Genomic DNA, 41,794 nt, shown 5'->3' with positions numbered 1-41,794 from the left:
ACCCCGGTGTGTGCGCGTGGGTTACGGGACGTAGATGTTCGAGGCGAACGGGGCGAACTGGGTGTCCCCGGGGCGGATGATTCCGATGATCAGTCCGCTGCACCAGCGGCCGCTGGTGATGAAGACGGGGTTGTCGGTGTGGTTCGTGACCGCGGCGGGGCCGTTGTGCATGATGCAGCCGGACGGTTCGTGGATCTGGTAGCCGTTGATGACCAGCTCCCCCGAGGACGCGTGCGCGGAGCCGCCGACGCCGAGGACGAGGGTGGCGGCGGCCGCGAGGGTGCCGAGGGTCGTGGTCAGTCGTCGCATGGTGAGGAACCTCCAGTGGGACCGTTCGATGACGATCATCTTCCGGTTGCGTGGCTCACCGTATTGGGTTAATTGCTGAGCGTCACGCCCGCTGAGGGGCGTGTGGATGCGCGAGGGGCGCACATGTGTCCGGCGAGCGCCGCCCGGCGGGTACGGAGCCCCGCGCGGGGCGGACGGAACCGGGCAGCGGGCTTACGGGGTCCAGTGCGCGGGGCGGGTCAGCGAGGCCGGGATGCGGGTCGCGGGGTTGCCCAGGGCGGCGTTGAGCTGGGCCTGGGTGAGGAAGAGGGCACCGCGCAGGTCGGCGTCGCGCAGATCGGTGTCGCGGAAGTCCGCGCCGATCAGGTCGGCGTCGCGCAGGTCGGCGCCGCTGAGGTCGGCGGCGATCAGGTAGGCGCCGCGGAGGTTCGCGCCGCGCAGGTCCGCGCCGGAGAGGCGGGCCCCCATCAGGTCGGCGCCGCGGTGGTTCTTCTTGCGGCCCGGCACCTTGGCCCGTACCAGCTCGCTGGTCTTGAGCAGGAGGGTGTTGACCTCCTGGCGCAGGGGGTTGATGTCGAAGCCCGCGAGGGTCTGCGGGGTTTCCTCCGTCCACCGGGTGGTGTCCTCCAGTGCGGTGCGCAGTTCCGCGTGGACCGGGCGGGCGGCGGGGAGGGTGAGGGCCTCGGCGAGGTAGAAGAGCAGCTCGTGCAGCTGCCGCATCACCGGGAAGACCTCGAACATCTCGCCGGCCGTGCCGGGGTGGGTGCGCCAGTCGCGGCCGCCGAAGGTGACCTGGGAGACCTGCTGGCCCGCGCCGAAGCAGTCGAAGACGGTGCAGCCCTGGAAGCCGGAGTCGCGCAGCCGGGTGTGGATGCCGCAGCGGAAGTCCTGCTGGAGGTTCTTGCAGGGGGTGCCGGCGGGCTTGTTCACGGCGAAGTCGGTGGACTTGGCGAAGGGCAGGGCGACGCAGCACAGGGCGAAGCAGTTGGCGCAGTCCGCCTGCAGGACGGGGAGCGGGGAGGGGGAGGGCTTGGACACGTCCCCATTGTCTCCCGGCGGGCGGGGCGGGGTGTCCGGGGTGTCATGGGTCTCCTCGGTCTCCATGGTCTCCATGGTCTCCGGGGTCTCCGGGGTCTTCCGGGGAGGGCCGGCGGCGGAGCGGCGGGGGCGCGGTGGAGTGCCCGGATCCGGGAAAGGCCTTGATCGCGGAGGAGGGTGCGGCAAGCATCGCCGTATGACCGAAGTGATCGCAGTGGCCGTCATCACCTTCCTCGCCGTCATCAGTCCCGGAGCGGACTTCGCCATGGTCGTGCGCAACAGCTACCTGTACGGGCGGCCCACCGGGCTGTTCGCGGCCGCCGGGGTCGCGGCCGGGGTGCTGGTGCACGTCTCCTACACGATGCTGGGGGTCGGGCTGCTGATCGCCTCCTCCACCGAACTGTTCACCGTGATCAAGCTCGCGGGCGCCGCGTACCTGGTGTGGGTCGGGATACGGACCTTCCGGGCGCGGGCCGAGGTGGCGGTGGACCTGGAGGAGAAGTCCGGGCTGACGCCGTTCGGGGCGCTCAGGACCGGGTTCCTGACCAACGTGCTCAATCCGAAGACCACGCTGTTCGTCGTGTCCACGTTCACCCAGGTGGTCGGGCCGGAGACCGCGGTGTGGCAGCAGGCCGGGTACGGGCTGTTCATGTCGGCGGCGCACCTGGGCTGGTTCTCGGCCGTGGCGCTGTTCTTCTCCAACTCCCGGCTGCGCGACCGGATGCTGAAGGCGCAGAAGGCCCTGAACCGGGCCATCGGCTCGGTGCTGGTGGGGCTCGGGGTGGGCCTGGGCTTCGCGCGCTGACCGGGGGCGGAGGGTCTGGCGAAGCGTGGTTACCTGTCGGTAGCGTGGCGGGCATGGGTGACGGGAGTGCTGTGGAAAGTGCCGCCGAGGGGTTCTACGAGCGGGTCGACCAGGGGCGGTTCCTGTCCACCGCCCATACGCGCGGTCCCTGGGACCCCGGCTCGCAGCACGCCGGTCCGCCGGCCGCGCTGCTCGGGCGGGCGGTCGAGGAACGAACGGGCGCGCGGGACGACATGCGGATCGCCCGGATCACGTACGAGATCCTGCGCCCGGTGCCGATCGGCCCGCTGGAGCTGACCACCAGCGTGCTGCGGGCCGGCCGGAGCACCGAGCTCGTCGAGGCCGCGCTCGCCCCGGCCGGGGCCGCGCCCGTGATGCTGGCGCGCGCCCTGCGGATCCGGGTGGCGGGGGAGTCCGTACCGGCCGTCGTGCCGGGGCCGGAGCTGCCGCCGCCCGGGGAGGTGGGGGTGACTCCGTTCTTCCCGGTGCCGTGGGAGACGGGCTACCACGCGGCGGTGGAGACCCGGTTCACCGAGGGCGCCTTCGTCGAGCCGGGGCCGGGCACCTGCTGGATGCGGATGAAGGTGCCGCTCGTGGCCGGGGAGGAGATCAGGCCCCTGGACCGGGTCCTGGTCGCCGCGGACTCGGGCAACGGCATCAGCGCCGTCATGGACTTCGGCCGGTACGTGTTCATCAACGGCGACCTCACCGTCCACCTGCACCGGCACCCGGTGGGTGAATGGGTGTGCGTCGAAGCCCGTACGAGCGTGGACGCGGCCGGGATCGGTCTCGCCGACGCCCGCCTGCACGACGAGAAGGGCCCGATCGGGCGGGGCGCGCAGAGCCTCTTCGTGGCGCCCAGGGGTTAGGGCGGGACGCCCCCCCGGCCGCTCCCAGGAGGGCGGGGGCGGCCGGGGGCGCGTTCGTCCTCCCGGCGGCCTCCGCGGGGTGCGTACGCGGTCGTTACGGCGTCCGGGTGGCCGCCGCCGGCGGGGCTCGGTGCGCCGGTGCGCACAAGAGCCCCGCGCGTACCGGTTTCTGAGGGGGCATTCGAACGGGATGATTCGACACGGGGTGGCGGGAGCCCCGGGAAAAGCCGTTCGATGGGGGAAGGTTGGCGGGTGCGCAGACTCTGGGTGGTCGGTGGAATCAGCTTCGGGGCATGCCTGTGCTTTCTCGCCCTGCTCGTCGTCGGTACGTACTCGGCGGCCGCGGGCATCGCGAGCGGGGCCGGCGGCCGTGCCGTGGGGCTCGCGAAGGGGGCCGTGCCGGGGAAGTACCAGTCCCTGGTGCAGAAGTGGGGCAACCTCTGCCCGACGCTCACCCCGGCGGTGCTGGCCGCGCAGCTCTACTCCGAGAGCGGCTGGAACCCGAGCGCGGTGAGCCCGGCCGACGCGCGGGGCATCGCGCAGTTCATCCCGGGGACCTGGGCCACGCACGGCATCGACGGCGACGGGGACGGCGACCGCGACATCTGGGATCCCGACGACGCGATCCCTTCTGCGGCTTCGTACGACTGCGAGTTGGCCCGCTACGTGGGCAAGGTGCCCGGGGATCCCGTCAAGAACATGCTGGCCGCGTACAACGCCGGTCCCGGGGCGGTGACGCAGTACCAGGGCGTACCGCCGTTCAAGGAGACCCAGGGCTACGTGAAGACCATCACGACCCTCGCGAAGAGCTTCGAGGCTCCCGTCGGACGGGTCGCGCCCTCGCAGCAGGCCGCCGGGGCGATCTACTTCGCGCAGAAGCAATTGGGGACTCCGTACCTGTGGGGCGGGAACGGAACGCCCGACCAGGACGGGCGGTTCGACTGTTCGGGGCTGACGAAGGCCGCGTACGAATCGGTGGGGATCGACCTGCCCCGGGTGGCCAACGACCAGTACAACGCCGGGCCGCATCCCTCGCGGGCCGAACTGCTCCCGGGCGACCTGGTGTTCTTCTCCGATGATCTGACGAATTCGCGGGAGATCCGGCACGTCGGTCTCTACGTGGGCGGCGGTTACATGATCAACGCACCGTTCACCGGCGCCGTGATCCGCTTCGACAAGATCGACACGCCCGACTACTTCGGCGCCACCCGCGTGACGAAGGACGGCGCGGAGGCGTTGCCGCGGCGTGAAACCGCCGGTAACGCAGCGTGAACCCGAGGCCCTGAGCTGCGACGATGAGTCACTCTTCGATAACGTTGAGGTGATCATTCGGTGGAGAGTGGAACGTAGCCGCCAGAACGGGCGTTCCATGGTCACGGGGACAGAACACCGGACTGATCACCGGGGGGCGAAGGGGCGCACACAGGGGTGCGCCCGCGGGGTACCAAGGCAAGGGCAAGGGGCCGCAACACCATGGCTGGACTCACAACTGGTGGGCCGAACGTGGATGTAAGCCTGCTGTACGAGATCAACGGACTGGCCCGGCACACCCCGGACTGGCTCGACCGGGCGATCGCCGTCGTCGGCGAGTACGGGATCCTGCTCGCCCTCGTGCTCCTGATCCTGTGGTGCTGGCGCGGGGCGCGCCGGCAGGACGAGGCCGCGGCCGTCGAGTCGGTGACCGCGCTCGTGTGGGCGCCGCTCGCCGCCGGGGCCGCGCTGCTCCTGAACGTTCCGCTGCGGGAGTTCGTGGCCCGGCCGCGGCCGGCCCAGCAGCACGGCGGGGTGGAAGTCCTGGACCCCGGCGCCGGGTTCGGGAGCAGCCCCTTCTCCTTCGTCAGCGACCACACCACCCTCGCGATGGCGCTGGGCGTCGGCCTGTTCATCGCCCACCGCAAGCTCGGCTTCCTCGGGATCGGGCTGGCCCTGCTGGAGGGCTTCACCCGGGTCTACATGGGCATCCACTACCCGACCGACGTCATCGGCGGGCTCGCGCTGGGCACGGCCGTGGTGCTGCTGCTCGCCCCGCTCGCGATGGCGCTGCTGACCCCGGTGGTGCGGGCGGTGGCCCGGTCCCGGCGGCTGGGCGTACTGGTCCGGGCCGGCGGGCACGTGCTGCCCCGGCCGGTGGACCTCGCGCCGGCCCCGCCGCCGGTGCGCGGCCACGAGAGCGACCTGGCCGCCTGACGCGGAGCGCGGCGGACCGTCAGCCGACGGCGTACGCGTTCCACACGGCCAGGACGACCGCAGCCAGCAGGCACAGCGCGGCGCCTCCGAAGCACAGGCGCACCGCCGCCGGGCGGGGGCGCGGGGTCACGGGTCCCCGCCGTCCGTGCCCTCGGCGGAGTCCGGACCCTCGCGGCGGTAGCGGGAGCGCAGCCACAGCCCGGTGGCCGCGGCCGCGGCGGTGGTGACCCCGATGGCCAGGGCCACGTCGCCCGGCCCGTCCGCCGTGCCGACCGGTCCGGCCCAGGCCGTGGCGGCCGGGGCGAGCGCGATGAGCAGCGCCCAGAGCAGGGCGGCGAGGCGTGGCGCGGTTCCGGGCATGAGTCAAGGGCATCCGCTCCCGCGCGCGTCGGCCAGCCGGGCCGTCCGAACGGGCGAACCGGAGCCGGAGGGCGCGAGCGCAGACGGCCTAGGCGGCGGGGTGGCGGGCGGCGTCCTTGCGGGCCAGGTCGCGGGAGCGGCGGGCCGGGCCGCGCCAGCCGCAGGTGCAGACGGCCAGACAGAACGCACCCCGGTCCGAGGTGCTCGTGGAGTGTCCGGCGGGCTCGTGGTCCGCCGGCCCCAGGGGGTCGCGGGGCAGCGGTACGGAGGCAAGCGGAGGGACGAGAGTCGCTTCGGTGTGCGGTTCCACGCACACCACGGTACCCGGCCGGAGCGGGCTGCGGGACTGCCCCGTACCGGTCGCTTCCGGGGCACGGAAACGGTTCACGGGTCGTTGGGGCCGCGTTCGTGAGCCGTTCGTGCGGGGGCCCCGGCCGTGACGGGAGACCCGGGACCTCGTTAAGCGGAGCGGGTGGGCCTCGGGCAAACAGCGGTCACGCGTTGGGGGTTGGCAGGCGATGGTGGTGCACCAGCACAGGCGGAGGCCGGGACGCGCCGAGGCGGCGTTCGCGGTCGGCCTGGCTCTGACGGCGGCGGCGTTGAGCGGATGCGGCGGCGACGCCGTCGCCGGCGACGACCGGCCCGCCGGCGACCCCGCGGCCGCGGTCCGCGGAGCCGCCGACACGCTGATGAGGACCGGCAGCGCGCGGGCCCGTACGGCCATGGAGATGGCCACCGGCGGCACCCGGGTCACGATCCGGGGCGAGGGCGGGGTCGACTTCAAGAACCGGATGGGCCAGCTCCTCGTGATGCTCCCGGACGACGCCAAGGGCAAGGCCGAACACCGGCCCATCACCGAACTCCTGGTGCCCGGCGCGCTCTACATGAAGAACCGGGGCGCGGGCGTCCCCGACGACAAGTGGGTGCGGGTCGACACGACGGCCCTCGCCGACGGGAACCTCGTCACGGGCGGGGCCACCGACCCGATGGCCGCCGCCGAACTGCTGCGCGGAGCGCAGGAGGTCACGTACGTGGGCGAGACCGAGGTGGCCGGGACCAAGGTGCGGCACTACCGGGGTACGACCGACATCGCGCGGGCCGCGGCGGCCGCCTCACCGGCGGTGAAGGGGGCCCTGGAGGCCGCGGCGAAAGGGTTCAGCAAGGACGTGGTGCCCTTCGACGCCTACCTCGACGCCGAGGGCCGGCTGCGCAAGGTCCGCCACCGCTTCACCTACGTCAACAACGGCGTGATCGACGTGTCCTCCACCACCCTGCTCTACGGCTTCGGGACTCCGGTCACCGTCGTCCTGCCGGCGGAAGGGGACATCTACGCGGGGAAGATCGCCGATTAGCCGGCGGAACCCGTACGGGGCGGCGCGATCGGGCCACGGCCGGCCATCAGCCCGGTGTGAGGGGCCGGAAATGGTCCATCCGTGTCATGCGCGCCGCCCCGCGCGCTCCCTACGCTGAGGAACCGAGCGCCGACGACCGGACGACGGCAGAGAGAGGTGACACGAGTGACTCCCGCTGGCGGTACGACGGTGCAGGACAACGTGGCCCTCGCCGAGATCGAGCTGTGCGGCGAGCTGATCATCGCGGCATCGGCCGCGGTCGAGGAGCGCCTCAGCCAGGACCGGATCGACGAGGTGCTGATGGGGATCTGCTCCGGCTGATCCGCCGTGGGCCGGCCGATCGGCCGCCGGTCAGGTGCGCAGCAGCCGGGCGATCGCCTTCGTCGCTTCCTCGACCTTGGCGTCGATCTCCCCGCCGCCCTTGACGGCCGCGTCCGCGACGCAGTGCCGCAGGTGCTCCTCCAGCAGCTGGAGCGCGAAGGACTGCAGCGCCTTCGTGCTGGCCGAGACCTGGGTGAGTATGTCGATGCAGTAGACGTCCTCGTCGACCAGGCGCTGGAGTCCCCGGATCTGACCCTCGATCCGCCGCAGCCGCTTGAGGTGCTCGTCCTTCTGGTGGTGGTAGCCGTGCACCGCGCCGTGGGCCGTATCGGTGCCCGCTTCGGCTCCGGAGCCCTCCGCCTGGATGGCAGTCATGCGTCCTCCCGTGGTCCGGATCGAGGGGTGCATACCCCTCATGGGTATAGGGTACCGGCCCCCGGCCGCGGGGGCAGGGGCCCGTCGTCCTCACTCTGCCTGATGGAGGACACTCGGGAACGGCCGGTTAGCCGTGGCCGGAGGATGCGCCTAGCATCAGCCTGACCGAATCCAATGCACCCCGAGGACCTCACGTGCGATTTCGTCTGACCCCCAGGGAGACGAGCTTCTACGACATGTTCGCCGCATCCGCGGACAACATCGTCACGGGCTCGAAGCTCCTGATGGAACTGCTCGGAGCGGACTCCTCCGCCCGGGCCGAGATCGCGGAGCGGATGCGGGCGGCGGAGCACGCGGGGGATGACGCCACCCACGCGATCTTCCACCAGCTGAACTCCTCCTTCATCACGCCGTTCGACCGCGAGGACATCTACAACCTGGCGTCCTGCCTCGACGACATCATGGACTTCATGGAAGAGGCGGTCGACCTGGTCGTCCTCTACAACGTGGAGGAGCTCCCCAAGGGCGTCGAGCAGCAGATCGAGGTACTGGCGCGCGCGGCCGAGCTGACCGCCGAGGCCATGCCCCACCTGCGCACCATGGACAACCTCACCGAGTACTGGATCGAGGTCAACCGCCTCGAGAACCAGGCCGACCAGATCCACCGCAAGCTGCTCGCCCAGCTCTTCAACGGCAAGTACGACGCCATCGAGGTGCTGAAGCTCAAGCAGATCGTCGACGTGCTCGAAGAGGCGGCCGACGCGTTCGAGCACGTCGCGAACACGGTGGAGACCATCGCGGTCAAGGAGTCCTGAACCTCGTGGACACCTTCGCTCTGATCGTGACCATCGGTGTCGCGCTCGGTTTCACGTACACCAACGGTTTCCACGACTCGGCGAACGCGATCGCGACCTCGGTCTCGACCCGCGCGCTGACCCCGCGCGCCGCGCTCGCGATGGCCGCGGTGATGAACCTCGCCGGCGCGTTCCTCGGCAGCGGGGTCGCCAAGACGGTCAGCAAGGGGCTCATCGAGACGCCCCACGGGACCCGGGGGATGTGGATCCTCTTCTCGGCGCTGGTCGGCGCGATCGTCTGGAACCTGGTCACCTGGTACTTCGGTCTGCCGTCGTCCTCCTCCCACGCGCTGTTCGGCGGCATGGTGGGAGCGGCGCTCGCGGGCGGGATCGGCGTCATCTGGCACGGGGTGCTCGAGAAGGTCGTCATCCCGATGTTCCTCTCGCCCATCGTCGGCCTGATCGTGGGCTATCTGGTGATGGTCGCGATCATGTGGATGTTCCGCAGGTCCAACCCGCACAAGGCCAAGCGCGGCTTCCGGATCGCCCAGACCGTCTCGGCGGCCGCCATGGCCCTCGGCCACGGTCTCCAGGACGCCCAGAAGACCATGGGCATCGTGGTGATGGCCCTGGTCATCGCCGATGTCGAGAAGGCCGGCGACCCGATCCCCGTATGGGTCAAGGTCGCGTGTGCGGTCATGCTCTCGCTCGGCACGTACGCGGGTGGCTGGCGCATCATGCGCACCCTCGGCCGCAAGATCATCGAGCTGGACCCGCCGCAGGGCTTCGCCGCGGAGACCACGGGCGCCTCGATCATGTACACCGCGTCGTACCTGTACCAGGCGCCGATCTCCACCACCCACGTGATCACCTCGGCGATCATGGGTGTGGGCGCGACCAAGCGGGTCAACGCGGTCCGCTGGGGCGTCGCCAAGAACATCATCCTGGGCTGGTTCATCACCATGCCGGCCGCGGCCCTGGTCGCCGCGGTGAGCTTCTGGATCGTCGACCTGGCCCTCGGTTAGCCGTACGAGGTCCGGCGCGACGACCGGCTGCGAACGAAAGCGGGCCGGCTCCCCCCACCCAGGGGGAGCCGGCCCTTTCGCCTTGCGGTGGCACCGCCATGCAGCACCGCAGGACGTGTGGTGTCCGCCGCGGTCTAGCCGAAGCGGCCCGAGATGTAGTCCTCGGTCGCCTGGACGGACGGGTTCGAGAAGATCCGGTCCGTGTCGTCGATCTCGACGAGCTTGCCGGGCTGGCCGACCGCGGAGAGGTTGAAGAAGGCGGTGCGGTCCGAGACGCGGGCCGCCTGCTGCATGTTGTGCGTCACGATGACGATCGTGAAGCGCTCCTTGAGCTCGCCGATCAGGTCCTCGATGGCGAGGGTGGAGATCGGGTCGAGGGCCGAGCAGGGCTCGTCCATCAGGAGGACCTGGGGCTCGACCGCGATGGCGCGGGCGATGCACAGGCGCTGCTGCTGGCCGCCGGAGAGGCCGGAGCCCGGCTTGTTCAGGCGGTCCTTGACCTCGTTCCAGAGGTTGGCGCCCTGGAGGGACTTCTCCACGATGTCCGTGAGCTCGGACTTCTTGAAGTTGCCGTTCAGCCGCAGGCCCGCCGCCACGTTGTCGAAGATCGACATGGTGGGGAAGGGGTTCGGGCGCTGGAAGACCATGCCGACCGTGCGGCGGACCGCGACCGGGTCCACGCCGGGGCCGTAGAGGTTCTCGTCGTCCAGCAGCACCTTGCCCTCGACGCGGCCACCGGGGGTGACCTCGTGCATGCGGTTCAGGGTGCGCAGGAAGGTGGACTTGCCGCAGCCGGAGGGGCCGATGAAGGCCGTCACGGAGCGGGGTTCCACGGTCATCGAGATGTCGTCGATGGCCTTGTGGGTGCCGTAGAAGGCGGACAGTCCGCTGACGTCGATTCGCTTAGCCATGAGGGGTCACTTCGCTTTCAAGTAGTCGCGTCAGCGACCGGTCTTGGGAGCCTTCCAGCGGGCGATGCCGCGGGCCACCAGATTGAGGATCATGACGAAGGCGATCAGGACGAGCGCTGCGGCCCATGCCCGGTCGTAGGAGGCTTCACTGCCGACCTTGTACTGCTCCCAGATGTACAGGGGGAGCGAGGACTGGGCACCTTCGAAGGGGTTGTTGTTGATCAGCTGGGTACCGAAGACCAGCAGCATGATCGGTGCGGTCTCACCGGCGATGCGGGCGACGGCCAGCATCACACCGGTGGCGATGCCGCCGATGGCCGTGGGCAGCACGACCTTGAGGATCACGCGCCACTTCGGCACACCGAGGGCCAGGGCGGCCTCGCGCAGCTCGTTCGGGACGAGCTTGAGCATCTCCTCGGTGGAGCGGACCACGACGGGCATCATCAGGATCGACAGGGCCATCGAGCCGGCGAAGCCGGACGGGCCGAAGCCGAGCATCAGGTTCCACGTCGTCAGGATGAACAGACCGGCGACGATGGAGGGGATGCCCGTCATGACGTCGACGAAGAAGGTCACGGACTTGGCGAGCGAGCCCTGGCCGTACTCGACGAGGTAGACGGCGGTCAGCAGGCCGATGGGCGCCGCGATCGCGGTGGCGAGGGCGACCTGCTCGATGGTGCCGAGCAGCGCGTGGTACACGCCGCCGCCCGCTTCGAAGCTGGTCACGCCGTTCATGGAGTGGCCGAGGAAGTCCCCGTCGAGGACCTTCATGCCGCGGCTGATGGTGGTCCACAGCAGCGAGAGCAGCGGGACGAGGGCGAGGACGAAGCAGACCCAGACGACGGAGGTCGCGACCCGGTCCTTGGCCTGGCGGCGGTTCTCGATCAGCGAGCTGGCCGTGTACGTGATGACCACGAACAGGGCGGCGGCGAGGAGGCCCCACTGGATCCTGCTGTGGAGGCCGAGGAGGGCGCCGAGGGCGCAGCCGAGGGCGATCGAGAGGACCGCGATGGCGGACGGGGCCCAGCGGGGCAGGCTGCCCTGGGTCAGGCTGCTGGGGGCGGCGGACTTGCGGGCCCGGGTGGGGCGCTGGTCCTGGAGTGCGTGGCTCATCAGGCGTTCGCCCCCGAGAAGTCCTTGCGACGGGCGATGATCAGCCGGGCGGCGCCGTTGACCAGCAGGGTGAGCAGGAAGAGCACGAGACCGGAGGCGATCAGGGCGTCGCGGCCGAACTCGTTGGCCTCGTCGAACTTCGCGGCGATGTTCTGCGCGAACGTGCCGCCGCCCGGGTCCAGGATGTGGCCGGAGATCAGGAAGCTCGGGGAGAGGACGGTCGCGACGGCCATGGTCTCGCCCAGCGCGCGGCCGAGGCCGAGCATCGAGGCGGAGATGACTCCGGAGCGGCCGAAGGGCAGTACGGACATCCGGATGACTTCCCAGCGGGTCGCGCCGAGGGCCAGGGCGGCCTCCTCGTTCATGCGCGGGACCTGCAGGAAGACCTCACGGCTGACGCTGGTCACGATCGGCAGGATCATGATCGCGAGCAGGATGCCCACGGTGAAGAGCGAGCGCGCGACGCCGACCTGGGTCTTGTCGAAGACGTAGGTCCAGCCCATGTACTCGTCGAGCCAGGAGTTCAGGCCGCCGAGGTACGGGACGAGGAAGAGCGCGCCCCAGATGCCGTAGATGATCGACGGCACTGCGGCCAGCAGGTCGACCACGTAGGCGAGGGGAGCGGCCAGCTTGCGCGGCGCGTAGTGCGAGATGAAGAGGGCGATGCCGACAGCGATCGGAACCGCGATGAGCATCGCGATGATCGAGCTGACGACGGTGCCGAAGAGCAGGACGGCGATGCCGAAGACGGGGGGCCTGGCCGAGGCGTTCCAGTCGAACGTGGTGAGGAAGTTGCCCTCGTTGTCGGCCAGCGCGATGGAGGCGCGGTAGGTGAGGAAGGCGGCGATCGACGCCATGATCACCAGGAGCAGGATGCCGGAGCCCTTGGAGAGGCCGGCGAAGATCTTGTCACCGGCGCGGCCGGTGGACCTTCCGCTCTTGGCGACAGGCGGAGCCGTGTCTATCTGGGTGGGTGTGGTGGAAGCCATGATCTTTCCGGTCTGGATGGGGGGCAGGCCCCCTGGCGGCGGTGCACCGGATCCCCTGGGTGGAGGGGAGGGTCCCCGGGCCGGTCCGCCCCCCGGACGGGGGGAGCGGACCGGGAGTTCCGGGGCTCTGGATTAGCCGAGCTTCGCGATGACCTCGCGGACCTTGGCGTTGATCTCGGCCGGGATCGGGGCGTAGCCGTTCTCGGTGAGGATCTTCTGGCCCGCGTCGGACGCGGCGTAGTTCAGGAAGGACTTCACGGTCGGGAGCGTCTCGGCCTTGTTGCCCTTGTCGCAGACGACCTCGTACGTGACCAGGACGATCGGGTAGGCGCCCTCGGCCTTGGTGGTGTAGTCGAGCTTCAGCGCCAGGTCGGAACCGGTGCCGGAGATCTTGGCGGCGGCGATGGCCTTGGAGGCGTTCTCGCCGGTGGCCTTGACCGGGGCGGCGGCACCCGTGTTCACGTCGACCGTCTTGATGCTCTGCGACGTGGCGTAGGAGAGCTCGAAGTAGCCGATCGCGCCGTCGACGGCCTTGACCTGCGAGGCGACACCGGCGGAGCCGGACGCGGCCTGGCCACCCGGGGCCGGCCACTTCTTCGCGGCCTCGTACGTCCAGGCCTCGGGAGCGGCGGCCTTGAGGTACTTGCCGAGGTTCTCGGTGGTGCCCGAGTCCTCGGAGCGGTGGAACGCCTGGATGGCGGTGGAGGGAAGCGTGACGCCGGGGTTCAGCTTCTTGATCGCCTCGTCGTCCCACTTCTTGATCTTGTCGTTGAAGATCGCGGCGATGGTGGGGGCGTCCAGCGTCAGCTTGTCCACGCCGGCGACGTTGAAGCCGATGGCGATCGGGCCGCCGACCATCGGCAGGTCGATGCCCTGACCGCCGGTGCAGATCTTCTTCGACTCTTCGACGGCCTCGGGCTTCAGCGCGGAGTCCGAGCCGGCGAAGCCGACGGTGCCCTGGTTGAAGGCGACGATGCCCTCACCGGAGGAGGTGGACTTGTAGTTGACCTCGACGCCGGAGCAGGCGGCCATGTAGTTCTTGACCCACAGGTCGACCGCGTTCTTCTGCGCGGAGGAGCCGGAGGCGAGGAGCTTGCCCTTGGCGTCGTCGCACTTGATCTCACCGGCAGCGGCAGCGGAGGGCTTGCCCGAGGCGCCGCCGTCGGCCTTGGTGTTGTCGTCCGAGCCGCACGCCGTGAGAACCAGGGCACCGGACACGACAAGCGCCCCGAGGGCGGAGGCACGAAGCATGTTCTTGCGCTGAAGCTTCACTTTCGGGTGTTTCCTTCCAGAAGCCGCCGGCCGCTTTCTGTATCGGGGCGGCGTGCGAAGAGGACTACGTCGGTTGCCCGGGGGAACCGCCCGCCTTCGCGGCGACTCGCCCCTTGCCTCTACGAAGTTAGGCAGATCAGGTGAAGCGGCCGACCGGGGTAAGTGAACGGATGGTGAACCGTGGCGGACGGGGTGGTGTGTCCGGACGGAGTCACCGGCAGGCGTCATCTTCCGTTACCCCGCCGTTATCGCAGCGTGACCCCGCGCCTCAGGCCGCGGCGTGGCTGGATTCCGGCTGCCAGATGTGGTGAAAGGTGGTCCGGGAGGCCTCGACCTCGTGGCGCTGGTCCGCGTGCAGGACGCCCAGCGCGTAGGCCGTGGCCGGGGCGATACGGGGGGTGCGCGCGGCCGTGGCCGACGCGGCGGCGGCCTCCGCGGCGTCCCGGTGGCGGTCCAGGGCCTCGCCGGCCACGGCCAGCCGGGCCACGTCCTCGCCCAGCGCCTCGCGGGCGTAGCGGTGTACCCGCAGGAGGCGGCGCACCTCGTTCCACGGGCCGTCGTGGTCCGCGTTGTACGGGTGGGAGGGGCGCGGGGAGGGGAGCGAGGCCACCGCGGCCGACAGTCGGGATTCGGCCACCGCTGCCAGCGGGGTCAGCACGTCGTCCACCCGGCCCCGGGCCGCGATCGCGTCCAGCGGGACCTCGGAGGCCAGGACCGCCACCGCGTCCGCGACCGCGTGGAAGCGGGCGGAGCCCAGCGCCTGGAGGGTCGCCGAGTGGGCCCGGGTGCGCGACAGGGTCAGCTGCCGCTCCAGCAGGGCGCCCGCCCGCGCCGAGCCCACGGTCAGGGAACCCGCGGCGGCCCGCGGCGCCGGGACCTCCGGGGTACCCGTGAGCCGGTGCAGGGCGTCCATCAGCCGGGCCAGCCGGGCGGCGTACGCGTGCTCGTCGGCCAGCGTCGAGGAGAGCCAGACCAGCTCGGTGCGCAGCGAGTCGGCCCAGGCGGAGTCGGCGACCGCCCGGAAGGTGGCCAGTGAGGACGAGATCCGGCGCGCCGCCCCCCGCAGGCTGCGCGCCGCCTCGCTGCCCTCGGCGGCGTCGGCCCCGCTTTCCTCGTGCAGGCGCAGCCCGCGAAGGAAAGCGGTGGCCTGCGCACGCAGGTACGTACCGAGTACGTCGCCTGCCATCAGGTCATGGTTTGGCTGAGCCACGCCGGCGCCTCCGGGCGTCTATGAGCATCTCCTGTACGTGCCGCAGCGGCTGGCCCTCGCCGTCCGTGCTGTGCCGGGTCCATTCGCCGTCCGGGCCCAGGTGCCAGGAGGAGGTGGCGTCGGACATCCCGGTCTCCAGCAGCCGGTCCAGAGCCGCGCGGTGGGCCGGGTCGGCGACCCTGACCAGTGCCTCGATACGGCGGTCGAGGTTGCGGTGCATCATGTCGGCGCTGCCGATGTACACCTCGGGTTCGCCGCCGTTGCCGAAGGCGAAGACCCGGGAGTGCTCCAGGAAGCGGCCGAGGATCGAACGGACCCGGATGTTCTCCGAGAGCCCGGTGACCCCGGGGCGGATCGCGCAGATGCCGCGGACCCAGATGTCGATGGGCACGCCCGCCTGCGAGGCCCGGTAGAGCGAGTCGATGAGCGCCTCGTCGACGATCGAGTTCATCTTGAGGCGCACGTACGCGGGGCGGCCGGCCCGGTGGTGGGCGGCCTCCTTGTCGATCCGGGAGATCAGGCCGTCGCGCAGCGAGCGCGGGGCCACCAGCAGCCGGCGGTAGGTCTCGCGGCGCGAGTAGCCGGACAGCCGGTTGAAGAGGTCGGAGAGGTCCGCGCCGACCTGGGAGTCGGCGGTGAGCAGGCCGAGGTCCTCGTAGAGCCGTGCCGTCTTGGGGTGGTAGTTGCCGGTGCCGACGTGGGAGTAGCGGCGCAGCGTGTCGCCCTCCTGGCGGACGACGAGCGACAGCTTGCAGTGGGTCTTGAGGCCGACGAGGCCGTAGACGACGTGGCAGCCGGACTCCTCCAGCTTGCGCGCCCACTTGATGTTGGCCTGCTCGTCGAAGCGGGCCTTGATCTCGACGAGTACGAGGACCTGCTTGCCGGATTCGGCGGCGTCGATCAGGGCGTCCACGATCGGGGAGTCGCCGGAGGTCCGGTACAGCGTCTGCTTGATCGCCAGGACGTCCGGGTCGGCGGCGGCCTGCTCCAGGAAGGCCTGCACCGAGGTGGAGAAGGAGTCGTACGGGTGGTGCAGCAGCACGTCCCGTTCGCGCAGCGCGGCGAAGATGTCGGGCGCGGACGCGGACTCGACCTCGGCGAGGTCGCGGTGCGTGCCGGCGACGAACTTCGGGAACTTCAGCTCGGGGCGGTCGAGGGACGCGATCCCGAAGAGGGCCGTCAGGTCCAGCGGGCCGGGGAGCGGGTACACCTCGGACGGGTTGACCTTCAGCTCCTGCACGAGGAGGTCCAGGACGCCGGGGTCGATGGACTCCTCGACCTCCAGGCGCACCGGCGGGCCGAAGCGGCGCCGCATGAGCTCCTTCTCCAGGGCCTGCAGGAGGTTCTCGGCGTCGTCCTCCTCGACCTCCAGGTCCTCGTTGCGGGTCACGCGGAACATGTGGTGCGCGAGCACCTCCATGCCGGGGAACAGCTCCTCCAGGTGCGCGGCGATGACGTCCTCCAGCGGGACGTAGCGCTGCGGGGAGGCCTCCAGGAAGCGGGAGAGGAGCGGCGGGACCTTGACGCGCGCGAAGTGGCGGTGGCCGCTGACCGGATTGCGTACGACCACGGCCAGGTTCAGGGAGAGGCCGGAGATGTACGGGAACGGGTGCGCGGGGTCCACGGCCAGGGGGGTGAGCACCGGGAAGATCTGGTTGCGGAACAGGGTGAAGAGGCGCGCCTGCTCCTTCTCGGTGAGGTCGGGCCACCGGATGAGGTGGACGCCCTCCTCGGCGAGCTGCGGGGAGATGTCCTGCTGGAAGCAGGCGGCGTGGCGGGCCATGAGCTCGCGCGAGCGGGTCCAGATGAGGTCGAGGACCTCACGGGGCTGCAGGCCCGAGGCCGAACGGGTGGCGACGCCGGTCGCGATGCGGCGCTTGAGGCCGGCGACGCGGACCATGAAGAACTCGTCGAGGTTGCTCGCGAAGATCGCCAGGAAGTTCGCCCGCTCCAGGAGGGGCGTCGTCGGGTCCTCGGCGAGCTCCAGCACCCGCTCGTTGAAGGCGAGCCAGCTGCGCTCCCGGTCGAGGAAGCGGCCCGCGGGCAGCTCACCGGTGTCCTTTTCGTCGTAGGCGTCCAGGTCCGCGTCGAGATCCGGTTCCAGATCGACGTGCGGGCGGTGGGCGGCTATGGAGCCCAGGCGCGCGTGGGCGCCGGTCGCCGCGCGCGCGGCGACGGCTTCCGGGGACGCGGCGGCCGCGGCTGCCGCGGCGGAGACGTCCGCGGCGGTGGGCGCCGACGGGGACGCGAACTTGTGCGGCGGCTGCTGGGCGGGGACGTCGGTGGGGCCTGCGCTGGGCTTGTGGCTCATGACTCCATTCTTCCGCGCACGCGGCAGGACAGGCGCGTCGGACGTGTCGGCCGTCAGTCGGAGTCTGGGCTGCATTCGCTCAGCTTCGCGAGCGTGCATTAATGCCTGGTTAATGGCATGTGGCTTCCGGGGGCCGAGCGTGCGGCTGCGCCGTGCGGGTGGCTGCGCCGTTCAGGTGGCCGCGCCGGGCGGGTGCGGGGGCCCGGGCTGCGCCCAGGAGCCCGGGGGCTGCGCCCGGGCTCCTGGGGCTCCGCCCAGACCCCGCGCCTCAAACGCCGGCGGGGCTGGGTTTGGCTCTGCCCCGGCAGGGCCCTCGGGTCAGCTTTCCGTGCGGTACATCAGGTCGACCTCGTGGGTGGTGAAGCCGAGGGCTTCGTAGACGGCCAGGGCCGCCGGGTTGTCCGCGTCCACGTAGAGCATCGCCGTGGGCAGGCCCGTCGCGGCCAGGTGGCGCAGGCCGATCGCCGTGAGGGCTTTGCCGAGGCCGCCGCCCTGCGCGCCCGGGAGCACGCCGACCACGTAGACCTCGCCGAGCTGCTGTTCGGCGTGCACCTTCGTCCAGTGGAAGCCGACGAGTTCGCCGTCGCGCTCGGCGAGGAAGAAGCCCTTGGCGTCGAACCAGGGCTGCGCGATGCGGTCGTTCAGGTCCCGCTGGGTGAGCGCGCCCTGCTCGGGGTGGTGGGCGAAGGCGGCGGCGTTGGCGGCCAGCCAGGCGGCGTCGTCCGCGCCGGGCACGAAGGTCCGTACGGTCACGTCCGCGGGCAGGACCGGCTCCGGCAGCGGGGCGGCATCCGGGCCGAGCGGGCGGCGCAGCTGGCGCAGTTCGCGGAACAGGGTCAGGCCGAGGACCTGCGCGAGGTGGCGGGCCGCGGACTTGCCGCCGTGCGCCCACACCCGGATCCGCTTGCCGGAGGCCGCCAGCAGGGCGGTGCCCAGCGCCCGGCCGTGGCCGCGTCCGCGCATCGAGGGGTGGACGACCAGTTCGGCCGCGGGGGCCTCCACCGGGTCGGTGTCCTCCAGTTGCCCGTACGCGGCGAGGCGCCCCTTCTCGGTGAGCAGGAAGTGCCGGATTCCCTCGCGCGGGCCGCCGCGCAGCTGGAGGCGGCCCTGCTCGGAGACGGCGGTGGTGCCGTCGGTGCGGGCCGCGTCCTCAATCAGCTCGAGGACGGAGTCGGCCTGTTCCTCCGTCAGTTCGTCGAGGGTCTCGATCCGGCGTCCCGGCTCCAGGGCCGCTGCTGCGTCGTCGTCAGTCATGGGGCGAGCCTACGACCACGGCGGGAGCCTGTCCGGGTACGGCCGCGGTGGCCTTCCCGGCCGGGGTGCGCGGGCCGTCGCGGCGGGGGTGTGATGCACGTCGCGGCCGGGGCGGCGCGGCGCCGCCGGAGCGGGCGGGACGGCCGGCCGTCGCCCGCGTGTAACCAGCTCGATACCCGGTACCCCCTGTCGCGCTACGCGCGTTGACTCTAGGCTTCGGCAGACCTCCCAAGTTGTATCGCTGTCCACAAAGGGGACTAAATGTCAGCGACGCCACAACGGCACCGCCGAGCCCGCCGGTTGACCTTCACCGCCCTCGCCGTCACGACGGCCGCCGGTGCGATGGTCGCCGCCGCCCTTCCGGCCGGAGCCGCGAGTGGTGGCGGTTACGGCCATGACCACGGCCGCACCGTCGACGTGCAGATGCTGTCGTTCAACGACCTCCACGGCACCCTGGAGCCCCCGCAGGGCTCCTCGGGCAACGTGACCGAGCGTCAGGCCGACGGCACCACCAAAGCCATACCCGCGGGCGGTGTCGAGTACCTCGCGACCGCACTGCGCGAGGCCCGCAAGGGCCACCGGTACTCCGTCACCGCGGCGGCCGGCGACATGATCGGCGCCAGCCCGATGGTGTCCGGCCTCTTCCACGACGAGCCGACCGTCGAGGCGCTCAACGACCTCGACCTGGACGTCTCCAGCGTCGGCAACCACGAGTTCGACGAGGGCAAGACCGAGCTGCGCCGCATGCAGTTCGGTGGCTGCCACCCGGTCGAGGGCTGCTTCGAGAAGGGCGAGACCTTCGAGGGCGCGGACTTCAAGTACCTCGCGGCGAACGTCGTCGAGGAGAAGACGAAGCGCCCGATGCTCGACCCCACCTTCGTCTGGAAGAAGGGGGACGTGAAGATCGGCTTCATCGGCGTCACCCTGGAGGGCACGCCCGACGTCGTGACCGCCGACGGGGTCAAGGGCCTCAAGTTCGGCGACGAGGTCGAGACGATCAACAAGTACGCCGAGAAGCTGAACAAGCAGGGCGTGAAGTCGATCGTGGCGCTGATCCACGAGGGCGGCCTGCCCGCGAGCGGCGCCTACAACTACGACTGCAACGTGCCGGGCGCCGGCGCCGGCATCTCCGGTGCCATCGTCGACATCGCGAAGAACGTGACGCCGAAGGTCGACGCCCTGGTCACCGGCCACACGCACCAGGCGTACGCGTGCAACATCCCCGACCCGGCGGGCAACCCGCGCACGGTCACCTCGGCCGCCTCCTACGGCCGGCTGTTCACGGACACCACGCTGACGTACGACCGCAAGACCAAGGACATCGTCCGTACGCCGGTCAGCGCGCCCAAGCCGGTCCAGAAGGTCGTCACCCGTGACGTGCCCAAGGCCCCGGACCTGACCGCGCTGATCCAGCGCTGGAACGCGCTGGCCGCGCCGATCGCGAACCGTCCGATGGGCTACATCTCCGCCGACATCCCGGGCCGCGGCTCGGAGGCGTACGAGAAGCCGCTCGGCGACGTGATCGCCGACGCGCAGCTGGAGGCCCTGGCCCCGGCGGCGAAGGGCGGCGCGCAGATCGCCATCATGAACCCGGGCGGCATCCGCGCCGACCTCGCCTACAAGGCGGCGGGCGCCGAGGGCGACGGTGTCGTGACCTACGGGGAGTCGTACACGGTCCAGCCGTTCACCAACATGATGAACGTCGTCGACCTGACCGGCGCCCAGCTGGTCACCGCGCTCCAGCAGCAGGTCAGCGGTCCGGTCAACGGCCCGAACCCGAAGATCCTGCAGATCTCCAAGGGTCTGACCTACACCCTGGACACCACCAAGGCGGGCGCCGAGCGCATCGTCGTGGACTCGGTGAAGCTGAACGGCGCGGCGATCGACCCCGCCAAGACCTACCGGGTCGCGATGAACGAGTTCCTCGCGGGCGGCGGTGACGGTTTCACCGTCCTGAAGGAGCACAAGAACAAGCTGGTCGGCGCGTCCGACCTGGACTGCTTCAACGCCTACCTGGCCGCGCACTCCTCGGCCGCCGCTCCGCTGGCCCCGCCGGCCGCGGACCGGATCAAGGTCGTCAAGTAGTCACCCCGTAGTACCTCAGTACCTCAGTACCTCAGTACCTCAGTACCTCAGTACCTCAGTACCTCAGTACCTCAGTACCTCCGCGGTACCCCTGAGGGGCGGTGGGCCGGTCGGCCCGCCGCCCCTTCGGCGTTCCTGGTGCCCGACGCGGTCCTAGTGGGCGGCGAGGAAGGTGCGGACGGCCCCGGCGAAGCCCTCGGGGTCCTGGAAGGGCACGAAGTGCTCGGTGTCGAGTCCGACGTACGAGGTTCCGGGGCGGCGGGCGACCATCGCGTCGGCCAGCTCCTGGGGGAGTACGTCGCTGCGCAGGCCGTGGATGAGCAGGGCCGGGCAGTCGCTGGCGAGCCACACGTCCCAGCGCGAGCCGTCGCCTTCGGCGAGGGTGGCCAAGGTGGCCTGCGGGTGGAACGGCAGCCGCCAGCCGGAGTCCTCGGGCAGCGGGCGCAGGAACGGTGCGACCCCCTCGCCGAGCGGGCCGAGGGCGGCGACGAGCTCCTCGCGGCTCGGCGCGGTGTACGGGAGGGTGTGCAGGAAGTCCCAGAAGGACGGGCCGTCCTCGCGCGGGGTCTCCACGGGGGCGTCGACGTTGATCAGGACGGACACCAGGTCCGGCCGGGCGGCTGCCAGGTGGTAGGCGTTGATCCCGCCGAGGGAGAAGCCGAGGACGGGCACCGGGCCGCCGAGGTCCAGGTGCTCGAGCAGGGCGGCGGCGTCGCTCACGTAGCCCTCGCGGCTGTACTCGTCGGCCAGGGCCGAGTCGCCGTGGCCGCGCTGGTCGGGGGCGATGACCCGCCATGCGTCGCCGAGGGCGGCGGCCAGGCCGGTGAAGTGCGCGCCCTCGGAGAGGCCGCCGTGGAGGGCGAGCAGCGGGCGGCCGGCGCCGCCGAAGTCCAGGTAGGACAGGGTGCGGTCGTCGATCTTCAGCTCGTGGCGCATGGCGTTGCTCTCCCCTGTGTGCTGCTGCTGGTCGGTGGGCCTGGCTTCAGCCTGCCAGGATTTGGGCAAGCGCGCAATACGTTCGTGTAGCGCGCTTGCCCAAAAATCTGGCGCGGATACGATCCCGTCATGGGAAATCGCGAGGACCTGCTGGCCGGAGCCCGGCGCTGCCTGGAGGAGAAGGGGTACCTCCGCACGACCGTCCGGGACATCGCCTCGGCGTCGAAGGTGAGCATGGCCGCGATCGGCTACCACTTCGGCTCCCGCGAGGTGCTGCTCAACCAGGCGCTCTTCGCCGCCATGGACGAGTGGGCCGCGGGCTCCGGCAGGCTCATGGGCCAGGGCGAGACCGCCCGCGAGCGCTACGCCGACACCTGGGACCGCAAGATCCGGGACTTCGGCGACATGAGCTGGCTCTGGACCGCCTCCGTCGAGGCCTTCGTCGCCGCGCAGTCCTCGCCCGAGCTGCTCGCGATCCTGGCCGAGGGGCAGCGGCGCAACCGCCGCATGGTGGCCGCGCAGCTGCGCGGGGTGCCGCAGGAGGAGGTCACCGAGGAGGACGTGCGGTCCCTCGGGTCGGTGCACATCGCCCTGCTGACCGGGGTGATGGTGCAGTGCCTGACCGACCCGGAGAGCGCGCCCGACGGCCGCGAGATCGCCCAAGGGCTGCGCGCGCTCGCGGAGTTGCTCGAGAACTGAAATCTACCCGTGGGTAGTAATGACGGGCTCCGCGCGCCATAATCCCGCCACCACTGGGTCGGCAAAGGGGCGGGCATGGGCGTGGACGCGTTTACCGGTACGGATGTTGATGCGGGTGCCGCAACGGGTGCCGATCCGGGCGCCGGTACGGGTTCAAGCGGCGGGTTCGGCCGGCGCGGATTCCTCGCCGGGGCCGCGGCCGTCGCGGCCGGCGTGGCCCTGGGGGCGGGGGCCGGCACGGCGTCGGCGTCCGCGCAGGCGCTGTCGACCCGGGACTGGATGTCAGGACTCGGCGACTCCACCGCCCTGCAGCGGATGACCATCCCCGGCACCCACGACTCCGGCGCCACCCGCGGCGGGCTCTACGTCGCCTGCCAGAACACCTCCATCGCCGAACAGCTCGACTCCGGCATCCGCTTCCTCGACGTCCGCTGCCGGGTGACCGGCGGATCCTTCGCCATCCACCACGGCGCGTACTACCAGAACCTGATGTTCGGCGACGTGCTCGCCGCCTGCTGGAACTTCCTCGCCGCGCACCCCTCCGAGACCGTCCTGATGAGGCTCAAGCAGGAGTACTCCGAGGAGAGCGACGCCACCTTCCGCGCCGTCTTCGACGACTACCTCGACCACCGGGGCTGGCGGCCGCTGTTCAAGATCGCCGACGCGCTGCCCACCCTCGGGCAGACCCGCGGGAAGGTGCTCCTGCTCCCCGACAACGGCGGCCTGCCCGGCGGCCTGCGCTACGGCGACGGCAACGTCTTCGACATCCAGGACGACTACATGGCCGAGCCCTTCGCCAAGCGGGGGAAGATCGAGAACCAGTTCCGCAAGGCCGTGTCCCAGCCCGGCAGGTTCTTCATGAACTACACCAGCACGGCCGCGGCCCTGCCGCCCCGCTGGAACTCCGACCGCCTCAACCCGCAGGTGCACTCCTTCGTCGACGGCGGGGAACTGGCCGGCCGCACCGGGCTCGGAATCGTCCCGATGGACTTCCCCAACACCCGCTCCGGCCTGGTCGCCTCATTGATCCGGCACAACTGACGGCCGCGCCGCGGGCGGCGGCGGGGTCGGGGCGCCCGGGATGTGGAGGACCGCCTCCGTGCCCGGGCCCCCGTCCGCCGGGGCGCGGAGTTCGGCCGTGCCGCCCGCGCGCAGCACCGTACGGGCCACGATCGACAGGCCGAGGCCGCTGCCGGGCAGGGCGCGGGCCGAGGGGGAGCGCCAGAACCGCTCGAAGACGTGCGGGAGGTCGTCGGCCGGGATGCCCGGGCCGTGGTCCCGTACGGTCAGCTCGCCCGCCCGCAGCGACACCGAGACGGCGCCTCCCGGCGGGCTGAACTTCACCGCGTTGTCCAGGACGTTGACCACCGCGCGCTCCAGGGCCGCCGCCTCACCGCGTACGTACCAGGGCGCCAGGTCCGAGGCGAACTCCAGCTCCGGACCGCGCAGCCGCGCCCGGGACAGGGCCGCGCCCGCGATCTCGTGCAGGGCCACCACGCCCAGCGGGCCGGGCGAGGCCGCGTCCGGGCGCGAGAGCTCCTGCAGGTCGCCGATGAGCGAGGCCAGTTCCGTCATCTGCGCCTTGACCGAGGCCAGCAGCTCCTTGCGGTCCTCGGGCGGGATGGCCCGGCCGGTCTCCTCGCTGCGCGCGAGCAGCTCGATGTTGGTGCGCAGCGAGGTGAGCGGGGTGCGCAGCTCGTGGCCGGCGTCCGCGATCAGCTGGGCCTGGCGCTCCTGGGAGGAGGCGAGCGCGGCCGTCATCGAGTTGAAGGAGCGCGACAGCCGGGCGATCTCGTCGTCGCCCTCGTCGGGGATGCGGACGGTCAGGTCCTCGGTGCGGGCGATGTGCTCCACGGCGCCGGTCAGTTCGTCGACCGGGCGCAGCCCCGTACGGGCCACCCACAGGCCGGCGGCTCCGGCGCCGACGACTCCGACGCCGCAGACGAAGAGCAGTACCCAGGCCAGCGTGGACAGCGGTTCGGTGACGTCCGAGAGGGGCTTGGCCACCGAGATGGCCGCGTTCTGCACGTTCGGCCCGGAGGACAGTTCCACGGGCTGGGTGTAGACGCGTACGGGCGTGCCGTCCGTGGTCTTCCCGTCGTACAGGATCGCCCCGCGCACCCCCTTGGCCACCTGGAGGTCGTAGTCGGTGACCGGGAGGGTGTTCTTCCCGTCCACCCAGCAGCGGCCGCCCGTCGGCAGCACGATCTGCACCTGCGCGCTCAGGTTGTTCTCGAAGGGGCCGGGCACCTTCTCCGGGCATCCGAGCCGGTTCAGCGTCTGGCTCGCCTGGGCGCGGGCGTTGGTGGAGCGCAGCGAACTGTTCAGCTGCTCGTTCAGCTGCGTGCGGACCATGAACCAGCTGACCCCGGCCACGGCCGCCACGGCGACCGCCACCGCGACCGTGACCAGCAGGGCGAGGCGCGAGCGCAGCGGGAGGGCCCGGAATCTGGCGGTGGGGCTCACTCCGGACCGCTCTCGCCGGCACGCAGTACGTAACCCACCCCGCGCACGGTGTGCACGACGCGGGGCTCGCCCCCGGCCTCGGTCTTGCGGCGCAGGTACATCACGTACACGTCCAGGGAGTTGGAGCTGGGCTCGAAGTCGAAGCCCCACACGGTCTTGAGGATCTGCTCGCGGGTCAGGACCTGGCGCGGGTGCGCGAGGAACATCTCCAGCAGGGTGAACTCGGTACGGGTCAGCTCCACCGGGCGTCCGGCACGGGTGACTTCGCGGGTGGCGAGGTCCATGCGCAGGTCGCCGAAGGTCAGGGCGTCGGCGTCCGCGGCGTTGCCGCTCCCGGCGGAGGGGGCGGCGTAGGAGCTGCGGCGCAGCAGCGCGCGGACCCGCGCGAACAGCTCGTCCAGCTCGAACGGTTTGACCAGGTAGTCGTCGGCGCCCGCGTCGAGGCCGGTGACGCGGTCGCCGACCGTGTCGCGGGCGGTCAGCATCAGGACCGGCGTGGTGCTGCCGGCGGCACGCAGCCTGCGGGCCGCCGTCAGACCGTCCATGCGGGGCATCTGGATGTCCAGGATGATCAGGTCCGGTGCGTACGAGGCCGCCTTGTCGAGGGCGTCGAGCCCGTCGACGGCGGTCTGCGCGCCGTACCCCTCGAACGCCAGGCTGCGGCGCAGGGCCTCGCGTACGGCCGGTTCGTCGTCGACGACGAGGATGCGCTGCTGGTCGCCTTCGGCGCTCATGTCGGTCCCCCAGGGGTGGTGATCGGTCTCCTACCAGGCTCGCACGGGCGGGCTAGAAGGAGGTCCCGAAACCGTTGGTGCCGCCGTTGCCGTTGCCGCCGTTGCTGCCCCCGTTGTCGCTGCCGCCCGCGCCGCCGGAGCCGCCCTTGCGGAGGGAGGGCAGGTCGGCCTTGATGGTGTTGACCGGGATCGCGAACCCGAGGCCGACGCTGCCGGCGGAACCGCTGCCGCTGGAGGGGGAGTAGATCGCGGAGGGCATGCCCACGATCTCGCCGTTCATGTTGACGAGGGCGCCGCCGGAGTTGCCGGGGTTGAGGGAGGCGTCCGTCTGGATGGCCTTGTACGAGGTGGTGTCGTTGCCGGTGTTCCCGTTGAACTGCTGCCCGCCGTAGGAGAACGGGAAGCCGCCCTGCGGGGACTGCTGCCGCTCGGACTTCGGGACGTTCACCTCGCGGTTCAGCGCGGAGACGATGCCGCTGGTGACCGTGCCGGTGAGGCGGTCGGGGGAGCCGATGGCGACGACCTCGTCGCCGACCTTGACCTTGTCGGAGTCGCCGAGCTTGGCGGGGGTGAGGCCGCTCGCCCCTTCGAGCTTGATGAGGGCGAGGTCCTTGTCCGGGTCCGTGCCGACGATCTTCGCGCTGTACTTCTTGCCGTCGCTCATCGTCACCTGGATCTTGGAGGCGCCGTCGATCACGTGGTTGTTGGTGACGATCTCGCCGTCGGCGGTGATGACCACGCCGGAGCCGGTGCCGGTGCCGGAGGAGGTGCTGGTGTCGATGCGGACGACGGAGGGGCTGACGGCTTCGGCGACGCCGGAGACGGTGCCGGTGTTCGACTGGGAGATGGTGCTGCCGTTGACGCCGGTGCCGGTGGTGCCGCCGTTGCTCAGGAACTGCTGCACGGCGGCGGCCGTCCCGCCGCCGACGACCGCGGCGGCGAGGGCGACGGCGGTGAGGAGGGCGACGGGGCGCTTGGCCCGGGCGTGGCCGGGCCCCTGCGGGGCGGCGGCGGGGGCGTCGCCCCAGGTGGCCCAGCCGCTGCCGCCGGCTCCGCCTGCGCTCGGGGGAACGGTCTCGCCCTGGATGACCTGCGGTACGTGGGCCTCGTGCCAGCCCGGGGCGGTGGCCGGGGCGGCCGGGGGGTAGGCGGGCGGCGGCGGGTACGCGGCCGCCTCCTGCGCGAGCCGGTCACGACCGCGCTGCCAGTCCTCGCCGAAGGGGGCGGGGTGCTGGGGGCGGTTCTCCTGGGGGTACTCGCCTTCGCGGCGGAAGCTCTCGGTCATGGATACGACTGTGTCCGCGGATCATGAGAGCTTCCTGAGTCCCCGCTGAGAAGCCCGACAGAACCGTGTATGCCCGATATAAACCCGCGCCCTGCTTGCCCGGCTGCCCGGTGTGCCCGGCGGTCCTGGCGGACCCGGCTAGGCCGCTGCGCGGGGCAAGCTCCCCTACCCGCCCTTTGCCCGATCCCCGGGCGCGGGCCCGGACCCGCGCCTCAAACGCCGGCGGGGCTGGATGTGGCCGGCGTCGGCCTGCATTTGCACGCCGGGGGCTGCAAAATCCAGCCTCTCCGGCGTTTGAGGAGCGGGGGTCCGGGGGTCGGCCCCCGGCAGCGGCGCCGCAGACGGCGACGGGATTCGGGGTCCGGGGCGGAGCCACGGGGAACGGGCGAAGGGTGGGTAGGGGACTTGCTCCCGCAGGGCCGGGTAGCCGCACCCGCCCACCGGGCCCCGCCGGGACGGCGGTGGCGACACCCCCGAACGGGCACCGCCGGACGGAGTTCGGCGCAGCGGCACGAAGCCCGGGAAGCGCGCCAGCGCTGAGCGGTGCGAGAGCCGCGTCAAAAAGGAATCAGCGGCAGCCGCAGGAGCGGCGGATCACCAGCGCCGAGGGGAACTGCTTCAGGCGTTCGCGGCGCGAGCCGGCCACCCGCAGGGAGTCGTCCAGGACGAGGTCCACCGCCGCGCGGGCCATCGCCGGCCGGTCCGATGCGACGGTGGTCAGCGGCGGGTCCGTCAGGGCCGCTTCCTTGACGTCGTCGAAGCCGGCCACGGCCAGGTCCCCGGGGACGTCGATGCGCAGCTCGCGAGCGGCGCGCAGCACGCCGATCGCCTGGTCGTCGGTGGCGCAGAAGATCGCCGTCGGCCGGTCGGGCCGGGCCAGGACCTCCAGGGCGACCTTGTACGCGTCGTAGCGGTTGTACGGGGCCTCGATGATCCGGCCCTCGGTCGAGCGCCCGGACTCCTGCATGGCCCGCCGCCAGCCCTCGACGTGGTCGGCGACCGGGTCGCCCACGGAGGGGGTGTTCTCGATGCCGCCGATGCAGGCGACGTACTCGTGCCCGTGCTCCAGCAGGTGGCGGGTGGCGAGCTGTGCGCCGCCGATGTCGTCGGTGACGACCGCGACGTCGTCGATGGCCTCGGGGCGCTCGTGGAGCAGGACCACCCGGGCGTCCCAGGCCTCGATCTCGCTGGCGGCCTGCTCGCTCATGCCCTGGCTGACCAGGATCAGGCCGGAGACCCGCATCCCGAGGAAGGCCCGCAGGTAGTGGACCTCGCGCTCGGTGCGGTAGTCGGAGTTCCCGACCAGCACCATCTTTCCGCGCTCGGCGGCGGCCTGTTCGACCGCGTGCGCCATCTCCGCGAAGAACGGCTGGCGGGCATCGGGGACGATCATGCCTATGAGGTCGGTGCGCCGTGAGGCCATCGCCTGCGCGACCCGGTCCGGGCGGTAGCCCAGATCCTTGATCGCGGCGAGGACACGCTCGCGCGTGGCCGGGGCAACCGGCCGGGGTCCGTTGTTGATGACGTAGCTCACGACGGCGGTAGAAGTACCCGCAAGTCGTGCCACGTCATCCCGCGTCACCTTGGCCACGCGCGGAAGTCTACGCGGGGTGACCTACCTCTGGGCAGGGCGTCCGGAGGAGGTCCTTCCCACAGGCTCCCTAGTCCATCCGGGTGAGTGCCGCGGCGGCCTGCGACGCGGCCTCCGCCGCCGCCTTCGTGGCCGCCTGCGCCGCCGCTTCCGCGGCCGCCCGCTCCACCTTCTCCGGAGTGACGAAGCGGTACCCGACGTTGCGGACGGTGCCGATCAGCGACTCGTGCTCGGGCCCGAGTTTCGCGCGAAGGCGCCGTACGTGCACGTCGACGGTCCGCGTGCCGCCGAAGTAGTCGTAGCCCCAGACCTCCTGCAGCAGCTGCGCACGGGTGAAAACCCGGCCCGGGTGCTGCGCGAGGTACTTCAGGAGCTCGAACTCCTTGAAGGTGAGGTCGAGGACCCGGCCCTTGAGCTTCGCCGAGTACGTCGCCTCGTCGACCGACAGGTCGCCGTTGCGGATCTCCATGGGGGAGTCGTCCGAGCCGAGCTGCTGGCGGCCGGTGGCCAGGCGCAGCCGCGCCTCGACCTCGGCCGGTCCCGCGGTGTCGAGGAGGACGTCGTCGATGCCCCAGTCGGCGGTGACGGCCGCGAGGCCGCCCTCGGTGACGACGAGGATCAGCGGGCAGCCCGGTCCGGTGGAGCGGAGGAGCTGGCACAGCGACCGCACCTGCGGCAGGTCGCGGCGCCCGTCCACGAGGATGACGTCGGCACCCGGGGTGTCGACGAGGGCGGGGCCCTCGGCGGGGGCCACCCGGACGTTGTGGAGCAGCAGGCCGAGTGCGGGCAGCACCTCGGTCGACGGCTGCAGGGCATTGGTCAGGAGCAGGAGAGAGCTCATGCCCGACCACCCGCCCCGGTCGGGGGGTGGGGTGCGTGCGCGTACGCACGCGGGGTTCGCTGGTCCATCACGTCGGTTCCTCCTCGGTCCCGTCGAGGACTTTCGCGGCACTGCTTCGTACGACTTGCCTGGTGTCCGCCCGGTCCCCGCGCCCTGAGGTCCGGATGGATACCACTGTTCTCGGTTCGTTCAACGTGCTGAAAGCACAAAAGGACCCGGGGGCTACGTTGCCCGGATCCTCTCGCCGCCAGAATAGCCCACCGCCCCCGGCCGGGCCGAGGCTTCGGAGGCGGGCTCTTCTGTGGTTCGCACCACCCCCGCGACCTGCTTATGCGCCGGTTTCACCGGATCGGTGGACCGCTCGCGGGCCGCTCGGGTGCACGCGGGGCGCGCGGAGGCACGCCGGGATCGGGGGCGCGAGGGTTCATGATGGAGGCCGACGGCAGAGCGCCGACGAGAGGAGCGTGCAGTGGCAACCGGAACCATCCGCTACTGGGCGGCGGCCAAGGCCGCGGCCAAGACGGCGGAGGAGCCGTACTCGGCGCGGACACTGGCCGAGGCGCTCGACGCCGTGCGGGAACGCCACCCCGGTGAACTCACCCGGGTCCTGCTGCGCTGCTCCTTCCTCGTGAACGAAGAACCGGTGGGCAAGCGCCCGCACGATTCCGTCGAGCTGACCGAGGGGGGCACCGTCGAGGTGCTCCCGCCGTTCGCGGGCGGGTGAGCGGAGTCCGATGAGCACGCCCGAGGAACAGCAACAGCAGCAACAGCAGCTCTACCAGCAGCAGCAGCAAGCGCAGCAGCATCAGTACGAGCAGCAGCACCAGCAGTACCAGCAGTACGAGGAGCAGCCGGTCCCCTCGGACCCGTACGGGACCCAGACCTGGCAGTCCTCGACGTGGGACACCTCGTACCAGCCGGTCCAGAGCCCGCTCGACGGCGTCCCGGCGCAGTACCCGGACCCGTACGCGGCCCCGCAGGCGCCCGCCCACCAGCAGACGGCCGCGCCGGACCACTGGTTCCGCGAGGAGCCCCCGGCGCAGGCCCAGGCCCAGCCCCTCGCGCAGCCCCAGGCCCCGGCCGCCGGGCAGGGATGGGGCGAGGACGCGTACGCCGCCTCCTACCCCGGCCCGATGGACCCGCCGCAGCCGGTGCGCCAGACGGTCGCGCCGGACCACTGGTTCCGCGAGGAGCCGCCGGCGCAGGCCCAGCCCCAGGCCGCGCAGCCGTACGCCGCCCGGCCCGGGGCCGCGCAGCCGCAGCCCCCGGAGTGGGTGGACTCGACCGCCTACCTCCCGGCGCAGGCGGCCGACCCGGTGGCTCCGGTCCCGGCCGAGGTCCTGGCGCCGGTCCCGGGGGCACCCGGCGGGGAGGCCGGGGAGGAGCCCGCCTACTCCCCGCCCACGCTCGCGGGCAACACACTGCGCGCCGTGGACCCCGCCCAGGCCCGCGCCGAAGGCCGCTCGCCGATCATCGACCCCGGTCCGCAGGCCGCCATACTGACCGCCGCCCTCGGGCTGGTCATCGCCGCGGCCGCGGCCCTCGGCAAGCTCGCGCTGCTCGCGCCGCTGGTCGCCCTCCAGGGGCTCACCGCGGCCGGCTGGTTCCGGCTGAACGGCATGTGGCCGGCCCGCCAGGGCATCGCGCTGGCCTTCGCCGGAGCCGTCGTCGCCGACGTGGCCGTGCTCGCGGTGGACGAGGCGTACGGGCCCGGTGCGATCGTCGGCACGCTCGGCGCCTGGGTACTGCTCACGCTGGTGCTCCAGCTGCGCAGCCAGGCCGATCCGGACGAGCGGATGTACGGGCTGATGGCCTCGGTGGCCTCGGCCGCGCTCGCCATCGTCTGTGCCGGCTACCTGGCGGCGGGTTCCGCCGCCGCGAGCGTGGGAGCGGCCGCCGTGGCGGTGGCCGTCTTCGCCCGCGCGCTGCCGCTGCCCACCGCGCCCTCGGTCGGCGTCTCGCTGGCCGCCGCGGCCGGTACGGGCATCGCGGTCGGCGGGCTGACGTCCGTCGGGGCGGGCGGTGCGCTGATCGGCCTGGCGGCCGGGGTGTGCGCGCTGATCGGGCTGCGCGTGGCGGCGTACGACTACCCGTCGAAGTTCGTCCACATGACGGCCGGTGTCGCGCTGCCGCTGGCCGCGTCGGCCCCGGCGGTCTACCTGATCGGCCGGGTGGTGGGCTGAGGCCCCGCGCCCCGCACCCGCACCCGCACCCCGTGCCCACCCCCCTCGATGGCATGTTCACGGCGCTCTCACGGCCGGTCATGGTCCACTAGACAGCTCGTACCGCGATCTTCATGGGGGTGGGCACGTGCGTGTCCTGCGTGTCGTAGTCATCATCGGAGTGGTCCTCGGCGGCCTGTTCGTCGGGTTCGACCGCTGGGCGGTCGGCTATGCCGAGAACCGGCTGGCCGACCGCATCCAGGCCCGCCAGGGCCTGCCGGGAGGTGTGGACGTGGACATCCACGGGTTCCCCTTCCTGACCCAGGCGCTCTCCGGTGACCTGGACGAGGTCGACCTGAAGGTGGCCGGCCTCGACGTGGCGACCACGGACGGCCGCAGGACGCGCCTGTCCCAGCTCGCCGTCACCTTCCACGGGGTGAAGCTGAACGACGACTACAGCGGCGGCACCGCCGCGCGGGCCGACGGGTCGACGCTCATCACGTACGCGGACCTGAGCGCGGCCGCGCAGCCCGGCGTGACGGTCACCTACGGCGGGGCGCCGGGCAAGGTGAAGGTCAGCGCGAGCGTGGAGTTCCTCGGCAGGACGGTCACCCGCAGCGTGGTGTCGACGATCTCCCTGGTCGACGCCAAGGAGGGCAAGGGCTCCAAGATCGTCCGCGTGCGCGCCGACGAGGTGCCGGGCGAGGGGATCCCCGGGATCGAGACCGCGATCCGCAAGAAGACCGACTTCGACCGGCGGCTCGACGGTCTGCCGTCCGGGATCCAGCTGACCGCGCTGACCTCCGACGAGGCCGGAGTCCACCTGACGGTGGGCGGCACGAATCTGGCTCTGGCCGGATAGTGAGACGGGTCGGTCCGACCCGCAGATGGGAGGGGTCGTACGAGGGGCCCCGGAGCCGGTGGCGGGGCGGTCCACCCTCATCCGATCCCACTATTCGGACGATCCTGTCTCGGAATATGACACGGCGGTGACAGGGCGGCCGATTCGTCCCTACGATCCATGGCTATGAAGCATCAGCAGGCGGACCTCACGAAGCGACGGGCAGTAGACCTGTGTCGCGTCGCCGCCATGCTCTGTCGATCCATGTGACGTGTGAGCGCATCCCGCTCCATAGCCGGACGACGGCCTTCCGCTTTCCCGTGTGACCACCTGTGCCTCCCGCCCTCCTGACGCCTCCCCGCAACAGGATCTGCAAGGGGGCACCTCCCAGCGGTAGCTGGGGGAGTACCCGGAAGCACGCACCCCGCACCACCAGCACCACCCCGCCGCACACTGCCCCGGAGGAGAACACCATGAGCCGCAGCGACGTCCTCGTAGACGCCGACTGGGTCGAGGCCCACCTGAACGACGCCAACGTCGTCATCGTCGAGGTGGACGAGGACACGTCCGCCTACGACAAGAACCACATCACCAACGCCGTCCGGATCGACTGGAAGAGCGACCTCCAGGACCCGGTCCGCCGTGACTTCGTGGACCAGGAGGGCTTCGAGAAGCTCCTCTCCGCCAAGGGCATCTCCAACGACGACACCGTCGTCCTCTACGGCGGCAACAACAACTGGTTCGCGTCCTACGCCTACTGGTACTTCAAGCTCTACGGCCACCAGGACGTCCGCCTGCTCGACGGCGGCCGCAAGAAGTGGGAGCTCGACTCCCGCGACCTGGTCGACGGCACCGAGGTCCCGAACCGCCCGGCCACCGAGTACAAGGCCAAGGCCCAGGACACCTCGATCCGCGCCTTCCGTGACGACGCGGTCGCCGCGATCGGCACGAAGAACCTGGTCGACGTCCGTTCGCCCGACGAGTTCTCCGGCAAGCTGCTCGCGCCGGCGCACCTCCCGCAGGAGCAGTCGCAGCGTCCGGGTCACATCCCGAGCGCCCGCAACATCCCGTGGTCGAAGAACGCCAACGACGACGGCACCTTCAAGTCCGACGAGGAGCTCACCGCCCTCTACGCGGCCGAGCAGGTCGACCTGGCGAAGGACACCATCGCCTACTGCCGCATCGGCGAGCGCTCCGCGCTCACGTGGTTCGTGCTGCACGAGCTCCTGGGCCAGGAGAACGTCAAGAACTACGACGGTTCGTGGACCGAGTACGGCTCGCTGGTCGGCGTGCCGATCGAGCTCGGCGCCAACAAGTAGTTCGGGGCACCCAGCCTTCCGGGCACGCGACGCCCGTAGTCATACCTCTCTAGGACAGGACAGAGAACATGTGTGGAGCACAGATCGGCGGGCCCGACCTCGCCACGCTCAAGCCCGGTGAGACCGCCATCCAGGGTCAGGTCACCAAGGACGGCGAGCCCATCAGCGGTTACGTCCGCCTGCTGGACTCGACCGGCGAGTTCACCGCCGAGGTCCCGACCTCGGCGACCGGCCAGTTCCGCTTCTACGCGGCCGAGGGCTCCTGGACGCTGCGGGCGCTCGTGCCCGGCGCCCAGGCGGACCGCGCCGTGGTCGTCGTCGAGTCCGGCGGCGTGACGGACGTGGCGATCGCGGTCTGAGCACCGCACCTGTGTGACCGTATGACCGGCCGAAGGGCCGCACCCCCGGGGGTTGGACGCCACTGGATCGGGGTGCGGCCCTTCGCGCCGTTCCGGGACGCCGCCCGGGCGGCCGTTCCGGGACCCCCGGGGGCCTTCGCACCGCCCGGCTTCGGCTCTACCCTGAAGGCATGTACGCCCGGCGGCGCCGCGCCTACTTCCTGCTCATGGGCGGATGCCTGTTCCTCTTCGTCTCCGCCTGGTCCTTCGTGCGCCTGCTGTCGGTCGAGGCCGCGGTCGCGCTGTGCGTGGTCGCCATGGTCATCCCGCCGGTCGCCGCGATGGTCGCGAACCGGCGCGGGCCGGACGACCGCTGGTGGGACGACCCCTCGGGCGACGCGAAGTCCGACGAGTGGTGGGACGAACTGGATGGAAAGCGGCGTCCAGAGGATTGAAACCCGTCGATATAAAAATGTAATAAGCGTGCGTACAACATCCTTCCGCAGCAAGGTGTCATCTCTGTGCGCGGTCAATCGACCCGCGACACCAGTCCTGTGGGGGGACTTCTTTTGGAACACGAACAGAACCTTCCCGACCAGCGGAAAGAGGAGGAGAGCGCCGCGGAAGCGGGCACTCCGGACCCTGCCGCGGCCGGTCCCCGGCGCCGTCGCGGAGGCCGTACGGTCCTCCTGATCGCGGGCGCCGTCGTACTCGGCGTCCTGGCGGGAACGGTCACGGGCTACGCGGTCCAGATCGACCGCGAACCGACGCCGCTGGCACCGCTGGCGCAGGCCGGCCTGGTGTCCCCGAAGGCGCTCGCGCCCGACGACGCCACCACGAACAAGACGATCAACGCCAACCGCTGGCACAAGACGGACGACGACCTCGCCAAGCTGCTGATCGAGGCGCCGGGCGGAGCGAAGGTGGACGGTGCGGGCTACGACACCGCCGACTCCGTCTCCACCGAGTTCGAGGAGCCGGACTACATGCTGCGCAACCTCGTGCGCACCAAGGTCCGCCGGCTCGCGTCGGTGAGCTGGGCGGAGGGCGACCACACCTTCGTCGTCGTGCAGCTGCTGCAGTTCAACGACCGTGACGGGGCGGACGACTACCAGGTCGGCCAGTCCAGCTACATGCCCGAGAAGAAGCACGCGGGCAACAGCGGTGTGGCCATTCCGGGTCTCCCCTCGGACCTCGGGCACGTCTGGGTGGACTCGGAGGCCGACGAGAAGCCGGGATACCTCCCCATGCGCTCCGCGCGGGCCATCGCCCGCCGCGGCGACATCGTGATCGACATCCACTTTGTGAACAACCGGGGCAAGATCGACGAGGGCGACGTCGTGGACCTGGCCAAGCGACAGCTGGAGCGACTGTGACCGAGCCGCAGAACGACGTGACCGCGGTTTCGGCCGAGGTCCCGGCGGCGCCCGATGCGGTCGAGGCCCCGGCCGCGGCTCCAGTCGAGGCCCCGGTCGAGGTCCCGTACCCCGTCGCGCCGGTGAAGCCCGCGCGCAAGGTCAACCGCAAGGCGGTCGCCCTGGTCGCCGGCATCGTCGCCGTGGCCGCCCTCGTGGGCGGTGGCGTCTGGGCGTCCGCCGCGGTCGCGGACGCCGACCGGGACGCGCCCACCGCTTACTGGGCGCCCCTGGGCGGGCGGCTGGAGAAGTCCGCCGAGCCCGGTTCCGTCCCGGCGAACGACCTCTCGGGCAAGCTGCTGCCCCTTCCGTCCGGCTTCTCACCGGGCCCGGACCTGGAGCAGGACGGCAACAACTTCTTCGTCTCCGGGGAAAAGGCGGTCGAGGGCTTCAAGGAAGCCCGTGGCGGCCTGTCCAGCTCGGACCGCAAGAAGCGCGACGAGGCGCTGGCCGAGCTGAAGCTCAAGGGTCTGGCCGGGCGCAGCTACGCCAAGGAGGGCCAGGGCTGGGTCGCCGAGGTGCGCATCATGCAGGCCGATCCCGGCGCCGTGGGCAAGTTCTCCGAGATCAGCAAGAAGCTCCTCGAACTCTCGGGCGACGACCGCGAGGCACCGAAGGTGGACGGTTTCCCGGACGCCAAGTGCTCGCTGCTGGCGATCGGCCAGGAGAAGAAGGAAAAGATCGACTCGATCGACTGCGTCGCCGTCGAGGGCGACGTGATGGTCACCTTCCGCGCCTACGGGCCCAAGCCCTTCTCGAACTCCGACGCCGTCGCGTTCTTCAAGAACCAGATGAGCCACCTGAAGTCCCCCGGGGAGTCCGTGTGACCGAGCAGAACACCACCGGAACCGCGCCGGCGGCCCCCGAGGACGCCGCGGCACAGCCCGCCGCGGCCACGGACGCGCTCGCCGTGCCCGCCCCCGAGCCCACCGTGCCCGCCCAGGCGCCGGCCCCCGCGGCCGAGACCCCCGCGGCCGAGACCACCGTGGCCGAGACCACCGTGGCCGAGGCGCAGGACGCCGTGCCCGCCGAGGCGGTCCGGTCGAACCCCTTCGCCGCCCCGGAGGTCCCGGCCGCGCCCAAGGACCGCCGCAAGCTGTTCGCCGCGCTGCGCTGGACCGCCGCCGTCCTGGTCTTCGCCGCCGTCGGCACGGGAGTCGCGTACGGGATCACCCAGCCCGAGCGCACCGACATCCCGGGCCTGTCCACCAAGGACGACGGCCGCTGGGTGTACCCGGCGCTGTCCAAGCCGGCGCTGCCGCCGGGCGCCGCCCTGCCGTTCGCCAAGGACAACAAGGACGGCATCCACTACGCCGGCCTCACCCAGCTCCTCCTGCCGCCGCCCACCGGTTCCACCCCCGACTCCACGCTGAAGCTGGAGAAGGACGAGGTGGTGACCACGGACACCTTCCTGGCGGAGTACGAGGACGTCGAGCGCGAGAAGATGAAGGAGCGGTTCGGCAACGAAGGACTGCGCCAGATCGTCGGCCGTGGCTGGACCACCCCGGACGGCACCCGCACCCGTATCTACCTGCTGCGGTTCCACGCCTCCGGCTTCGCGGACACCTTCAAGGGCTGCAACACGTCCATGCAGCTGAAGGGCACCCGCACCATCGCGGACGTGGACTGGACCAAGGCCAAGGGTGCCCAGTCCGTGCCCTCCCTCTCCGACGTCTCGGTCTACACGGAGACGGCCCCGTTCGGCGACGAGCAGGCCAAGGTCGGCTGCATCCGCTCCGGTGACGTGGTCGGCATCATCCTCCAGACCCGCAAGGGCGAGGTGGCGACCGTGCCGTTCCACCAGACGGTGATCCTCCAGCACCAGCTGCTCGGCTGAGCCGGTCGCAACGCGGTGCCCGTCGTACGGGCTACCTCACAGAGTGCGCCGGTCCCCAGGCCAGTAGGCTTGGGGACCGGCCCCGTAACGCCACCCACACTCCGAGGAGCACCCCGTGCTTGAGGCAGTCTTCACCTCCCTGCTGGCCCTGATCGCCGTCGGTACGCTGGCCTTCGCCGCACTGGCCGTGAAGAAGCTGTACCAGGGCCAGCGCTGATCTTCCGATCGGCCGACGCCCGCCCGGATACCGGAACCCCTCCCACAGATCGCCTGAGCAGCCATTCATGATCCAGATCCCGTCCGACCTGAACCCGAGCCTCGTCCCCCTCGCCTTCCTCCTGGGCAATTGGGAAGGCGCAGGCGTCTTCGACTTCCCCGGTGAGGAGAAGTGCAACTTCGGCCAGGAAGTCGTCTTCACCCACGACGGCCGGGACTTCCTGGAGTACCACTCGCACACCTGGGTCCTCGACGCCGAGGGCAACAAGGTGCGGCCGCTGGAGTCCGAGTCCGGCTACTGGCGCATCGACAGCGACCGCCGGGTCGAGATGGTCATGGTCCGCGACCACGGCGTCGTGGAGATCTGGTACGGCGACCTCGCCGCCCAGAAGCCGCAGATCGACCTGGTCACGGACGCGGTGGCGCGTACCGCCGGCTCCCGTCCGCACAGCGGCGGCAAGCGGCTCTACGGCTACGTCAAGGGCGACCTGATGTGGGTCGGCGAGAAGACCACCCCCGAGGTCGAGCTGCGCCCGTACATGTCGGCCCAGCTCAAGAAGGTCGTCACCCCCGAGGAGGTCGCCGAGATGGCGCGCAACCTCCCGGACATGCCGGACGACGGCATCGCCTTCTTCCGCTGAGCCCCGGCGGTCCCGCGAACGCGGACGAGCCCCCCGCGGCAGCAGCCGTAGGGGGCTCCCCCGCGTCCTAGGGGCGGACGGACAGTTGGGGCGGCCCGGACCGAGGCCTACACTGGCCGGGTGGTGACCACCGACAGCACGGACAGCGCCGAGACCGAAACCGGCGACTGGAAGAGCGACCTGCGCCAGCGCGGATACCGCCTGACCCCGCAGCGTCAGCTCGTGCTGGAGGCCGTCGACGCCCTGGAGCACGCGACCCCGGACGAGATCCTCGTCGAGGTGCGCAAGACGGCCTCCGGGGTCAACATCTCCACGGTCTACCGCACGCTGGAGCTCCTGGAGGAGCTGAAGCTGGTCTCGCACGCCCACCTCGGGCACGGGGCCCCCACGTACCACCTCGCCGACCGGCACCACCACATCCACCTGGTCTGCCGGGACTGCACCGACGTCATCGAGGCGGACGTGGACATCGCCGCCGAGTTCACGGCCAAGCTCCGCACCACCTTCGGCTTCGAGACCGACATGAAGCACTTCGCGATCTTCGGACTCTGCAAGAAGTGCGCCGCCAAGCACCGGGACGGCACGGCCTAGGTTCGCCCGCGGCAGGGTCGTAGGCTGGGTGGCATGACCAGCAGCCCCTTGCTCCATCTCCCCGGCGCCGTCCAGGCCGAAGGCCGCGACGAGGGCGTCGCCGCCCACTACGGAGAGCTGTACGGAGAACAGCGCGCCCTCGCCGACGGCCGCGGCTTCGTCGACCTCTCCCACCGCGGGGTCGTCACCGTCACCGGCCCGGACCGGCTGAGCTGGCTGCACCTGCTGATCACTCAGCACGTCACCGAGCTTCCGGCCGGCCAGGCCACCGAGGCACTGATCCTCTCCGCGAACGGGCACATCGAGCACGCGCTCTACCTCGTCGACGACGGCGAGACCACGTGGATGCACGTGGAGCCCGGCACCCAGGAGGCGCTGATCGCCTACCTGGAGTCGATGAAGTTCTTCTACCGGGTGGAAGTCGCCGACGCCACCGCGGACTTCGCCGTCGTGCACCTGCCGGCCGGCTCCATCGCCGAGGTCGCCAAAGAGCACGCCGTACGGGAGACCGCGCACGGCCGCGACGTCTTCCTGCCCCGCGCCGAGCTGGAGGCCTTCGCCGCCTCGCACGGCCCGGCCGCCGGCCTGCTCGCGTACGAGGCCCTGCGCGTCGAGGCGCACCGCCCGCGGCTCGGCCTGGAGACCGACCACCGCACCATCCCGCACGAGCTGGGCTGGATCGGCACCGCCGTGCACCTGCAGAAGGGCTGCTACCGGGGCCAGGAGACCGTGGCCCGCGTCCACAACCTGGGGAAGCCGCCGCGCCGGCTGGTCTTCCTGCACCTGGACGGCTCCGACGTGCTCCTCCCGGCCCACGGCACGCCCGTACGGCTCGCCGCGGACGGGGAGGAGGGCCGCCAGCTGGGCTTCGTGACCACCTCGGTCCGCCACCACGAGCTCGGCCCGATCGCGCTCGCGCTGGTCAAGCGCAACGTCCCGGTGGACGCGCCGCTGCTGGTCGGGAAGACGGCCGCCGCGCAGGAGGTCGTCGTAGCCCCGTAGGCGAGGGCCTAGATGTCGATGACGATGGTGAACGGGCCGTGGTTGGTCAGCGAGACGCGCATGTCCGCACCGAACCGGCCCGTCTCCACCGTCGCGCCCAGCTCCCGCAGCTGTGCCACGACCTCGTCGACGAGCGGTTCGGCGACCGGGCCGGGCGCGGCCGCGTTCCACGTGGGGCGCCGGCCCTTGCGGGCGTCTCCGTAGAGCGTGAACTGCGAGATCACCAGCAGCGGCGCGTTGACGTCGCTGCAGGACTTCTCGGCCTCCAGGATGCGCACCGACCACAGCTTGCGCGCCAACAGCGCCGCCTTCTCCGGGGTGTCGTCGTGGGTCACCCCCACCAGGACGCACAGTCCCTCGCCGACGATCTCCCCGACGGTCTCGCCCGCCACCACGACGCTCGCGCCGTCCACTCTCTGCACCACTGCTCGCATACCACCTGTGTACCAGCCGTGCACCCGTCCGGGGCCGATCGGGTGGAGTGGGACTGCACCGGCACCACGGAGAGTGGCACGATGCACGCAGGCGGTGCCCCCAGCACCGGTCGAGGGGACGGACACGAACGCATGAACATCTCTGGTACCTCCGCACCTGCTTCTGTACCCGCTGCATCCGCACCCGCCGCATCCGCCGCGGCAGCCGTACCCGCGCCATCCGCCGGGCACGGTGCGGGCGGGGCGGCCGCCGAGCTGCCGGCGCCGCGCCCGCCGGTGCAGCGCACCGGCGCCGCGGACGCCCCGCCCGCGGTGACCACCGCGCTCGGCCTGCCGGAGCTGCGCGCGCTGCGCCGCGACGCACAGCGCGACGAGGCCGACCTGAGCTACGTACGCCGGCTGCTCCACGGCCGCATCGACATCCTGCGCGCGGAGCTCGCCCGGCGTACGGACCCCGAGGCGCCGGTGGTGGACCGGCTCTCGGAGATCCTCGCGGACGCCCCGTCCAGCCGCAGCGCCTCCGCCCGGCACGTCACGCTCGGCACCCCGCACGGCGAGGAGTACCGGCTGCTGGCGGCCGAGATGCTCTCCGACGTCGAGCTGTCCGACCTGGGCGCCCGCACGGACGAGGAACTCCACGAGGGCATGGGCCGGTTGGTGCGCTACGAGCAGCAGGTCTCGCGGCGCCGCCAGCAGCTCCAGCGCACGGCGGACGACTGCAGCGCGGAGATCACCCGGCGCTACCGCGAGGGCGAGGCGCAGGTGGACGACCTGCTGGCCTGAGCGGCCCCGACCGGTCCCGGGCGGCGGCCGCGGGAAATCCGGGCGACGGGGGCGGGCCGGGCCGATTAGCGTGGGTCGCTATGAGCGCTGACGTCCGGCCGATCGCCGCATCCGAACTTCCCGTGTGGCTCCGCGCCCAGCAGACCGGTTTTCTGAACGCGGCACATCCCACGGCCGAGGACCAGGCCCAGTTGGCCGGGTACGTCGACTGCGCCCGGACCCAGGGCGCGTTCGACGCGGACACCGGCCGGTGCGTGGCGACCTTCCGCTCCTTCGAGCAGGAACTGACCGTGCCCGGCGGGGCGTTCGTACCGTCGAGCGCCATCACGAACGTGACCGTGGCGCCCACGCACCGCCGCCAGGGCCTGCTGACCCGGATGATGGCCGCCGAGCTGGCCGCCGCGCACGCGCGCGGTGACGTGCTGTCGACGCTGATCGCCGCCGAGTACCCGATCTACGGGCGGTACGGGTACGGGCCCGCCACCTCGGTCTCGGAGTGGGAGATCGACGTGGCGCGCACCGGGCTCGACCCGCGTGCCGCCGTCCCCGGGGACGGCGGGAGGATCGACCTCGTGGACGAAGCCGCGGTACGGGAACTCGGCCCGGCCCTGCACGAGCGGCTGCGGGCCGCCACGCCCGGCGTGGTGAGCCGCGACGCCCGCTGGTGGCGGGTGACCACGGGCGCGGAGACGATGTCCCACAACCCGTACACGCCGTCCTTCCACGCGGTGTACCGCACCGCGAAGGGTGAGGTGGCCGGCCTGGTCCGGTACACCGCCGACGACCACTGGACCGATGCCAAGGTGCCGCTGAACACCGTGCAGGTACGGCAGTTGATCGCCATCGGCCCGGAGGCGGAGCGGGCGCTGTGGCGGTTCCTGTGCTCCATCGACTGGGTGATGAAGGTCCGCACCGGCTACCGCGCCCCCGACGACCTCGTCGCCCGGCTGCTGCCCGACCCGCGCGCCGCCCGCCTGGTGACCTCGGCCGACTTGCTGTGGCTGCGGATCCTGGACGTCGTACGGGCCCTGGGCGCGCGGACGTACGCCGTGCCCGGGGTGCTCGTCCTGGAGGTCACCGACAAGGCGGGTCCGGCGGGCGGGC

General features: G+C 71.5%; 45 protein-coding genes (1 of these 45 only partly in view). 26 read left to right on the top strand and 19 right to left on the bottom strand.

Annotated elements, in window-relative coordinates; genetic code table 11:
- Positions 1–21: 21 nt before the first annotated feature.
- The gene (locus ACWGDE_RS01320; protein WP_453386875.1) at positions 22–309 is read right to left on the bottom strand and encodes a hypothetical protein; all 288 of its coding nucleotides are present in this window, start codon (positions 307–309) and stop codon (positions 22–24) included.
- Between the two features lie 192 nt (positions 310–501).
- On the bottom strand, positions 502–1,392 hold the full coding sequence (locus ACWGDE_RS01315) for a pentapeptide repeat-containing protein (protein ID WP_453386879.1): 891 nt from the start codon (positions 1,390–1,392) through the stop codon (positions 502–504).
- A gap of 130 nt (positions 1,393–1,522) precedes the next feature.
- Here ACWGDE_RS01315 and ACWGDE_RS01310 point away from each other — a divergent pair, with 130 nt between their 5' ends.
- The 4 genes from ACWGDE_RS01310 (at position 1,523) to ACWGDE_RS01295 (ending at position 5,187) form a co-directional block, all read left to right on the top strand.
- The gene (locus ACWGDE_RS01310) at positions 1,523–2,131 is read left to right on the top strand and encodes a LysE family translocator (RefSeq protein ID WP_453386874.1); all 609 of its coding nucleotides are present in this window, start codon (positions 1,523–1,525) and stop codon (positions 2,129–2,131) included.
- Between the two features lie 53 nt (positions 2,132–2,184).
- Entirely contained in the window at positions 2,185–3,000 is an 816-nt protein-coding gene (locus ACWGDE_RS01305) for a thioesterase family protein (protein ID WP_453386873.1), read from the top strand.
- Positions 3,001–3,252: 252 nt separating this feature from the next.
- Positions 3,253–4,272, top strand: a complete 1,020-nt coding sequence (locus ACWGDE_RS01300) for a C40 family peptidase (RefSeq protein WP_453386872.1) — start codon at positions 3,253–3,255, stop codon at positions 4,270–4,272.
- A gap of 201 nt (positions 4,273–4,473) precedes the next feature.
- The gene (locus ACWGDE_RS01295; RefSeq protein WP_453386871.1) at positions 4,474–5,187 is read left to right on the top strand and encodes a phosphatase PAP2 family protein; all 714 of its coding nucleotides are present in this window, start codon (positions 4,474–4,476) and stop codon (positions 5,185–5,187) included.
- 126 nt (positions 5,188–5,313) lie between these two features.
- Here the strand turns inward: ACWGDE_RS01295 and ACWGDE_RS01290 are convergent, their stop codons facing one another.
- Both ACWGDE_RS01290 and ACWGDE_RS01285 read right to left on the bottom strand, forming a co-directional pair.
- Complete coding sequence (locus tag ACWGDE_RS01290) at positions 5,314–5,547, bottom strand: hypothetical protein (RefSeq protein WP_453386870.1); 234 nt, start codon at positions 5,545–5,547, stop codon at positions 5,314–5,316.
- Positions 5,548–5,635: 88 nt separating this feature from the next.
- On the bottom strand, positions 5,636–5,857 hold the full coding sequence (locus tag ACWGDE_RS01285) for a hypothetical protein (RefSeq protein WP_453386869.1): 222 nt from the start codon (positions 5,855–5,857) through the stop codon (positions 5,636–5,638).
- 208 nt (positions 5,858–6,065) lie between these two features.
- Here ACWGDE_RS01285 and ACWGDE_RS01280 point away from each other — a divergent pair, with 208 nt between their 5' ends.
- Together ACWGDE_RS01280 and ACWGDE_RS01275 are read left to right on the top strand one after the other, a co-directional pair.
- Complete coding sequence (locus tag ACWGDE_RS01280) at positions 6,066–6,899, top strand: hypothetical protein (RefSeq protein ID WP_453386868.1); 834 nt, start codon at positions 6,066–6,068, stop codon at positions 6,897–6,899.
- A 165-nt stretch (positions 6,900–7,064) separates the two neighbouring features.
- A complete protein-coding gene (locus ACWGDE_RS01275; protein WP_453386880.1) occupies positions 7,065–7,220 on the top strand; it encodes a hypothetical protein in 156 nt (51 codons plus the stop codon).
- A gap of 30 nt (positions 7,221–7,250) precedes the next feature.
- On the opposite strand, the gene ACWGDE_RS01270 is transcribed toward ACWGDE_RS01275, so the two are convergent.
- Positions 7,251–7,595, bottom strand: coding sequence for a metal-sensitive transcriptional regulator (locus ACWGDE_RS01270; RefSeq protein ID WP_453386867.1), 345 nt, complete (start codon positions 7,593–7,595; stop codon positions 7,251–7,253).
- Positions 7,596–7,789: 194 nt separating this feature from the next.
- Between ACWGDE_RS01270 and ACWGDE_RS01265 the strand changes: the two genes are divergently transcribed.
- Entirely contained in the window at positions 7,790–8,410 is a 621-nt protein-coding gene (locus ACWGDE_RS01265) for a DUF47 domain-containing protein (RefSeq protein WP_365924998.1), read from the top strand.
- A 5-nt stretch (positions 8,411–8,415) separates the two neighbouring features.
- The gene (locus tag ACWGDE_RS01260; protein ID WP_453386866.1) at positions 8,416–9,414 is read left to right on the top strand and encodes an anion permease; all 999 of its coding nucleotides are present in this window, start codon (positions 8,416–8,418) and stop codon (positions 9,412–9,414) included.
- A gap of 134 nt (positions 9,415–9,548) precedes the next feature.
- Here the strand turns inward: ACWGDE_RS01260 and pstB are convergent, their stop codons facing one another.
- The 7 genes from pstB to mshD all read right to left on the bottom strand — a co-directional run bounded on the left by pstB (position 9,549) and on the right by mshD (position 18,474).
- Positions 9,549–10,325 (bottom strand): phosphate ABC transporter ATP-binding protein PstB, encoded by a 777-nt coding sequence (gene pstB / locus ACWGDE_RS01255; RefSeq protein WP_453386865.1) that lies wholly within the window; start codon positions 10,323–10,325, stop codon positions 9,549–9,551.
- Between the two features lie 30 nt (positions 10,326–10,355).
- On the bottom strand, positions 10,356–11,438 hold the full coding sequence (gene pstA, locus ACWGDE_RS01250) for a phosphate ABC transporter permease PstA (protein WP_453386864.1): 1,083 nt from the start codon (positions 11,436–11,438) through the stop codon (positions 10,356–10,358).
- Entirely contained in the window at positions 11,438–12,427 is a 990-nt protein-coding gene (gene pstC / locus ACWGDE_RS01245; RefSeq protein WP_453386863.1) for a phosphate ABC transporter permease subunit PstC, read from the bottom strand. Before pstC ends, pstA begins: the two co-directional genes overlap by 1 nt.
- A 132-nt stretch (positions 12,428–12,559) precedes the next feature.
- Positions 12,560–13,699 (bottom strand): phosphate ABC transporter substrate-binding protein PstS, encoded by a 1,140-nt coding sequence (gene pstS, locus ACWGDE_RS01240; protein ID WP_453386862.1) that lies wholly within the window; start codon positions 13,697–13,699, stop codon positions 12,560–12,562.
- Positions 13,700–13,967: 268 nt separating this feature from the next.
- On the bottom strand, positions 13,968–14,885 hold the full coding sequence (locus ACWGDE_RS01235) for a CHAD domain-containing protein (RefSeq protein WP_453386861.1): 918 nt from the start codon (positions 14,883–14,885) through the stop codon (positions 13,968–13,970).
- 4 nt (positions 14,886–14,889) lie between these two features.
- Positions 14,890–17,220 (bottom strand): RNA degradosome polyphosphate kinase, encoded by a 2,331-nt coding sequence (locus ACWGDE_RS01230; RefSeq protein WP_453386860.1) that lies wholly within the window; start codon positions 17,218–17,220, stop codon positions 14,890–14,892.
- A 318-nt stretch (positions 17,221–17,538) separates the two neighbouring features.
- Positions 17,539–18,474 carry a mycothiol synthase gene (mshD, locus tag ACWGDE_RS01225; RefSeq protein WP_453386859.1) on the bottom strand — a complete coding sequence of 312 codons (936 nt, stop codon included), beginning with the start codon at positions 18,472–18,474 and terminating at the stop codon, positions 17,539–17,541.
- 261 nt (positions 18,475–18,735) lie between these two features.
- Here mshD and ACWGDE_RS01220 point away from each other — a divergent pair, with 261 nt between their 5' ends.
- Complete coding sequence (locus tag ACWGDE_RS01220; RefSeq protein WP_453386858.1) at positions 18,736–20,559, top strand: bifunctional metallophosphatase/5'-nucleotidase; 1,824 nt, start codon at positions 18,736–18,738, stop codon at positions 20,557–20,559.
- A 153-nt stretch (positions 20,560–20,712) separates the two neighbouring features.
- On the opposite strand, the gene ACWGDE_RS01215 is transcribed toward ACWGDE_RS01220, so the two are convergent.
- Positions 20,713–21,495, bottom strand: coding sequence for an alpha/beta fold hydrolase (locus ACWGDE_RS01215; protein ID WP_453386857.1), 783 nt, complete (start codon positions 21,493–21,495; stop codon positions 20,713–20,715).
- 129 nt (positions 21,496–21,624) lie between these two features.
- Here ACWGDE_RS01215 and ACWGDE_RS01210 point away from each other — a divergent pair, with 129 nt between their 5' ends.
- Complete coding sequence (locus tag ACWGDE_RS01210) at positions 21,625–22,194, top strand: TetR/AcrR family transcriptional regulator (RefSeq protein WP_453386856.1); 570 nt, start codon at positions 21,625–21,627, stop codon at positions 22,192–22,194.
- A 75-nt stretch (positions 22,195–22,269) separates the two neighbouring features.
- Complete coding sequence (locus ACWGDE_RS01205; RefSeq protein WP_453386855.1) at positions 22,270–23,235, top strand: phosphatidylinositol-specific phospholipase C; 966 nt, start codon at positions 22,270–22,272, stop codon at positions 23,233–23,235.
- Here the strand turns inward: ACWGDE_RS01205 and ACWGDE_RS01200 are convergent.
- From ACWGDE_RS01200 to ACWGDE_RS01180, 5 genes are all read right to left on the bottom strand, one after another.
- A complete protein-coding gene (locus ACWGDE_RS01200; RefSeq protein ID WP_453386854.1) occupies positions 23,215–24,660 on the bottom strand; it encodes a sensor histidine kinase in 1,446 nt (481 codons plus the stop codon). The two genes, ACWGDE_RS01205 and ACWGDE_RS01200, sit on opposite strands and share 21 nt — an antisense overlap.
- Positions 24,657–25,394 (bottom strand): response regulator transcription factor, encoded by a 738-nt coding sequence (locus ACWGDE_RS01195; RefSeq protein ID WP_453386853.1) that lies wholly within the window; start codon positions 25,392–25,394, stop codon positions 24,657–24,659. Before ACWGDE_RS01195 ends, ACWGDE_RS01200 begins: the two co-directional genes overlap by 4 nt.
- 52 nt (positions 25,395–25,446) lie before the next feature.
- Entirely contained in the window at positions 25,447–26,679 is a 1,233-nt protein-coding gene (locus ACWGDE_RS01190; protein WP_453386852.1) for a S1C family serine protease, read from the bottom strand.
- Between the two features lie 568 nt (positions 26,680–27,247).
- Positions 27,248–28,270 (bottom strand): LacI family DNA-binding transcriptional regulator, encoded by a 1,023-nt coding sequence (locus ACWGDE_RS01185; protein WP_453386851.1) that lies wholly within the window; start codon positions 28,268–28,270, stop codon positions 27,248–27,250.
- Positions 28,271–28,340: 70 nt separating this feature from the next.
- Complete coding sequence (locus ACWGDE_RS01180) at positions 28,341–29,111, bottom strand: response regulator transcription factor (protein ID WP_453386850.1); 771 nt, start codon at positions 29,109–29,111, stop codon at positions 28,341–28,343.
- A 469-nt stretch (positions 29,112–29,580) separates the two neighbouring features.
- Here ACWGDE_RS01180 and ACWGDE_RS01175 point away from each other — a divergent pair, with 469 nt between their 5' ends.
- From ACWGDE_RS01175 to ygfZ, 13 genes are all read left to right on the top strand, one after another.
- Positions 29,581–29,835: a MoaD/ThiS family protein gene (locus tag ACWGDE_RS01175; RefSeq protein ID WP_112449116.1), complete on the top strand. Its 255-nt coding sequence runs from the start codon at positions 29,581–29,583 to the stop codon at positions 29,833–29,835.
- 10 nt (positions 29,836–29,845) lie between these two features.
- Positions 29,846–31,294, top strand: a complete 1,449-nt coding sequence (locus tag ACWGDE_RS01170; RefSeq protein WP_453386849.1) for a hypothetical protein — start codon at positions 29,846–29,848, stop codon at positions 31,292–31,294.
- A gap of 127 nt (positions 31,295–31,421) precedes the next feature.
- Entirely contained in the window at positions 31,422–32,135 is a 714-nt protein-coding gene (locus ACWGDE_RS01165) for an LmeA family phospholipid-binding protein (protein WP_453386848.1), read from the top strand.
- A 159-nt stretch (positions 32,136–32,294) separates the two neighbouring features.
- A complete protein-coding gene (locus tag ACWGDE_RS01160; protein ID WP_350875872.1) occupies positions 32,295–32,384 on the top strand; it encodes an Ms5788A family Cys-rich leader peptide in 90 nt (29 codons plus the stop codon).
- A gap of 203 nt (positions 32,385–32,587) precedes the next feature.
- Positions 32,588–33,433: a sulfurtransferase gene (locus tag ACWGDE_RS01155; protein ID WP_453386847.1), complete on the top strand. Its 846-nt coding sequence runs from the start codon at positions 32,588–32,590 to the stop codon at positions 33,431–33,433.
- Positions 33,434–33,501: 68 nt separating this feature from the next.
- A complete protein-coding gene (locus tag ACWGDE_RS01150; RefSeq protein ID WP_112449119.1) occupies positions 33,502–33,792 on the top strand; it encodes a DUF1416 domain-containing protein in 291 nt (96 codons plus the stop codon).
- Positions 33,793–33,962: 170 nt separating this feature from the next.
- Positions 33,963–34,226 carry a DUF3099 domain-containing protein gene (locus ACWGDE_RS01145; RefSeq protein ID WP_453386846.1) on the top strand — a complete coding sequence of 88 codons (264 nt, stop codon included), beginning with the start codon at positions 33,963–33,965 and terminating at the stop codon, positions 34,224–34,226.
- Positions 34,227–34,340: 114 nt separating this feature from the next.
- Positions 34,341–35,147 (top strand): hypothetical protein, encoded by an 807-nt coding sequence (locus tag ACWGDE_RS01140; RefSeq protein ID WP_453386845.1) that lies wholly within the window; start codon positions 34,341–34,343, stop codon positions 35,145–35,147.
- Positions 35,144–36,013 (top strand): hypothetical protein, encoded by an 870-nt coding sequence (locus ACWGDE_RS01135; RefSeq protein ID WP_453386844.1) that lies wholly within the window; start codon positions 35,144–35,146, stop codon positions 36,011–36,013. Before ACWGDE_RS01140 ends, ACWGDE_RS01135 begins: the two co-directional genes overlap by 4 nt.
- Positions 36,010–37,023, top strand: a complete 1,014-nt coding sequence (locus ACWGDE_RS01130) for a hypothetical protein (protein WP_453386843.1) — start codon at positions 36,010–36,012, stop codon at positions 37,021–37,023. The genes ACWGDE_RS01135 and ACWGDE_RS01130 overlap by 4 nt, the downstream gene beginning before the upstream one ends.
- Before the next feature lie 284 nt (positions 37,024–37,307).
- Positions 37,308–37,880, top strand: coding sequence for an FABP family protein (locus tag ACWGDE_RS01125; RefSeq protein WP_453386842.1), 573 nt, complete (start codon positions 37,308–37,310; stop codon positions 37,878–37,880).
- 120 nt (positions 37,881–38,000) lie between these two features.
- Positions 38,001–38,471 carry a Fur family transcriptional regulator gene (locus ACWGDE_RS01120; protein WP_453386841.1) on the top strand — a complete coding sequence of 157 codons (471 nt, stop codon included), beginning with the start codon at positions 38,001–38,003 and terminating at the stop codon, positions 38,469–38,471.
- A gap of 33 nt (positions 38,472–38,504) precedes the next feature.
- Complete coding sequence (gene ygfZ, locus ACWGDE_RS01115; protein WP_453386840.1) at positions 38,505–39,473, top strand: CAF17-like 4Fe-4S cluster assembly/insertion protein YgfZ; 969 nt, start codon at positions 38,505–38,507, stop codon at positions 39,471–39,473.
- A gap of 8 nt (positions 39,474–39,481) precedes the next feature.
- Here ygfZ and dtd read toward each other — a convergent pair whose 3' ends face one another.
- Positions 39,482–39,907 carry a D-aminoacyl-tRNA deacylase gene (dtd, locus tag ACWGDE_RS01110; RefSeq protein WP_453386839.1) on the bottom strand — a complete coding sequence of 142 codons (426 nt, stop codon included), beginning with the start codon at positions 39,905–39,907 and terminating at the stop codon, positions 39,482–39,484.
- A gap of 132 nt (positions 39,908–40,039) precedes the next feature.
- Here dtd and ACWGDE_RS01105 point away from each other — a divergent pair, with 132 nt between their 5' ends.
- Both ACWGDE_RS01105 and ACWGDE_RS01100 read left to right on the top strand, forming a co-directional pair.
- Entirely contained in the window at positions 40,040–40,690 is a 651-nt protein-coding gene (locus tag ACWGDE_RS01105) for an RsiG family protein (RefSeq protein ID WP_453386838.1), read from the top strand.
- 80 nt (positions 40,691–40,770) lie between these two features.
- Positions 40,771–41,794, top strand: the 5' portion of a protein-coding gene (locus ACWGDE_RS01100) for a GNAT family N-acetyltransferase (protein ID WP_453386837.1). 221 nt of this gene lie beyond the right edge of the window; 1,024 of the gene's 1,245 nt are visible here — the first part of the coding sequence; it begins with the start codon at positions 40,771–40,773; its stop codon lies off the right edge, out of view.

Source organism: Streptomyces sp. NPDC054956 (genome assembly GCF_053609185.1).
This window is presented reverse-complemented; position numbering and strand designations above follow the sequence as displayed.

What these genes read in the sequence shown, in the direction of transcription:
- ACWGDE_RS01320 (WP_453386875.1), bottom strand. Translation starts at nt 309, where the DNA reads ATGCGACGACTGACCACGACCCTCGGCACCCTCGCGGCCGCCGCCACC.
- ACWGDE_RS01315 (WP_453386879.1), bottom strand. Translation starts at nt 1,392, where the DNA reads ATGGAGACCGAGGAGACCCATGACACCCCGGACACCCCGCCCCGCCCG.
- ACWGDE_RS01310 (WP_453386874.1), top strand. Translation starts at nt 1,523, where the DNA reads ATGACCGAAGTGATCGCAGTGGCCGTCATCACCTTCCTCGCCGTCATC.
- ACWGDE_RS01305 (WP_453386873.1), top strand. Translation starts at nt 2,185, where the DNA reads ATGGGTGACGGGAGTGCTGTGGAAAGTGCCGCCGAGGGGTTCTACGAG.
- ACWGDE_RS01295 (WP_453386871.1), top strand. Translation starts at nt 4,474, where the DNA reads ATGGCTGGACTCACAACTGGTGGGCCGAACGTGGATGTAAGCCTGCTG.
- ACWGDE_RS01290 (WP_453386870.1), bottom strand. Translation starts at nt 5,547, where the DNA reads ATGCCCGGAACCGCGCCACGCCTCGCCGCCCTGCTCTGGGCGCTGCTC.
- ACWGDE_RS01280 (WP_453386868.1), top strand. Translation starts at nt 6,066, where the DNA reads ATGGTGGTGCACCAGCACAGGCGGAGGCCGGGACGCGCCGAGGCGGCG.
- ACWGDE_RS01270 (WP_453386867.1), bottom strand. Translation starts at nt 7,595, where the DNA reads ATGACTGCCATCCAGGCGGAGGGCTCCGGAGCCGAAGCGGGCACCGAT.
- pstB (WP_453386865.1), bottom strand. Translation starts at nt 10,325, where the DNA reads ATGGCTAAGCGAATCGACGTCAGCGGACTGTCCGCCTTCTACGGCACC.
- pstA (WP_453386864.1), bottom strand. Translation starts at nt 11,438, where the DNA reads ATGAGCCACGCACTCCAGGACCAGCGCCCCACCCGGGCCCGCAAGTCC.
- pstC (WP_453386863.1), bottom strand. Translation starts at nt 12,427, where the DNA reads ATGGCTTCCACCACACCCACCCAGATAGACACGGCTCCGCCTGTCGCC.
- ACWGDE_RS01235 (WP_453386861.1), bottom strand. Translation starts at nt 14,885, where the DNA reads ATGGCAGGCGACGTACTCGGTACGTACCTGCGTGCGCAGGCCACCGCT.
- ACWGDE_RS01230 (WP_453386860.1), bottom strand. Translation starts at nt 17,220, where the DNA reads ATGAGCCACAAGCCCAGCGCAGGCCCCACCGACGTCCCCGCCCAGCAG.
- mshD (WP_453386859.1), bottom strand. Translation starts at nt 18,474, where the DNA reads ATGACTGACGACGACGCAGCAGCGGCCCTGGAGCCGGGACGCCGGATC.
- ACWGDE_RS01220 (WP_453386858.1), top strand. Translation starts at nt 18,736, where the DNA reads ATGTCAGCGACGCCACAACGGCACCGCCGAGCCCGCCGGTTGACCTTC.
- ACWGDE_RS01215 (WP_453386857.1), bottom strand. Translation starts at nt 21,495, where the DNA reads ATGCGCCACGAGCTGAAGATCGACGACCGCACCCTGTCCTACCTGGAC.
- ACWGDE_RS01210 (WP_453386856.1), top strand. Translation starts at nt 21,625, where the DNA reads ATGGGAAATCGCGAGGACCTGCTGGCCGGAGCCCGGCGCTGCCTGGAG.
- ACWGDE_RS01205 (WP_453386855.1), top strand. Translation starts at nt 22,270, where the DNA reads ATGGGCGTGGACGCGTTTACCGGTACGGATGTTGATGCGGGTGCCGCA.
- ACWGDE_RS01195 (WP_453386853.1), bottom strand. Translation starts at nt 25,394, where the DNA reads ATGAGCGCCGAAGGCGACCAGCAGCGCATCCTCGTCGTCGACGACGAA.
- ACWGDE_RS01190 (WP_453386852.1), bottom strand. Translation starts at nt 26,679, where the DNA reads ATGACCGAGAGCTTCCGCCGCGAAGGCGAGTACCCCCAGGAGAACCGC.
- ACWGDE_RS01180 (WP_453386850.1), bottom strand. Translation starts at nt 29,111, where the DNA reads ATGAGCTCTCTCCTGCTCCTGACCAATGCCCTGCAGCCGTCGACCGAG.
- ACWGDE_RS01170 (WP_453386849.1), top strand. Translation starts at nt 29,846, where the DNA reads ATGAGCACGCCCGAGGAACAGCAACAGCAGCAACAGCAGCTCTACCAG.
- ACWGDE_RS01160 (WP_350875872.1), top strand. Translation starts at nt 32,295, where the DNA reads ATGGCTATGAAGCATCAGCAGGCGGACCTCACGAAGCGACGGGCAGTA.
- ACWGDE_RS01155 (WP_453386847.1), top strand. Translation starts at nt 32,588, where the DNA reads ATGAGCCGCAGCGACGTCCTCGTAGACGCCGACTGGGTCGAGGCCCAC.
- ACWGDE_RS01150 (WP_112449119.1), top strand. Translation starts at nt 33,502, where the DNA reads ATGTGTGGAGCACAGATCGGCGGGCCCGACCTCGCCACGCTCAAGCCC.
- ACWGDE_RS01145 (WP_453386846.1), top strand. Translation starts at nt 33,963, where the DNA reads ATGTACGCCCGGCGGCGCCGCGCCTACTTCCTGCTCATGGGCGGATGC.
- ACWGDE_RS01125 (WP_453386842.1), top strand. Translation starts at nt 37,308, where the DNA reads ATGATCCAGATCCCGTCCGACCTGAACCCGAGCCTCGTCCCCCTCGCC.
- ygfZ (WP_453386840.1), top strand. Translation starts at nt 38,505, where the DNA reads ATGACCAGCAGCCCCTTGCTCCATCTCCCCGGCGCCGTCCAGGCCGAA.
- dtd (WP_453386839.1), bottom strand. Translation starts at nt 39,907, where the DNA reads ATGCGAGCAGTGGTGCAGAGAGTGGACGGCGCGAGCGTCGTGGTGGCG.
- ACWGDE_RS01105 (WP_453386838.1), top strand. Translation starts at nt 40,040, where the DNA reads ATGAACATCTCTGGTACCTCCGCACCTGCTTCTGTACCCGCTGCATCC.